Origin of the sequence: Pseudomonas sp. CFBP 13602, from assembly GCF_014842725.1 — a bacterium.
Classification (GTDB): domain Bacteria; phylum Pseudomonadota; class Gammaproteobacteria; order Pseudomonadales; family Pseudomonadaceae; genus Aquipseudomonas; species Aquipseudomonas baltica.
On the sequence record NZ_JACYVT010000003.1, the window covers coordinates 395,435 to 451,949 of the forward strand.

The following is a 56,515-nucleotide window of genomic DNA, read 5'->3' on the forward strand; positions in this document are numbered from 1 at the left end:
TACTCATGGGGCATGTCCTGGCTGATCTGGCAGGCTTGCATCTTGCCTGCAATGCCGACGAAAGGCACCCCCGGTGCGACGGCGTTGGTTACGCCGGGGCAGCGCCGGGGGGCGCATCTGCAATCGGTGGCGACACAGGCTTGGGATGGCTGAGGATGCAGCCGTGCAGAACCGCCTGAAGCTCTTCGAAGCGCACCGGGCGCGCCAGGCAGATCGATACCCCGGCAGCCAGGGACGCCTCGCGCCGGGCCTGGCCGGGTTCGGTGATCGCCAGCACCGGCAATCGCTCGCACCCCGGCACGCTGCGCAGTTCGCGGGTGGTGTGCAGAGCGCTCTCTGCGGGCGGGCTGTGCTCGATGAGCACGGCATCGAAACGCTCGCGAGCCAGCAGGGCCAGCGCACCGGCGCCGTCCTCGGCGGTGCGCACGCGGTAGCCGAGCTTGAGCAGCATGGCCCGCACCACCAACTGGTCGACGCTGTTGGCGTCCACCAGCAATACGGTGCATTCATGGGCGGCGCGCTGCGCGCCAAGGGCACCGGCGCAGGTGCTCAAGGCACGGCCCGGATGCGCTTCGACAACCCCCAGGCGCACGCTCAGTTCGAAACAGCTGCCGCGTCCGGGCTCGGACTGATGATGAAGCTGCCCGCCTACCAGTTCGGCCAGCTGCCGACAGATCGCCAGGCCTATACCCAATCCGCCGTACTCGCGGGTCACCGAGCCGTCGAGCTGATAGAAGCGTTGGTAGAGGGTCTCTTCGTCGCGATGGCTGAAACCGATGCCGCTGTCGCTGACCGTGAAGGTTATCTGCAGGTGATCACTTGCTGGCTCGCCGCCACTGACGCGCACATTGACACTGCCTTCGCGGGTGAACTTGATGCCGTTGTCGATCAGGCAGCCCAGGCACAGGGCAAGCTTCTGCGAATCGCCCTGCAGGCGGTCGGGCAGACCGGCTACGCGCTCCACGGTGAACGCCAGCCCCTTGCTCTGGGCCTGGCGGCTGAATTGCATCTGCATGCTGTCCAGCAGCGCCTGCAGGCTGAACGGTTCGTTGCGCGGATAGAGCCGCCCGGCCTGCAGCTCGGTGAGGATCAGGATGTCGTCGACCATGCGCATCATGTGCCGCGCCGAACCTGCCGCGGTGTGCTGGTACTGCGCCAGCTCCGGCCCCATGGGCACGGTCTGCATCAGTTCCAGGGAGCCGATCACGCCATTCATCGGGGTGCGCAGCTCATGGGTGACGGTGGCGAGAAATTCGTCCTTGAGCCGGTTGCTGGCCGCCAGTTCCTGGTTCGCCTGCTCAAGCTTCAGCCCGGCTTCCTTCAAGGTCTGCGCCTGCTGGTCGCGCAGCACATTGATCCGGTCGGCCAGGGCCAGCGACAGCAGGCCGACCTCCAGCGCCGAACCGATCTGGCTGGCGTACATGGTGATGAACACATTGGGCAGATAGCCCAGCACCATCAGGGTATTGACGATGCCGCCCAGCAGGAACGCGCTCCAGGCAATGATGAAGTAACGCGCCAGCCGCATGCCACGCAGCCAGGCGAGGATGCCAGCGGAGAAGATCACCACGGTGAAACACAGCGCCAGCAACGTGGCCAGGCGCAATGCCAAGGCGTAGCTGGTCGACAGCGACAGCACCATGACCACGGCGCCGTAGACCATCAGGCCGAGCAGTAGTCGATCCATCCAGCGGCTGTGCCGCGCCGTCTGCAGGAAGCTGCGCGAGAACTGGCAACCGAAGAAGCCGGCCGCGCCAATGAAGAACGGCGTGGCCGCGTTGGCCCACCATGGGTTGTCGGGCCAGAAATACTCGACCCCGGCACCGTTCACTGACACCTGATACAGGCCGAACGACGCGATATAGACGATGTAGTACAGGTAGCTGCGATCACGCACGCTGAGGAAGATGAACAGGTTGTACACCAGCATGCCCAGCAGCACGCCGTAGATCAGCCCGAGCACGTACAGCCTTGAAGGTTGTGCCTCGAGGTACGCGTTGGCCGACCACAGGCTGACCGGCGCCTGCACCGAGCCCTGGCTGTGCAGGCGCAGATACACGGTCTTCGCTTCACCTGGCTGGAACGGCAGTTCGAACAAGTAGTTGTTCTGTTTGATCTGGCGGCTGGCATACGGCAAGGCATCGCCGGTTCGCTGCACCGAGTGGTACTGGCCGGCGGCATCGGGCAAGAACAGTTCCAGATGGTCCATGGGCGGATAGGCCAGCTCCAGCAACCAGCTGTGCGATGATCCGTCGGCGCGCGGTACATAGCGCAGATCGATGCGCAGCCAGTACACGGACTGCGAGTAACCGGCATTGAGCACGTCGCTGTGATGCTGACGAAAGGCAGGGGCCAGGTCGGTGGTGATCTGCTCGATGGTGGCGTCGCCCGACACATCTTCGTAGACCTGCATCGTGCGGCCCAGGGCGAGGCTGCGGGTGGTCTCGTCGAAGTCGACCGCACCTGCCAGCATGGGCAGCCAGGCCATTATCAAGATAAGCAAATAGCGCATGGTGCCTTCGGGATGTGTTGCAGCGTAGTGTCAATATGATACATACCCCCCCTGCAAAGCGCGAACGCCGGTCGCCAACGCAGACCGTCAGACACGCGCACCGCCGCTTGCGGCCCTGCTACAACGGCGTGCGCCGTGATAAGCTCGCGCACCATGAATATCTATAGTTCCCGCCCCGTTGTCCTCTGTCTCTCCGGCCACGACCCCAGTGGCGGCGCCGGCCTGCAGGCAGATATCGAAGCCTTGCTCGCGCAGGGCTGCCACGCCGCGCCGACGATCACGGCGCTGACCGTGCAGAACACGGTCAATGTCAGCGATTTCCGCGTGCTCGACCGCGAGTGGATCCTGGCCCAGGCCAATGCCGTGCTCAGCGACTCGCCGGTGGCGGCGGTCAAGCTGGGCATGCTCGGTTCGGTAGACATGGTCGCAACCGTGGTCGAGCTGTTGTCCGCCCACCCCCATCTGCCGATGGTCTGTGACCCGGTATTGCGTGCCGGTGGTGGCGGCAGCCTGGGCAAGGACGAGGTCGGCTACGCGATGCGCGAACAGCTGCTGCCGCTGGCGACCATCGCGACGCCGAACCTGCCCGAAGCGCGAATTCTCGCCGACCTGCCCGACGGCAGCGCCGATGAATGCGCACACAAGCTGCTGCCGTTCTGCAAGCACCTGTTGATCACCGGCGGCCATGGCGACGAGCACGAAGTGCACAACCGCCTGTACAGCCGCGACGGCAGTCGTCGCACGTTCACCTGCCAGCGCCTGCCTGGCAGCTACCATGGCTCCGGCTGCACTCTGGCCAGCGCCCTGGCCGGCCGCCTGGCGTTGGGCGAAGGGCTGGAAAGCGCGGTGCAGTCGGCGCTCGACTACACCTGGCGCACCTTGCGCGACGCCGAGCAGTTGGGCCACGGGCAATTCGTGCCGCGCCGCCTGCCCCTGGATTTCTGCTCTTGAGCCGAACCCCCGCCCCCTGCCTCAGGACCGAGCGATGAACCTACGTGGCGTCTATGCCATCACCGACAGCCAGCTGTTGGCCGGCAAGTTCCTCAAGTACGTCGAGGCTGCACTGGACGGCGGCATTACCCTGCTGCAATACCGTGACAAGAGCAACGACGACGCCCGGCGCCTGCGCGAGGCCGAGAAATTGCGCCAGCTGTGCGAGCGCTACAAGGCGCACCTGATTATCAACGACGACGCCGAACTGGCCGCGCGGCTCAACGTCGGCGTGCACCTGGGGCAGACCGATGGCCCGCTGACGCCTGCACGCGCCTTGCTTGGACGCAGGGCGATCATCGGCAGCACGTGCCACAACCGTCTCGACCTGGCCCACCAGGCCGCCCGCGAAGGGGCCAGCTACGTGGCCTTCGGACGCTTCTTCGCCTCCCAGACCAAGCCCGACGCATCGCCTGCCAGCCTGGAACTGTTGGCGCAGGCGCGTGCCGAATTGAAATTGCCGATTGCCGTCATTGGCGGCATCACCCTGGACAACGCCGCCCCGCTGGTGGCCCAGGGTGCCAACCTGTTGGCCGTGGTGCATGCGCTGTTCGGCGCCGACACGGCCCAGGAAGTCACCCGTCGCGCCCGTGCGCTGAACGCGTTGTTCGAAACTGCCTGATGCAAGAGAGCTTATCTATGTCCCGTTCCGAAACCCTGTTCGCCAACGCCCAGAAGCACATCCCCGGTGGCGTCAACTCGCCCGTGCGCGCCTTCAAGAGCGTGGGCGGCACGCCGCTGTTCTTCAAGCATGCTGCTGGCGCCTATGTCACCGACGAAGACGACAAGCGCTACGTCGACTACGTGGGTTCATGGGGTCCGATGATTCTCGGCCACAGCCATCCGGACGTGCTCGATGCAGTGCGCAGGCAGCTTGAACATGGTCTGTCGTACGGCGCCCCCACCGAAATGGAAACGCAGATGGCAGACCTGGTCTGCGCGATCGTGCCGTCCATGGAAATGGTGCGCATGGTCAGCTCGGGGACCGAGGCAACCATGAGCGCCATTCGCCTGGCCCGTGGTTTCACCGGGCGCGACAGCATCATCAAGTTCGAGGGTTGCTACCACGGTCATTCCGACAGCCTGCTGGTCAAGGCCGGTTCCGGCGCCCTGACCCTTGGCGTGCCCAGCTCGCCTGGCGTGCCGGCGGCGTTCGCCAAACACACCCTGACCCTGCCGTTCAACGACATTGCCGCAGTAGAGCAGATGCTCGCCGAAGTCGCCGATGAAGTCGCGTGCATCATCGTCGAACCGGTGGCGGGCAACATGAACTGCGTACCGCCAGCGCCCGGTTTTCTGGAAGGCCTGCGTCGCCTGTGCGACCAGTACGGTGTGGTGCTGATCTTCGACGAAGTCATGACCGGTTTCCGCGTGGCCCTCGGTGGTGCCCAGGCCTACTATAGCGTGACGCCGGACCTGAGCACCTTCGGCAAGATCATCGGTGGTGGCATGCCCGTCGGTTGTTTCGGCGGCAAGCGCGAGATCATGTCGCACATTGCGCCGCTGGGTCCGGTCTATCAGGCCGGCACGTTGTCGGGCAACCCGCTGGCCATGGCCGCAGGCCTGACCACCCTGAAGCTGATCAGCCGCCCCGGTTTCCATGACGAGCTGAGCGACTACACCGCACGCCTGCTCGACGGCCTGCAGCAGCGTGCCGATGCCGCGGGCATCCCGTTCGTCACCACTCAGGCCGGGGGCATGTTCGGCCTGTACTTCAGCGGCGCCGATGACATCGTCACCTTCGAAGACGTCATGACCAGCGACGCCGATCGCTTCAAGCGCTTCTTCCACCTGATGCTCGACGGCGGCGTGTACCTGGCGCCAAGTGCATTCGAGGCAGGCTTCACGTCCATCGCCCACGGCGATGCCGAGCTGGCGATCACCCTGGATGCTGCCGAAAAAGCGTTCGCTGCGCTGAAATAACCACCTTCACTCCCGTAGGAGCGGTCAGCGGCCGCGAAAAGGACGCTGCGGTATGCCTGGCCGACCGCAGCGCATCGTTCGCGGCCACGGACCGCTCCTACGCAGAAGGTTGCATCTAAATCCGTAGGAGCGGTCAGCGACCGCGAAAAGGACGCTGCGGTATGCCTGGCCGACCGCAGCGCATCGTTCGCGGCCACGGACCGCTCCTACGCAGAGGGTTGCATCTAAATCCGTAGGAGCGGTCAGCGGCCGCGAAGAAGGCAACACGGTGCGCCTGACACAGCGTGCTGGATTGTCTACGGCCACGGACCGCTGCTGCGGCTGGCACCCCGTGAAACAGTGCCATCTGGGCGATATCGCAGAAAAACGAGTAAAGACTTTGTAACAGCCCCCCCGCTTATTTCATAATGCAGCACCCGCCACGTTTCGACGTCGGGTCCGCCCGCATTTCGCAGAGGTAAGTCGATCCCCATGAACCGCACCGGCCGCGCCCTTGCATTGGGCTGCCTGTTGCTTCTTCAGCCGCTAATGGCTACCGCAGGCGGCAATTCGTTGTTGATTCCGGCGGTGGGTCGCTGCACCCTCAATACCTCTGCCCAGGCATTGCCCGCGGCGCTGACTGCGTGTCAGCAGGCTGCAAAGGACGGCGACGCCCAGGCGCAATTCGAACTCGGTCAGTTCTATTACGACGGTACTCGAACCGAACGCGACTTGAACCAGGCCCTCAGCTACTTCGAACTAGCCTCCCTGCAAGGCCATGCCGAGGCCCAGTATCACCTGGGCACCATGTTCTTCAAGGGCGAAGGCGTGGCGGCCAACAACATCCAGGCCTATATCGTGCTGAAGATGGCAGCGGTCAATGGCGCCGAGGATGCACTGGACGTCGCCGACGAGGTGTCCGGGCAGATGCGCCGCGAAGACCTCGAAGTGGCCACTCAGGTGCTGGGGCAGATTTTCCGCAAGTACCTGCTCGAATTGCAGACGGCCGATGACCGCCGCTCGCCTTTCGCCCCGCTGCCCTGAGCCTGGCAGCGGCCCGACTGATGACTACTTGTCGGGCATCGGCATCGGGAATGGCATGACATTGCCGGTCATGCGTGCCTCGCTGATCTTCGGCGTGCCCAGACGCTCCACTTCGTCGATGCGCACGATCGAGTGCATGGGCACGAAGCTGCGCGTCACGCCTTCGAACTGAGCCTTGAGCTTTTCTTCGCTGGGGTCGACGACCACGGTGGTGCGCTCGCCAAAGACGAATTCCTCGACCTCCAGAAACCCCCACAGATCACTCTGGTAGATCTGCTTGGCGTACATCTCGAATACCTGGCCCTGGTTGAGGAAAATCACTTTGTAGATTGGAGCTTCGCGTTTGGTCATCGTCGGCAGATATAAGGTCGTGAGCTTGAAAGAGGGCGAAAACTATAGCATAGCCGCCCGACAGGCAATGCTAGGAACCACCGACCACGGGCACTATAATGCGCGGTTCTTTGAACCACTTGATGATCACCCCATGGCCAAGAAGCTTTATATCGAAACCCACGGTTGCCAGATGAACGAGTACGACAGCTCGCGCATGGTCGACCTGCTGGGTGAACATCAAGCCCTGGAAGTCACGGCACGCGCAGAAGACGCCGACGTGATCCTGCTCAATACCTGCTCGATCCGCGAGCGCGCCCAGGACCGCGTCTATTCGCAACTGGGCCGCTGGCGCGAACTGAAGCTGGCCAAGCCGGACATGGTCATTGCGGTCGGCGGCTGCGTGGCCAGCCAGGAAGGCGCAGCCATCCGCGATCGCGCGCCCTACGTCGACGTGGTGTTCGGCCCGCAGACCCTGCATCGCCTGCCCGAGATGATCGACGCGGCGCGCATCACCCGCTTGCCGCAGGTGGACATCTCCTTCCCCGAGATCGAGAAGTTCGACCACCTGCCCGAACCGCGCATCGACGGCCCGACCGCCTACGTATCGGTGATGGAAGGCTGCAGCAAATACTGCACGTTCTGCGTGGTGCCCTACACCCGCGGCGAAGAAGTCAGCCGACCGTTCGACGATGTCCTGGCCGAGGTCATGCACCTGGCCGACAACGGCGTGCGCGAAGTCACCCTGCTGGGGCAGAACGTCAACGGCTACCGCGGCCAGACCGACGACGGTCGCCTGGCCGACCTGGCCGAGCTGATCCGGGTGGTGGCACAGATCGACGGGATCGAGCGCATCCGCTACACCACCTCGCACCCACTGGAGTTTTCCGACAGCCTGATCCTGGCCCATGCCGAAGTGCCGCAGTTGGTGAAGCACCTGCACCTGCCGGTGCAATCGGGCTCGGACCGCGTGCTGGCGGCCATGAAACGCGGCCACACGGTGCTGGAATACAAATCCAAGCTGCGCAAGCTCAAGGCGGCGGTACCGGACATCTGCATCAGCTCGGACTTCATCATCGGTTTCCCCGGCGAAACCGAGAAAGACTTCGAGCAGACCCTGAAACTGGTGACCGATGTGGGCATGGATTTCTCGTACTCCTTCATCTATAGCCAGCGGCCTGGTACGCCGGCGGCGGATCTGGCCGACGACACGCCCGAGACGGTGAAGAAACAGCGCCTGGATGCGCTGCAGCATCGGCTGAACCAGCAGGGCTTCGAGATCAGTCGTCAGATGGTGGGCACTACCCAGCGCATTCTGGTCACCGATTATTCGCGCAAGGATCCCGGCCAGTTGCAGGGGCGTACCGAGAACAACCGTATCGTCAATTTCACCTGCTCGGATGCACGGCTGATCGGCCAGTTTGTCGACATCCACATTGCCGAGGCCCGCCCCCACTCGCTGCGCGGCGAACTGCTGGCCTGAGCTTTTCCCGCGGAAGCGGTTAGTGGCCGCGAACGATGAACCGCGGTTTGTCAGCTCCACCGCACCGAACCCTTCGCGGCCGGTGACCGCTCCTACAGGGTGACCGCGATCCTTGTAGGAGCGGTCAGTGGCCGCGAAAGCCGCACCGCCGACAGCCAGCCAGGCGCTGGCCAAGGCCATTCGCCGCCCACCCCTTTCGCCCCGCCCCTGACAGGGGTTATCCTTGGACTCATTTCAATTGCCGTCGGGCGGCCGAATACGACCTTGAACGCACCTATCGAACCACATCGCTTCCTGCTCGAGCCTTTCGAGGCTCGCCGCTTCGCCAACCTGTGCGGGCAATTCGACGAGCATCTGCGCTTGATCGAACAGCGCCTGGAAATCGAAATCCGCAACCGTGGCAATCAGTTCGAACTGATCGGCGACGCCCGACACACGCGCTCAGCAGAAAACCTGCTGCGCCGCCTGTACCGGGAAACCAAGGCCACCGAGCTGTCCCCCGATACGGTCCACCTGTTTCTGCAGGAGTCGGCGGTCCAGGAACTCGACGATCCAGCGTCCGGAGAAGTCCCGGTCGCGCTGCGTACCCGCAAGGGCATGATCAAGCCGCGCGGCTTGAACCAGCAGCGCTACGTCAAGGAAATCCTGAGCAACGACATCAACTTCGGGATCGGCCCGGCAGGTACCGGCAAGACGTACCTGGCCGTAGCCGCCGCGGTCGATGCGCTGGAGCGCGAGCAGGTCCGACGCATTCTTCTGGTGCGCCCTGCCGTGGAAGCGGGCGAAAAGCTCGGCTTCCTGCCCGGTGACCTGGCACAGAAGATCGACCCCTACCTGCGCCCGCTCTACGATGCGCTCTACGAAATGCTCGGCTTCGAACACGTCGCCAAGCTGATCGAGAAACAGGTCATCGAGATCGCGCCGCTGGCCTACATGCGCGGACGCACCTTGAACAACAGCTTCATCATCCTCGATGAAAGCCAGAACACCACCGTGGAACAGATGAAAATGTTCCTGACCCGGATCGGTTTCGGCTCCACGGCGGTGATCACCGGTGACATCACTCAGGTCGACCTGCCCAAGGGCACCAAGTCGGGTCTGAGCCAGGTCATCGAAGTGCTCAAGGACGTACCGGGCATCAGCTTCACCCACTTCAAGCCCAAGGACGTCGTCCGTCACCCGCTGGTGCAGCGCATCGTCGAGGCCTACGAGCGCTTCGACGCCCAGCCCGCCACCGTCAACGAGGCCGGGGACAAACGCCGCGATGCTTGAGCTTGACCTGCAACGGGCCAGCACCGCGCCTGGCCCGAGCGACGCCGAGTTCCGCCGCTGGTGCGAGCTGGCATTGCGCCAGCGCAGCGCCGATTCGGAGATGACCATTCGCTTGGTCGATGAAACCGAAGGCCGCGAGCTGAATCTGACCTATCGTCACAAAGATTACGCAACCAACGTGCTTTCATTCCCTGCGGACGTGCCGGACGAGATGCTCGACATCCCGTTGCTGGGCGACCTGGTCATCTGTGTGCCAGTGGTGGAGCGCGAAGCCGCCGAACAGGGCAAGGCCCTGGACGCCCACTGGGCGCACCTGGTGATGCACGGCTGCCTGCACCTGCTGGGCTACGACCACATCGACGACGATGAGGCCGAGGAAATGGAAGCACTGGAACGAGAGTTGCTTGCACAATTGGGTCATCCGGACCCCTATGCCGCCGACGAACACGTCGACGACACCCCCACCAAAGCAATTGGCAAGGATCACGAGTAAAGGGCTATGAGCGAAGATCGATCGAGCAACGGGCAGAAGTCATGGTTGGGTAAACTGACCCAGGCTTTTGCCCATGAGCCCAAGAACCGCCAGGAACTGCTGGAACTGCTGCGCGAAGCGCACCAGAACAAGCTCCTGGACAGCGAAGCATTGACCATCGTGGAAGGCGCCATCCAGGTCGCCGACCTGCAAGTGCGCGACATCATGGTGCCGCGCTCGCAGCTGATCAGCATCAAGTCCACCCAGACGCTTCAGGAATTCCTGCCCGCGGTCATCGACGCTGCGCACTCGCGCTACCCGGTGGTCGGCGAGAATCACGACGACGTGATCGGCGTGCTGCTGGCCAAGGACTTGCTGCCGCTGATCCTGCAGAACGACCATGCGAACTTCAATATCAAGGACCTGCTGCGTCCGGCCACCTTCGTGCCCGAGTCCAAGCGACTGAACGTGCTGCTGCGCGAGTTCCGTGCCAACCACAATCACATGGCCATCGTCATCGACGAATACGGCGGTGTGGCGGGCCTGGTGACCATCGAGGACGTGCTGGAACAGATCGTCGGCGACATCGAGGACGAGCACGACGTCGAGGAAGACAGCTACATCAAGCCGCTGCCCAGCGGTGACTTCCTGATCAAGGCGCTGACGCCGATCGAGAACTTCAACGAGTTCTTCGAAAGCCAGTTCTCGGACGACGAATTCGACACCGTCGGCGGCCTGGTGATGAGTGCCTTCGGCCATCTGCCCAAGCGCAACGAGACGACCGAGATCGGTGCCTATCGCTTTCGCATTCTCAATGCAGACAGCCGCCGCATCCATTTGCTGCGCCTCACGCCAATCGCTCGCTGAGGCCTCTGCCCAGACTCCTCGTTAAGGAAAATAATGCGCTGGATCACCCGCCCCGGCTGGCCCGGTAACCTGCTGGCCATGGCGGCCGGCGGGTTGACCCCGCTGTTCCTGGCCCCATTCGATATCTGGCCGCTGGCCCTGCTTTCGCTGGCCCTGTTCTACCTTGGTCTGCGCGAGTTGAAACCACGCCAGGCGCTGGGCCGTGGCTGGTGCTATGGCTTTGGCCTGTTCGGTGCCGGCACCAGCTGGATCTACGTCAGCATCCACACCTACGGCGGTGCGTCGGTGGTGCTGGCGGCGCTGCTGATGCTCGGCTTCGTCGCCGCCGTGGCACTGTTCTTCGCCCTGCCCGCCTGGGCCTGGGCGCGTTGGTTCCGGCGCACCGATGCGCCATTGGCCGACGCGCTTGCCTTCGCTGCCTTGTGGCTGGGCCAGGAAGCGTTCCGCGGCTGGTTTCTGACCGGTTTTCCCTGGCTCTACAGTGGCTACAGCCAGCTGCACGGCCCGCTCGCCGGCCTTGCACCCATGGGCGGCATGTGGCTGGTGTCCTTTGCCCTGGCCCTGAGCGCAGCGCTGTTGTGCAACCTGTCGCGCCTGCGCGAGCGCAAGCCGTTGTTGGCCGCAGGCGTGATCCTGCTGCTGGCGCCCTGGCTGTTGGGCCTGGCATTCAAGGGGCACGGGTGGACGGCACCCGCGGGCGAGCCACTCACGGTGGCCGCAGTGCAGGGCAACATTGCCCAGAGCATCAAATGGAACCCCGAAGCGGTCGACCATCAACTGCAGCTGTACCGCGACAAGACATTCGTCTCCAAGCCGGCGGATATCATCGTCTGGCCGGAAACGGCGGTGCCGGTGCTCATGGACTCGGCCCAGGGCTATCTGGCCGTGATGGGCCGGTTTGCCAGCGACCGTCATTCGGCGTTGATCACCGGCGTCCCCATTCGCCAGGTCGAGGACGGGCAGCGCCGGTTCTACAACGGCATCACCGTGGTGGGTGAAGGCGAAGGCCTGTATCGCAAGCAGAAGCTCGTACCCTTCGGTGAATACGTGCCCTTGCAGGATCTGCTGCGCGGCCTGATCGCGTTTTTCGACCTGCCCATGTCCGACTTCGCCCGCGGCCCGGCCGACCAGCCGTTGCTGCAGGCCAAGGGGTATCGGATCGCGCCGTTCATCTGCTACGAAGTGGTGTATCCGGAATTGGCGGCGAGCATGGCTGCGCGCAGCGACCTGCTGCTGACGATCAGCAACGACACCTGGTTCGGCACCTCGATAGGTCCGCTGCAACACCTGCAGATGGCGCAGATGCGCGCGCTGGAGGCCGGGCGCTGGATGATTCGCGCTACCAACAATGGGGTCACGGCGCTGATCGATCCGTTCGGCAACATCACCACCCAGGTGCCGCAGTTCGAAGAGGCGGTGATGTATGGCGAAGTGACTCCGATGAAGGGCTTGACGCCTTATCTATTGCTGCGCTCGTGGCCGATGACAGTAGTGTGCGTATTGCTGCTGGGTTGGGCGTTGCTGCGTAGAAGGGCTGCTGGCAGGGTTTGATGGCGTTTGTGCTGGCCTCTTCGCGGGCAGAGGCCGCTCCGACCGATTCGTGTTGTAGCCCGTTCTTTGTGGGAGCGGGGCGGGCGGCGAGCCCTCTGCCCGCGAAGAGGCCCTCAAGATCACCGATAAAACATCTTGTACCCCACCAACCCCACCGCCTCATTGAGCAGCTGGCCGTTCTGCCAGATGGCTTTGCTCTCAGGCAGCCAGCCTCCCAGCGGCCTTGCATTGTCGGTGCCCAGGAACCCCACCGGTGCCGGCACCACTTCCAACCCGTTCTGCTCGAAGCTCCAGCGCGAGCGCTGCATGTGCCAGGCCTGGGTCACCACCACCACACGCTTGATGCCATGCTGGGCAAGCAGTTCGGCGCTGAACCGGGCGTTCTCCCAGGTCGTGCGGCTGCGCTCTTCCATCCAGCGCGCGGAAATGCCGAAATCGTCGCGCAACGACTGCGCCATGATCCACGCTTCGCTGGGCGGCGAGCCGAAGTGCAAGCCGCCGGACGTCAGCACCGGCAACCCGGATGCCTTGGCCAGCCGCGCCGCATAGCGAACCCGCTCGAGCGCGACGCCGGTGGGCTGGTCGATGCCATCCCAGGCCGGGTCGCCGCGCTCGCGACCGGCGCCGAGAATGACGATGGCGTCGGCACGCTGCGCCAGGCTGCTCCACGCTTGCACAGGCAGTGCCGGCTGGTCTTCCAGCCAGCCAGCCGCACCCTGCATCACCACCGGCAGGCTCATCAACCACAGCCCGCCCAGCCCGACCACGAAACAGGCCCCGGCCAGGCGCGGCCAACGACGGCGCAGCCACCAGCCCGCCAACAATAGGACGAGAAAGATACCGGGGGGCAATAACAGCTGTTTGAGCACAAAGCGGGAAAACATCGGGCATCTCCAGAAGATGCCCGAAGCCTAAGGGTTGCCACGATGACGAACAACTGCCGTCACGACTTTCCCGAATACCCGTGACCGTGCTTGCCGATTGGCGAACGGCGCCGATCGTGCTCGTGCAGCCAGTACACTTTCGCCGACGGCTTCAGCGCAGGCGCGACCGGGGCCGGAGCCGGAGCCGGAGCCTGGGGCTCGACGCAGGCGCGTTCGCCGCAGGCGTGCAGGTAGGCATCGATCAGTTCGTATTCGGCCCGGCTCAAACCGCGCAACTCCAGTTCCGCAGGTTTTTCATCGCGCAGGCGCACCGCAGTGCGGGCCACATCCAGGGCTAGCCCCAAGCGGTCGATGAGTCGCTCGTAGACATCGGGCTGCGTGGCTTTGATAGGCGGCTCCAGCATTCGCTCACCTCACTTGAGAGAAAACGTTCTTTGCTTCATCAGCTTAGCGCTGGCTGGAAAATCAGCCGGTTGCAGCGACCAACGGAATGCGTCAAGTGCCTGCCACGTCCAGGCAGCTGCAATCAAGGTTTCCCTCGATAGAGGGGGGTCATGTATGCTACGGCGTTTAATATCATCGTACCTTGCCAACAGGCTCAGCCTATTTAGCAGCTGCCGGATAAGGTCACCCATTTCTCAGCGCAAAGTAGCCATGCACGAACTCTATCAGCCCCGCGAAATCGAAGCCGCCGCCCAGTCTTTCTGGGATGCGAAGAAGTCTTTTGAAGTGAGTGAACAGCCAGGCAAGGACACGTACTACTGCCTGTCGATGTTCCCCTACCCCAGCGGCAAACTGCACATGGGGCACGTGCGCAACTACACCATCGGCGACGTGATCGCGCGCTACCAGCGCATGCAGGGCAAGAACGTCCTGCAGCCGATGGGCTGGGATGCGTTCGGCATGCCGGCGGAAAACGCGGCCATGAAGAACAACGTCGCGCCGGCCAAGTGGACCTACGAAAACATCGCCTACATGAAGACCCAGCTCAAGAGCCTGGGCCTGGCCATCGACTGGTCGCGCGAAGTCACCACCTGCAAGCCCGACTACTATCGCTGGGAGCAGTGGCTGTTCACCCGCCTGTTCGAAAAAGGCGTGATCTACCGCAAGAACGGCACCGTGAACTGGGACCCGGTCGACCAGACGGTACTGGCCAACGAGCAGGTCATCGACGGTCGTGGCTGGCGTTCGGGCGCGCTGATCGAGAAGCGCGAAATACCGATGTACTATTTCAAGATCACTGCATACGCCGATGAGCTGCTGGAAAGCCTCGACGAACTGCCGGGCTGGCCGGAACAGGTCAAGACCATGCAGCGCAACTGGATCGGCAAGTCCAAGGGCATGGAAGTCCAGTTCCCTTACCACCAGGCCTCCATTGGCGAAGCCGGCACGCTGAAGGTCTTCACCACCCGTCCCGACACGCTGATGGGCGCCACCTACGTGGCCGTCGCTGCGGAGCACCCCCTGGCCGCCCTGGCAGCACGCTCCGATTCTGCGCTGCAGGCGTTCATTGACGAGTGCAAGAGCGGCAGCGTGGCCGAGGCCGACGTGGCCACCCAGGAAAAACGCGGGATGCCGACGGCGCTGTTCGTCGAGCACCCGCTCAGCGGCGAGAAGCTGCCGGTCTGGGTCGCCAACTACGTACTGATGCACTACGGAGACGGCGCGGTCATGGCCGTGCCGGCCCACGACGAGCGCGACTTCGAGTTCGCCTTGAAGTACGACCTGCCGATCAAGCCGGTGGTGCGCACCAGCGCAGGCGACCTGACGCCTGCGCCGTGGCTGGCTGCCTACAACGAGCACGGTCCGCTGATCAACTCTGGCGACTTCGACGGGCTCGATTTCGAAGGCGCTTTCGATGCCATCGAAGTGGCCTTGATCAAGAAGGACCTGGGCAAGTCGCGTACCCAGTTCCGCCTGCGCGACTGGGGCATCAGCCGCCAGCGCTACTGGGGCTGCCCGATTCCGATCGTGCACTGCGACGCCTGCGGCGACGTGCCGGTCCCGGAAGATCAACTGCCGGTCGTGTTGCCCGAAGACGTCGTCCCCGATGGCGCCGGTTCGCCGTTGGCGCGCATGCCCCAGTTCTACGAGTGCAGCTGTCCGAAATGCGGCGCGCCGGCCAAGCGCGAAACCGACACCATGGACACCTTCGTGGAATCGTCCTGGTACTTTGCCCGCTATGCATCGCCGCACTATGAAGGCGGCATGGTCGACCCGGCAGCGGCCAACCATTGGCTGCCCGTGGACCAGTACATCGGCGGTATCGAGCACGCGATCCTGCACCTGCTGTACGCACGCTTCTTCCACAAGCTGATGCGCGACGAAGGCCTGGTCAGCTCCAACGAGCCGTTCAAGAACCTGCTCACCCAGGGCATGGTCATCGCCGAAACCTACTACCGTCTCGAAGCCAACGGCAGCAAGACCTGGTTCAACCCGGCCGACGTCGAACTTGTACGCGATGCCAAGGCCAAGATCATCTCGGCTAAGCTCATCAGCGACGGCCTGCCGGTGGAAATCGGCGGCACCGAGAAGATGGCCAAGTCGAAGAACAACGGCGTCGACCCGCAATCGATGATCGACCAGTACGGCGCCGACACCTGCCGCCTGTTCATGATGTTCGCCTCGCCACCCGACATGAGCCTGGAATGGTCCGACTCCGGCGTGGAAGGCTCGCACCGCTTCCTCAAGCGCGTCTGGCGTCTGGCCCAGGCCCATGTTGGCCAGGGTTCGCACGCGCCCCTCGACGTCGCCGCGCTCGATGACGAGCAGAAGACCATTCGCCGCGCCATTCACCTGGCGATCAAGCAGGCCAGCCAGGACGTGGGCCAGAACCACAAGTTCAACACGGCCATCGCCCAGGTGATGACCCTGATGAACGTGCTGGAAAAAGCCCCGCAGGCCACCGACCAGGACCGTGCCTTGCTGCACGAGGGGCTGGAAGCCGTGACCTTGCTGCTGGCGCCGATCACTCCGCACATCAGCCATGAGCTGTGGCAGCAACTGGGCCACACCGACGCCGTGATCGACGCCAACTGGCCGACGCTGGACGAATCGGCGCTGGTGCAGGACAGCCTGCAGCTGGTCATCCAGGTCAACGGCAAGCTGCGTGGGCAGATCGACATGCCTGCCAGCGCCAGCCGCGAAGAGATCGAAGCCGCCGCACGGGTCAACGAGAACGTGCTGCGTTTCACCGACGGCCTGACCATCCGCAAGGTCATCGTCGTACCGGGTAAACTGGTCAACATCGTCGCCAGCTGATCGACCGGCGCCCGCTTCCTCGGGCGCCCGTCAAGCACGCCACAGCCAACAAGGTTTCAAGGGAGCAACAAGATGATCAAACGCAATCTGCTGGTTATGGGCCTGGCTGTCCTGCTGAGCGCCTGTGGTTTCCAGCTCCGGGGTACCGGCACCAACCAGCTGGCCATCAAGGAACTCAACCTCACTGCCCGCGACGCCTACGGCCAGACCGTGGTGCAACTGCGCAAGGCGCTGCAGGGCAGCGGCGTCAACGTGGCCAGCGGCGCTCCGTACACCCTGGACCTGGTGGACGAGCGTGGCGACCAGCGCACGGCCAGCTACAGCGGTTCGGCGCGCTCGTCCGAGTATGAGCTGAGCAACACGCTGCAGTACGAGATCCGCGGGCAGAACAACCTGACGCTGCTCAACGACAAGCTCGAAGTGCAGCAGGTTTACGTTCACGACGGCAACAACCTGACCGGCTCCGATCAGGAGGCGAGCCAGGTGCGCCGTGAAATGCGCAACGAACTGGTGCAGCGCATGATGCTGCGTCTGCAGCAGATCACCCCTGCACAGCTGGAAAAGCTCCAGGTGGACGCCAACGCCCGTGCCAAGGCTGAAGCCGACGCTGCTGCCGAAGCTCAGCGCGTGATGGATTCGACGCCACAGCAGTCGCCGATCCAGATTCCCAACCAGTAAGGCAGACAAGGGCGCTCAGGCGCCCTTTTCGCTGTCATTGCCCCCGTGAAGATTTAAACCCTGTCGATGCGTCCATGAAGATCAGCCCCGCCCAACTCGGCAAGCACCTGCAAGGGCCGCTCGCGCCCGTCTACGTGGTGAGTGGCGACGATCCGCTGCTCTGTCAGGAGGCGGCCGACGCCATTCGCGCGGCGGCGCGCCAGCAGGGCTTCGACGAGCGCCAGGTGTTCAGCGCCGACAACAATTTCGACTGGGGCACGCTGCTGCAGGCCGGCGCCAGCCTGTCGCTGTTTGCCGAGCGGCGCCTGCTGGAACTGCGCCTGCCGTCGGGCAAGCCGGGCGACAAGGGCGCTGCGGCGCTGATCGAGTATTGCTCGCGGCCCGCCGAAGATACCGTGCTGTTGATCAGCCTGCCCAAACTGGACGGCAGTGCGCAGAAAACCAAGTGGGGCAAGGCGCTGGTGGATGGCGCGCAGACCCAGTTCGTGCAGATCTGGCCGGTCGATGCGCAGCAGTTGCCGCAGTGGATCCGCCAGCGCCTGGCCCAGGCTGGGCTGGCTGCGCAACCGGATGCGGTCGAGCTGATCGCCGCTCGGGTGGAAGGCAACCTGTTGGCGGCGGCGCAGGAAATCGAGAAACTCAAGCTGCTCGCCGAGGGCAATCAGATTACCTTGGAGACGGTGCAATCGGCGGTTGCCGACAGCGCCCGATTCGACGTGTTCGGCCTTATCGACGCGATCCTCAACGGCCAGGCCGAACACGCCTTGCGCATGCTCGAAGGGCTGCGTGGCGAGGGTGTCGAGCCACCAGTCATTCTCTGGGCGCTGGCCCGTGAGCTGCGCTTGCTGGCCAGCCTGTCGCAGCAGTACAGCCAGGGCGTACCGTTGGACAAGGCCTTCAGCCAGGCCCGTCCGCCAGTGTGGGACAAGCGCAAGCCATTGATGAGCAAGGCCCTGCAGCGGCATTCGGCGCTGCGCTGGGCACAGCTGCTGCAGGATGCGCAGCGCATCGATGCGCAGATCAAGGGCCAGGCGCCTGGGTCGGTATGGATAGGCCTGTCGCGGTTGTCGTTGCTGATGGCCGGCCAAAGGCTGAGCCTGCCCGCAGAATAGCAGCGCCCCCTTCGCGGGCAGAGCCCGCTCCCACAGGTGACCTGCGGTGTGGCCGCGAAAGCGGCGTGCGGTATGGCTGGTCAACCGCGCCGAACCCTTCGCGGCCGATGACCGCTCCTACAGGGTGACCGTGATCCCCGTAGGAGCGGTCCGTGGCCGCGAAAGCTGCACTGCGGTCTGTCAGGGAGATCGCTGATAAGGCTAAACCCATGCTACTGATTCGGCTGGCATGTTAAGGTTTGCCTCTGCCCCGAAAGCCCTGGACTTGTGAATGTCTTCTCGTCGTACCTCAGGCTGGCCCATGCGCCAGTTCGCCGTGACTACCTGCCTGGCCTTGCTGGTCGCCTGCGCGGAAAAACCCACCGTCGCCGATACCCTGCCCGCCCCCATCGTCCAGCCTGCGTTGCCGGTACCCATGGCGCCCGCGCCGAGCAGCGTCGACACCCCGGTGCTGCCCACCCAGACATTTGCCGAATGGCAGCAGGGCTTTCGTCAGCAAGCCCTGCGCAGCGGCGTCGACGCGCAGCTGTTCGACCGCGCCTTCGAGGGCGTCACACCGGACATGAGCGTGATCAAGGCCGATCGCAGCCAGCCCGAATTCAGCCGCCCGGTATGGGAATACCTGGACGGGGCGATCTCCCCGACCCGCCTGCGCCGTGGTCAGGCCATGCTCGAGCAGTACGCCGACGTGCTCTCGAGCATCGAACAGCGCTACGGCGTCGAACGCCAGGTACTGGTTGCCGTATGGGGCATGGAAAGCAGCTTCGGCCAGATCCAGGGTGACAAATCGGTAATCCGCTCATTGGCGACCCTGGCCTACGAAGGCCGTCGCCCCGAATTCGCCCAGAGCCAGCTGCTGGCGGCGTTGCAGATCCTGCAGAACGGCGACATCCAGCCCGACCGCATGCTGGGTTCGTGGGCCGGTGCCATGGGCCAGACCCAGTTCATTCCCACCACCTACAATTCCCATGCCGTGGACTTCGACGGCGATGGCCGGCGCGACATCTGGAACAGCGCCGCCGATGCCCTCGCCTCCACCGCCCACTACCTGCAGAGTTCGGGCTGGCAGAGTGGCCAGACGTGGGGGCTGGAAGTGCGCCTGCCCGAGGGCTTCGACTACGCCCTGGCCGACGGCAACAGCCGCAGGCCGGTCAGCGAATGGCAGCGCCTGGGCGTTGCGGCGATGCCCGGCGGCACAGTCCCGGCCGGCAGCGAAAATGCCGCAGCAGCGCTGCTTCTGCCGGCGGGCTACCGGGGCCCGGCCTTCCTGGTCTTCGACAATTTCCGCGCGATCCTCAAGTACAACAATTCCTCGTCCTACGCGTTGGGCGTAAGCCTCCTGGCCCAGCGCCTGCAGGGGTCGGGCTACATCCAAGGCACCTGGCCCAAGGATGACATGCCACTCACGCGCACCGAACGCATCGAGCTGCAGAGCCTGTTGAGCGCACGCAACCACGATGCTGGCGCTGCGGACGGCATTATCGGTGCCAATACCCGCAAGGCCATCCGCAGTGCCCAGCAAGCCATGGGCTGGCCAGCCGACGGGTACCCGACCCACAAGCTGCTCGAGGCGCTGCGTACGCAACAGTGAGCGCGCTGACCTGCACGGGTGGCCCAGGCCTCGCCTAGGCCACCACATCCTGCTCCAGCCAGACCTGCTGCGCAGTGGCATCCAGCCTGACCTGCACGCCCAACGGCAAGGTCAGGTTCGGGTCGCAGTGGCCACTGCGCCAGCCAGCCAGGACCGGGATACCCTCGGCCTGGAACGTCTCGAGCAGCAACGGGGTCATCTGCTCGACAGCGATTCCGGCAAAGTCGCCAACGATCACGCCCTGCACGCCCTTCAGTTTGCCAGCCAGACGCAGGTGAGTCAGAAAGCGATCCACGCGGTACAAGGGCTCGTTGACGTCTTCGATAAACAGCACGATGCCCTCACCGGGAAGCTCGTACGGCGTGCCGAGCGTGGCACTGATCATGGCCAGGTTACCGCCCATCAAGCAACCCTGGGCCTGCCCCGGCACTACCGTGGTCAACGGCCACTCGGGCGGATGACGCAGCAGGTCACCTGCGCCGATCTCGCCACGCAGCGCCTGCCACAGCGACGACTCGGTAGGCGCCCGCTTCTGCGTCAGCAGATCGGCCTTGAACAGTGGCCCATGGAAGGTGACGAACCCGGCGTGGCGAGCGATGGCCAGATGCAGCGCGGTGATATCGCTGTAGCCAACCAATGGCTTGGGGTGTCGCGCCAGCAGCGCGAAGTCGATCTTGTCCAGCAGGCGGGGGGTGCCATAGCCACCGCGCAGGCAAAGAACGGCGTCTACCTCGGGGTCGGCGAAAGCGTCGTGAAGGTCTTGCACACGGGCTTCATCGCTGCCGGCCAGGTAACCCTGGGCCAGCGCGACACCGGGGTAGATGCGCAGCGTGTAGCCACGCGCGCGGACCCAGGCACAGGCTGCCTCTACGTCCAGCTCGATGGGACCGGCGGGCGCGATCAAGGCGATCGTGCCGTGGTCGGGCAGGCGTGGGGGTAATCGCATGGTCGAAATTCTCAATCCCGGCAGGAACGAGCGGCGCGCCCTGCCCTCAGGCTATCAGCGCGTGGGCGCGCTTCACGGCGAATGGCTCGCCACTCGCCCCGCGCCCACATGATCTAGTCGATCAGAGCTTGATCTTGGCTTCGTGCGCCTGCTGATCGGCGTGGTACGAGGAACGCACCAACGGCCCGGAGGCGACGTTCTTGAAGCCCATCTTGTGGCCCTCTTCGGCGAACCAGGCAAAGATGTCCGGATGCACGAAGCGCTGTACCGGCAGGTGACTGCGCGAGGGCTGCAGGTACTGGCCCAGGGTCAGCATGTCGATATTGTGCTCGCGCATGCGCTGCATCACCTCGATCACTTCCTCGTCGGTCTCGCCCAGACCCAGCATCAGGCCCGACTTGGTCGGCACGTGAGGCACCAGCTCCTTGAACTTCTGCAGCAGGGTCAGCGACCACTGGTAGTCAGAACCAGGGCGCGCGGCCTTGTACAGGCGTGGCACGGTTTCCAGGTTGTGGTTGAACACATCCGGCGGCTCCTGCGCGGTGATGGCCAGGGCCACGTCCATGCGCCCACGGTAGTCGGGGACCAGGGTTTCAAGCTGCACGCCCGGCGACAGCTTGCGGATTTCCCGCAGGCAGTCGGCGAAGTGCTGGGCACCACCGTCGCGCAGGTCGTCACGGTCCACCGAGGTGATCACCACGTACTTGAGGCGCAGGTCGGCGATGGCCACGGCCAGGTTCATCGGCTCGTCGGCATCCAGTGCCTTGGGGCGACCATGGCCGACGTCGCAGAACGGGCATCGGCGGGTGCAGATGTCACCCATGATCATGAAAGTCGCGGTACCACCGGAGAAGCATTCACCCAGGTTGGGGCAGGAGGCTTCTTCGCAGACGCTGTGCAGCTTGTGCTTGCGCAGCAGTTGCTTGATCCGGTCGACCTCGGGAGACACCGGGATGCGTACCCGGATCCAGTCGGGCTTCTTCGGCAGCTCTTCGGTGGGGATGATCTTTACCGGGATGCGCGCGACCTTTTCGGCACCGCGCAGCTTGACGCCCGCCTCGACCCTGGGCCGTGGCGCATTGGCCTTGGGCGCACCCTCGGCGAGGTTCTGCAGGGGGATCAGCGTTTGCACAGCTTCTGTCGCGGTAGTCATATCAGTCGATTCCGCCCGTAAGGGTCGTCTGCTCAACATAGTCGAGGTGCTTGACCAGCTGCGCTCGCAGCCTTGCACTGACCTCGGCAAATTCAAGGGGTGCGACATGATCGCACATCTGCGTCATCGGCAGGCCGGCATATCCACATGGATTTATCCGCCGGAACGGCGCAAGGTCCATGTCGACGTTCAACGCCAGCCCATGGAACGAACAACCGCGGCGGATACGCAAGCCCAGCGAAGCGATCTTCGCGCCGTCCACGTAGACTCCGGGTGCATCCGCACGGGCGGCAGCCTGCACGCCGTAGGAGGCCAGCAGATCGATCAGGGTGTGCTCCATGCGGGTGACCAGCTCTCGCACCCCGTAGCCCAGCCGGCGCACGTCCAGCAACAGGTACACGACCAACTGCCCGGGGCCGTGGTAGGTCACCTGGCCGCCGCGGTCGACCTGCACCACCGGGATCTCGCCGGGCACCAGCAGATGCTCGGCCTTGCCGGCCTGGCCCTGGGTGAACACGGCCGGGTGCTGAACCAGCCAGACCTCATCGGCAGTCTCTGCATCGCGCTGGTCGGTGAACCGCTGCATCGCGTGCCATACCGGCTCGTAAGGCAACGGGCCGAGTTCGCGAAACCCCAGGCATTGCGGCATCACAGCACCATTTTGACGATGCCGGTGGCGCGCAGCTCACTGTTGATGTTGTAGAGCTGCTCCTGGCCGGTGGCCAGGATATGCAGCTGCAACGTGGTGTAGTTACCGTTGCTGCTCTGGCGCTCGGCATTCTTGTCGTGATTGACGGCTGCGTGCTTTTCGACGATCTGCACCACCGTGTCGCGAAAGCCCACACCGGTATCGCCGATGATCTTGATCGGGTAGTCGGCGCAGGGAAATTCGATTTTCGGCTCTTTTACTTCGGTATCGGTCATGGCGATGACGGCCTCGGGTAAACCGTGAAAACGACAACGCCCTCGCCTGTTGCAAAGGCGAGGGCGCGCGGTCGCGATATCAGTTGAACAAGCCGTAGAAGAATAGACGAACGCTATCCCATACGCGGCGGAAAATACCACCTTCCTGTACATCGTCCAGCGCGATCAGGTCGGTTGTCTGAACGATCTTGTCACCGTTCTTCACTTCGACCTTGCCGATCACGTCGCCCTTGGCGATAGGCGCGGTCAGCTGTGGGTTCATGGTCATGCTCGCAGCCAGGTTCTTCAACTGGCCCTTGGGCAGGGTCATGGTCAGGTCTTCGGCCAGGCCGGCCTTGATTTCGCGGATGTCGCCCTTCCATACCGGTGCCTTGGCCAGCTCGGTGCCCTTCTGGTAGAAGGTCTGGGTTTCATAGAAGCGGAAGCCGTAGGTCAGCAGCTTCTGGGTTTCGGCAGCGCGGGCCTGCTCGCTGTTGGTGCCGAAGACCACGGCGATCAGGCGCATGCCGTCACGTACGGCCGAGGACACCATGCAGTAGCCGGCTTCTTCGGTATGGCCGGTCTTCAGGCCGTCGACGGTCTTGTCGCGCCACAGCAGCAGGTTGCGGTTGGGCTGCTTGATGTTGTTCCAGAAGAACTCCTTCTGCGAGTAGATCGCATAGTGAGCCGGGTCTTCGTGAATGATGGCACGGGCCAGTACCGCCATGTCGTGGGCAGTGGAGTAATGCTCGGGGTTCGGCAGGCCGGTCGGGTTCATGAAGTGGCTGTTGGTCATGCCCAGCTTGCCAGCCGTGGTATTCATCATGTCGGCGAAGGCGTCTTCGCTACCGGCGATGTGCTCGGCGAGCGCCACCGAAGCGTCGTTGCCCGACTGGATGATGATGCCGTGCAGCAGGTCGCTGACCGATACCTGGGTACCGACCTTGATGAACATCCGCGAGCCGCCCGTGCGCCAGGCGTTTTCGCTGACGGTGACCGGGTCGTTCTCGCCGATCTGGCCACGACGGATTTCCAGGGTCGCGATGTACGCGGTCATCAGTTTGGTCAGGCTGGCTGGCGGCAGACGCTGGTCGCCGTTGTTTTCAACCAGCACGTTACCGCTGGAAGCTTCCATCAGCACGTAGGATTTGGCAGCCAGTTGCGGCGGCGCTGGCATCATCTGATCTGCCGCCCAAGCGGCAGGGGCGATGATCAGCGGTACAAGCAGGCACAGGCGTTTGGCAAGTGTGGTGATGTTCATCCGTCTCTCGAAATTGCTGATGGGCACATGCCCTTGCGGGCAGTCTTGTTGTGGGCGGCGGCCCGGTGTCGCACGCCCGTTGCCGGGCGCTCATTGCAGCGCCGCCCGCAGGCGGCGCGGTTCAATCCAGTGTCACCAACTTGGGCACGCCAAGATTGGCCATGCGCACGTTGTCCTGAATCTGCTGGGCTTCACCCTGGGAATTGATCGGTCCCAGGCGTACCCGATAGAACGTCTGCTGGTTGACGGCGATCTGGCTGGTGAAAGCCGGCGCGCTGACCATCGAGCTCAGCTTGGAACGCAGCAGCTCCGCAGCGTCGGGGTTGGCGAACGCTCCCACCTGGAGATACAGGCCAGACGCTTGTGCAGAACCGTTTTTTTTTGCGTCCATCTGCACCGGCAGCGTGGCGACCGCGTGTTGCTGCGGCGGCGGCGTGTATTGCTCGACCGTACCAGCCGACGGCGTGATGTTAGGCCGGGCCTGCGCCACCACCGGGCCCTGGTTGAGCACCAGTGGCGCCGGACGGCCGCGCTGCGCCCACCATTCCTGCGGGTCGATACCTTCGACACGTACCCGCGCCGTACCCGTCTCGGCGTAGCCCAGCTTTTTCGCCGCGGCATAGGACAGGTCGATGATGCGGTCGGAGTAGAACGGCCCGCGATCATTGACCCGCAGCACCACGCTGCGGCTGTTGTCCAGGTTGGTCACGCGTACATAGCTGGGCAGCGGCAGGGTCTTGTGCGCCGCGCTCATGCCATATAGATCGTAGACCTCACCGTTGGCGGTGTTCTGGCCATGGAACTTGGTGCCGTACCACGACGCCGTGCCGGTCGCCTGATACTGACGCGACTCGGCGATCGGAAAGTAGGTCTTGCCCAGTACCGTGTAGGGGTTGGCCTTGTACGGTCCGGTGTGCAGGGTGGGCACGGCGTCAGGAATCTTCGACACGTCGACGTCCCACCACGGCGCGCCGTCCTTGTGTGCCCGGTTGATGTTCAGGCCAGGCATGGCTTTGACGGTCGGGCCGGATTGCTTCACGGTACGCGACGGCGGCGGCGTCGATGAGCAACTGGCGAGCAGCAGGCCCAAGGCCGCGCAGGCCGCGATGGCGGAGGATGTATGTATCGGCATTGCCCGCATTACTTGACGCCCCGTGCTTGAACCAGCGATTCCGACAGTTGGTGCACAGCCATGGCGTACATCACACTGCGGTTATAGCGAGTGATTGCATAGAAATTCTTCAGGCCCAGCCAATATTCCGGGCCCTCGGCGCCCTGCAGGCGAAAGGCGGTCACCGGCAGGTCATCGCGTAGCGCATCATGACTCGACCAGCCCAGCGCCCGCAACTGCGCGACATTCTTGACCGGGTCGATGCCCGGGCTCAAGCCGTCGTCGACCTGCGGGCCGGAAACGCCGGCACGGCTGACCACCGGTTGACCGGCCACCCAGCCATGCTCCTTGAAATAGCTGGCAACACTGCCGATGGCGTCATCGGGGTTGGTCCAGATGTTGATGTGACCGTCGCCGTCGAAATCCACCGCGTAGGCGCGGAAGCTGCTGGGCATGAACTGCGGCAGGCCCATGGCGCCGGCGTACGAACCCTTGAGGGTCAGTGGGTCGAGCTGTTCGTCGCGGGCCAGCAGGAAGAACTCGCGCAGCTCCTTGCGGAAGAATGCCGCGCGTGGCGGGTAATCGAAGCTCAAGGTGGACAACGCGTCGATCACCCGAAAATTGCCGGTGTTGCGACCAAAGAAGGTTTCGACACCGATGATCGCGACGATGACCTGCGCCGGTACGCCGTATTCGCGTTCCGCACGGGCCAGCACCGCTTCGTGCTGGCGCCAGAAATCCACGCCGCGGGCGATGCGCGCATCGGTGATGAACATCGGCCGATACTCGCTCCACGGCTTGACCCGTTCGGCGGGACGCGAGATCGCGTCCAGAATCGACTGCTTGCGCTCGACTTCCCTGAACACTTCGTTCAACTGCTCGCTGGCGAAGCCATAGTCGCGGGTCATTTCACCAATGAACTGGGTCACCTGGGGCGAGCCACCGTAGTCGCCGGCGCTGGCATGCTGTGCCGACCCCAACAGGCCCATCAGGCCGATCCAGGGAACGTTCCGAGCTGCCCAGCTACGCATTACTTGCATGCAATTGCTCACCTTATTCAAACCTGTGCGATCCACTTGCGATGGGTGTGGATCGACATCAAAACGCCAAACGCTGACAGCAGGGTCACCAGCGAAGTTCCGCCGTAGCTAATGAAAGGCAACGGCACCCCCACCACCGGCAGCAGGCCACTGACCATACCGATATTGACGAAAACGTAAACAAAAAAAGTCATGGTCAAGCTGCCGGCGAGCAACTTTCCGTATAGGGTCTGGGCCTGCGCGGTGATCACCAGCCCACGGCCGATCAGCAGCAGATAGATCAACAGCAGCGCGCAGATACCGACCAGGCCGAACTCCTCGCCGAGCACCGCGATGATGAAGTCGGTGTGGCTTTCGGGGAGGAAGTCCAGGTGCGACTGGGTGCCCAGCAGCCAGCCCTTGCCGAACACGCCACCCGAACCGATCGCCGCCTTGGACTGGATGATGTTCCAGCCGGTACCCAGCGGATCGCTCTCCGGGTCGAGAAAGGTCAGGATCCGCTGCTTCTGGTAGTCGTGCATGATGAAGAACCACATGCCGACCGCCACCGGTACCGCCGCCGCCAGCACGCTGGCGATCCAGCGCCAGCGCAACCCGGCCATGAACAGCACGAAGGAGCCGGAAGCCAGGATCAGCAGTGACGTGCCGAGGTCTGGCTGGCGCACGATCAGCGCAAAGGGAATGCCGATCAGGGCCAGGCTCACCACCACGTGCTTGAGGGTCGGCGGCAGGGTCCGCTTGGCCAGGTACCAGGCGATGGTCGCCGGCATGATGATCTTCATGAACTCCGAGGGCTGGAAGCGGATGACCCCGGGGATGTTGATCCAGCGCGTGGCGCCCATGGCGTTGTGGCCCATGACGTCCACTACCACCAGCAGTATCACCCCGGTCACATAGGCCAGGGGCACCCAGCGCGCCATGAAACGCGGTTCGAGCTGGGCGATGACGAACATCGACACCAGGCCCAGGCCGAAGGACGTGGCCTGCTTGATCAGCAGGTCCCAGTTCTTGCCGCTGGCCGAATAGAGGACGAACAGGCTGCCCGCCGCCAGGGTCAGCAGCAGGATCAGCAACGGGCCGTCGATGTGAATGCGCTGCAAAAATGTTGCGCGGCGACGCATCACATCCTCACTGGAGAGGATGCGGTCGAAATTACTCTTCAAGGGCGGTGATCTCCGCGCCCGTGGCGCTGGCGTATTCGGGTTTCAACTGGCCGTCGGGGCCGAGCAGCCAGGCGTCCATGATCTGGCGCACCACCGGCGCCGCCACGCCCGAGCCGGACTCGCCGTTCTCGACCATGACCGAGACCACGATGCGCGGGTTGTCCGCGGGCGCGAAGCCGACGAACAAGGCATGGTCGCGATGGCGCTCCTGGACCTTGCTGCGGTCGTACTTCTCGCCTTGGCGAATGGCGACGACCTGGGCCGTACCGGACTTGCCGGCGATTCGGTACTTGGCACCGATGGCAGCCTTGCGCGCGGTACCGCGGGCACCCTGCATGACCTGCTCCATGCCGTGGGTGACCTTGGCCCAGTCGGACGGATTGCGCAGCACGATGTCGGGCACCGGGTTCTCGTCCACCGGCGGCACGCCTTCGATGGTGCGCGCGAGCCGCGGGCGGTTCCACTTGCCCTTGTTGGCGACCAGGGCGGTGGCCTGGGCCAGTTGCAGCGGCGTGGCCTGCATGTAGCCCTGGCCAATGCCCAGAATGAGCGTTTCGCCGGGGAACCAGGCTTGCCGGCGGGTCTTGCGTTTCCATTCGCGCGAGGGCATCAGGCCCGGCGACTCTTCGAACATGTCCAGCGAGACCTTCTGGCCGATGCCGAACTGGCCCATGTAGTTGTCCAGCTTGTCGATGCCCAGCTTGTGCGCCAGGTCATAGAAATAGGTGTCGTTGGAACGCATGATGGCGGTGTCCAGGTCTACCCAGCCATCGCCTGTGCGGTTCCAGTTGCGGTATTTATGGTCGTAGTTGGGCAGTTGATAGAAGCCTGGGTCGAACACCCGCGACCCGGCGTTGATCACGCCTGAGTCCAGCCCGGCGATCGCCACCGCAGGCTTGATCGTCGAACCAGGCGGATACAGGCCGCGCAACACACGGTTGAACAGCGGTCGATCGATGGAATCGCGCAGGTCGGCATAGGCCTGGAAACCGATGCCGGTGACGAACAGGTTGGGATCGAAGCTGGGCTGGCTGACCATTGCCAGCACCTCCCCGGTGCGCGGGTCCATCGCCACGATCGCGCCGCGACGGCCGCCCAGCGCCTCTTCGGCGGCTTCCTGCAACTTGATGTCCAGGCTCAGGACGATGTCCTTGCCCGGTTTCGGATCGGTGCGCTTGAGCACCCGCAGCACACGACCGCGAGCGTTGGTCTCGACTTCCTCGTAGCCCACCGTGCCGTGCAGTTCCGGCTCGTAGAAGCGCTCGATGCCGGTCTTGCCGATATGGTGCGTGCCGCTGTAGTCCACCGGATCCAGGGTCTTGAGCTCCTTCTCGTTGATGCGCCCGACATAGCCCACCGAGTGCGCGAAATGCGCCCCCTGCGGGTAATGCCGTACCAACTGCGCGACCACCTCCACACCCGGCAGGCGAAACTGGTTCACCGCGACCCGGGCGATCTGCTCTTCGTTGAGCTCGAACAGGATCGGTACTGGTTCGAACGGCCGGCGGCCCTGCTTCATGCGACGCTCGAACAGCTGCCGGTCTTCGTCGCTGAGCTCCAGCACCTCGACGATGGTATCGAGTACCTGACGCCAGTCACCGGAGCGTTCGCGGGTCATGCTCAGGCTGAAGCTGGGGCGGTTGTCGGCCACGACCACGCCGTTGCGGTCGAAGATCAGCCCACGGGTGGGGGGTATCGGCTGCACATGCACCCGATTGTTCTCCGAAAGCGTGGAGTGATATTCGTACTGGATCACCTGCAGGAAATACAGGCGCGCGATCAGCACGCAGATGAGAACCAGGATGGCCGCTGCACCGACCACGACGCGGCTGCGCACGGTGCGCGCGTCTTTCTCGTGGTCCTTGAGGCGAATCGGCTGGGACATCGGCTGGTTTACGGCCTATTTGTGATAAGGGTGCCCGGACAGCACGGTCCAGGCGCGATACAGCTGTTCACCGATAAGTATCCGTACCAGCGGGTGAGGCAAGGTCAGCGGCGACAGCGACCAGCGCTGCTCGGCACGGGCGCAGACTTCCGGCGCCAGCCCCTCGGGGCCACCGACCATGAAGTTCACCGTGCGCGAGTCCAGGCGCCAGCGATCCAGTTCCACCGCCAACTGTTCGGTGCTCCAGGGCTTGCCGTGCACTTCCAGGGTAACGATGCGCTCCCCCGGACCGACCTTGGCCAGCATCGCTTCGCCTTCCTGGCGGATAAAGCGGGCCACGTCAGCGTTCTTGCCGCGGGTATTGAGCGGAATTTCGACCAGGTCCAGTGCCAGCTCGGCGGGCAGACGCTTGGCATACTCATGCCAGCCTTCTTCCACCCACTTGGGCATGCGCGAACCCACCGCGATCAGACGCAGACGCATGGCCCGGGCTTATTCGTTGCCAGGGGTGTGGTGCGCGGCGCTGGCGGCACGGCTCTGCTCGGCGCCCTGCCACAGGCGTTCCAGGTCGTAGAACTGGCGCGCGGCCGCGGTCATCATGTGCACCACGACGGTGTCCAGGTCCAGCAGCACCCAGTCGCTGTCGCCCGCGCCTTCTTCGCCCAGTGGCTTGACGCCCTTGGCCTTGACCAGCTCGCGCACCTTTTCGCGCATGGCGCTGATCTGGCGGTTGGAGGTACCGGTGGCGATCACCATGAAGTCGGTGATGCTGTTCTTGTCACGCACGTCGATGACCAGGATGTCCTGAGCCTTGACGTCTTCGAGGGCGAGCTGGGTCAGCTCGACGATTTCTTCAGCGGGGATTGCTTGCTTATTGCTCATAAAAAAACTCGTTCAGTTCAATTGGACGCACGGTACAGCCCGTGCGCCTCGATGTAGGCCAATACTGCGTCGGGCACCAGGAAACGTACCGACTTGCCGCTGGCCAGCAGTTGACGGATCTGGGTGGCCGACACCGCGAGCGGTGCCTGCCAGACGAAAGTAATCTGCCCGCAGGCCCCCTTGAGGGCTTGCGGGTCGCTGATGGAACGCGCCGCCACCAGGTTGCGCAGGGCATCCGGCAGCTCGGTGTCCGCATCAGGTCGCTGCAACACGACGATGTGGCAGTGTTGCAGCAGTTCTTCCCAGCGGTACCAGGAGGGCAAGCCACAAAAGGCATCCCACCCCAGCAGCAGGAGCAACTGGTCCTGCGGGTCGAGCTCGGCACGCATCGACACCAGCGTGTCGAGGGTGTACGACGGTTTGTCGCGCGCCAGTTCACGGTCATCCACGGTCAGGGGCGCCAGCCCCTCTACTGCGGCCCGCACCATGGCCAGGCGCTGCTCGGCCGATACCTGCGGCTGGTCGCGATGCGGCGGCCGGGCGCTGGGCACCAATCGCAGATCGTCCAGGCCCAGGGCCTCGACCACTTCCACGGCGCCGCGCAGATGACCGATGTGCACCGGGTCGAAGGTACCGCCCAGCACGCCGATTCGACGTGCAGTGCGCGATTGTACAGCGTAGGGACCGGGCCGGTTCGGTGCGGTCAACTCAGACCGGCTCCTGGCCGCGCAACTGGCCATCGCCGATCACCACGTATTTCTCGCAGGTCAGGCCTTCGAGGCCCACCGGGCCGCGGGCGTGGATCTTGTCGGTGGAAATGCCGATCTCGGCACCCAGGCCATATTCGAAACCATCGGCGAAACAGGTCGGCGCGTTGACCATCACGGACGCGGAGTCGACTTCGGCAACGAAGCGACGGGCATGGCCCTGCTGCTCGGTGACGATCGCATCGGTGTGATGGGAGCCATGCTGGTTGATGTGTTCGATGGCTTGGTCCAGGCCGTCGACCACTCGAATGGACAGGATGGCGGCCAGGTACTCGGTGTTCCAGTCTTCTTCGCTGGCCGGTACGGCTTCGATCAGGTCGCGGGTGCGCGGGCAACCGCGCAGCTCGACGCCTTTCTCGCGGAACTGCGCCGCCATCGGCGGCAGGAAACTCGCCGCCACCGACTGGTCGACCAGCAGCGTTTCCATGGCGCCGCAGATGCCGTAGCGATAGGTCTTGGCGTTGAAAGCGATGCGTTGCGCCTTGGCCAGGTCGGCGCCTGCGTCGACGAACACATGGCAGATGCCGTCCAGGTGCTTGATCACCGGCACCTTGGCATCACGACTGACCCGCTCGATCAGCCCTCGCCCGCCCCTTGGCACGATGATATCGACGTACTCGGGCATGCTGATCAGCGCGCCGACCGCGGCGCGGTCGGTGGTGTCCACGACCTGTACCACGGCGGCGGGCAGGCCGGCTTCGGCGAGGCCGCGCTGGATGCAGGTGGCGATGGCACGATTGGAGTGGATGGCCTCGGAGCCGCCACGCAAAATGGTGGCGTTACCCGATTTCAGGCACAGGCTGGCCGCGTCTATGGTCACATTGGGCCGCGACTCGTAGATGATGCCGACCACACCCAGCGGCACGCGCATCTTGCCGACCTGGATGCCCGAGGGCCGGTAGCTCATGTCGCGGATCGCCCCGACCGGATCCGGCAGGCTGGCCACCTGGCGCAGGCCGACGATCATGCCGTCGATGCGCGCAGGGGTCAGCGCCAGGCGCTCGAGCATGGCCGCGTCCAGGCCATTGGCGCGACCGGCTGCCAAATCCTGCTCGTTGGCGGCAACCAGTTCGGCACGGGCGCTGTCCAAGGCACTGGCCGCCGCCTGCAGGGCGCGATTCTTCTGCGCGGTGCTGGCACGGCCAATGACCCGCGAGGCTTCACGGGCAGCGCGACCCAGGCGGGTCATGTAGTCAAGAACGGACTCGGTCATGGTCTCTGTGGTCTTGGCAAAGAGGAAAGCGGCTGATTATAGCTGTCACGTACGCCCACTAACAGCGGTGACGGGCGGATGGTCGAAAACACCTCTTTAAACATATGTCCGCGGGCCTCACCGATGTGCAATTGCTATCATCCACCGCGACACCGAATGGACCCCGTTATGTTCAACCCGTTGCCCGATGCCTTTTTCGACACCGACGCGCAATCCCTCGCCCGTGCATTGCTGGGCAAGGTGATCCGCCACCGTCAGGGTCCGTACTGGTTGTCGGCGCGCATCATTGAAACCGAGGCGTATTACGTCACGGATCGCGGCAGCCATGCATCGCTGGGTTATACCCACAAACGCCGCGCGCTGTTCCTCGAAGGCGGGCACATCTATATGTACTACGCCCGTGGCGGCGACTCGCTGAACTTCAGCGCGCAAGGTCCGGGCAACGCGGTGCTGATCAAGTCCGCCTACCCCTGGCTCGACGCGCACACCGGCGACGATGCCTTCGCCCGGATGCAGCTCAACAACCCCGACGCCAGCGGCCTGCCGCGCCCGGCCCAGCGCCTGTGCGCCGGGCAGACCCTGCTGTGCAAGGCCCTGGGGCTGAAGGTACCGGTGTGGGACGCCCAGCGCTTCGACACTGAACAGCTATTCGTCGACGACGTCGGCGCCGATGTCCCGCACATCCTGCAGACCACCCGCCTGGGTATTCCCCTGGGTCGCGACGAACACCTGCCGTACCGCTTCGTGGATGCCGGCTACGCCCGTTTCTGCACACGCAACCCCCTGCGTCGCGGCCAGCAAGAAGGCCGCGACTACTTTTCGATCTTTCAAGGAACCTGACTCATGGGCGAATGGCTGGACAGTCTGACAGGCTGGCTGACGCTGCATCCACAGTGGCTGGGGGTGGCAATCTTCGCCATCGCCTGCATCGAATGCCTGGCGATCGCCGGCATCGTCGTACCCGGCACCGTGGTGTTGTTCGCTGTGGCCGTACTGGCCGGCAACGGTGCGTTGTCGCTCAGTGAGACACTGATGCTGGGCTATGCCGGCGGCCTTCTCGGCGACGCCATCTCGTACGCTCTGGGTCGACGGTTTCAACAGAGCATCCGTGGCCTGCCGCTGCTGCGCACGCACCCGCAATGGCTGGAAACCGCAGAAGGCTACTTCCATCGCTATGGCGTGGCAAGCCTTCTGATCGGGCGCTTCATCGGCCCGCTGCGGCCGATGCTGCCCATGGTCGCCGGCATGCTGGAAATGCCGTTGCCGCGCTTCATCCTGGTCAGCCTGGTGGCGGCCGCCGGTTGGTCGGTGGCCTATCTGCTGCCGGGCTGGGCGACGGGCGCCGCTTTCCGCCTGCCGCTGCCCGAGGACTTCTGGCCACAGGCCGGTATCGTTGCAGCCTGCATCGCCCTGCTGATGGGCCTGAGCCTGCATGCCACCTGGCGCGATCGCAGACGCGGCACGCTGCTCATCGCCCTCGCCTCGCTGATCATGCTGATTGCCCTGTTCTTCGGCTTCCCGCACCTGAGCGCGCTGGACAACGGCCTCAAGGCGCTGGTCCAGGAGCATCGCAGTGAGGCGGCGGAAACCTTTGTGGTGCTGGTCACGCGCATCGGTGATTTCCGCACCCAGTTCATGGTGGCCGGACTGCTCACCGCGCTGCTGCTGATCACCCGGCAATGGCGTCAGGCGCTGTTCGCCTGCGCGACCATGCTGATCACGGCGCTGCTCAACGGCTCGTTGAAACACCTGGTCGCCCGGCAGCGGCCAGACGTGCTGCTCGAACCGCTGACCACGTTCAGCATGCCCAGCGGGCATAGCTCGGCGGCCTTTGCCTTCTTTCTGAGCCTGGCCATACTCGCCGGGCGTCGGCAGACACCGCGCATGCGCCTGGTGTGGGTCATCCTGGCAAGCATTCCGGCGCTGTCGATTGCGTTGTCGCGGGTGTACCTGGGCGCGCATTGGCCGACCGACATCATTGCCGGCAGCATGCTGGCCTGCTTCGTCTGCGCTTCGTGCCTGGCGGCCGTGGAATATCGCCAGCCGCTGCCGGCGATGCCGTTGCGTGTCTGGTGGCTGGTGGTACCGGCGTGCGCGTTGCTGCTGGGCTTTTTTGCGGTGCACGGGCTGCCGTCGGCACTCGAAGGGTATCGCTACATGTAACCAGGCGCACCCGACGCCCTGGGCCTGTCCGTCTCAGACCAGGGCGTCGCCCTGCAGGCTGTCGAGCAGGGCCTGGATCGCCACCAGGCGCAGGCCTGGGTCGCTTTCGGCGAGCAGCTGTTCTTTCTCCTGCTCGGTGAACGGCAGCAGATAGGCCAACTGGTTGCCCAGCGATTGCTGGCCCTGAGCGCCGGCGGTCATGCCCAGCGCCGCCACCATCGGGTGCTCGGCCAAGGCCAGCAACAGTGCCTGCAGGTCGGCATGGGTATCGGCCAGCGGTCGGTCCGCCTGCTCTTCCAGCCAGTGCACGTCTGCCGTCAGCAATTGATCGCGTTGCACATGGGTGGCCTCGACACGGAAACGCCGAGCGCCCTGCACGCGGATACCCAACAGACCGTTGTCTTGCTGCTGGAAATCGGTGATCAGCGCTTCGCAGCCGACTGCGGCGTGTTCGCTGGGTGCCTGGCCCACTTCGCGCCCGGCCATGATGCCGACCACGCCAAAGCCGGCGCCCTGCTTCATGCAGCGCCCGATCATGTCCAGGTAGCGCGCTTCGAATAGCTGCAGATCCAGCACGCAACCGGGGAACAGCACGGTATTGAGGGGAAAGAGTGGCAATGTCATGGCTTGTGTCCTCACGCGAATACGCTGATGGCCAGGGGCAGAAAAACGGCGGTACCGACACCCATCAGACTCATGGCCAACGCCGCGAAGGCGCCGGTTTCTTCACTTTCCTGCAACGCCAGCGATGTGCCCACGGCATGCGCGTTGAGGCCCAATGCCATGCCCCGCGCCGCCGGGTGGTCGATGCCCAGCAAAGACAGCAGGCCGGGGCCGAAGATTCCGCCGATGACGCCGGTGATCAGCACGAACACGGCCGCCAGCGCCGCGACGCCGCCGATCTGCTCCGCCACCAGCATGGCGATCGGCGAGGTGACCGATTTGGGCGCCATGGTCATCAGAATCATGTGGTCGGCCCCCAAACCCCAACCCAGCAGCAGGCACAGCACGGTCGCGAACAGGCCGCCCAGGCCCAGGGTAATCAGGGTCGGCCAAAGCAGTTGGCGAATGCGCCGCAGGTTGAGAAACAGCGGCACCGCCAGGGCCACGGTCGCCGGGCCGAGCAGGATGCCGAGAATCTCGGTGCTCTTGCGGTATTCGGCGTAGCTGATCCCGCAGCCTACCAGCACCGCAACCAGCAGCAACATGGACAGCAGCACCGGTTGCAGAAAGATCCAGCGGGTTTTTTCGTAGCCGGCCAGCACCAACTGGTAGGCGCCCAGGGTGATGCCGATGCCGAACAGCGGATGGTGGATGACCGCCTGCAGGGTGCCTTGCCAGTCCAGCATCATGGTTGCACCGGGTGATCATGCCGACGCCTGCGAATCAATCGCTGCATCAACCAGCCGACGAACACGGTAGAGACCGTGACGGAAATCACCAGCGAGCCGACGATGGCCCAGAAGTCATCGGCGATCTGCTGGGCATAGACCATCACGCCCACCGCAGGTGGCACCAGCAGCAGCGGCAGGTAGCGCAGCAGGCTGTTGGCCGCCAGGCCCAGGGGCTCGCCGACCTCGCCACGTACCATGAGGTAGATGAGCAGCAGCACCAGGCCGATGATCGGACCGGGCAACACGGGCAGCAACAGATGATTGAGGGCAGTGCCCAGCAGCTGGAACAGGACCAGCCAGGTCAAACCGCGTAGCAACATTGCAGGTCTCCTTCGCAAGCCAGGCATTATAAGCCCCCAAGGCATGCCCCAGGGTGATGCAAGATGGCGCACCCCCATGATCGGACCCGGTAACGGTACACCCATCCGACAGTCATCCGGCTCTGGCCTTAAAAGCGCCCTGCATCTGTTGTGCACCCTTGCATCTGCGGCATACTCGGCGCCTCAATCGCCCGGACCCCGTCATGCGCCCTCTCGCCCCCCTCGCCCTTTCGTTGTTGATCGCCGCTTGCGGAGATGGCGAGCCACTGTCGCCGCCCGACGCGCGACTGCCCGATGGAGGTCGCTACCGCGGAGAGGTGGTCAATGGGCTGTTGCAGGGTCAGGGCCGTGTCGACTATCCCAATGGCAGCGGCTACGCCGGGCAGTTCAAGGACGGCCAGTGGCAGGGTCAGGGCCAGTGGCATGGGCGCAACGGCGAGGTCTACACCGGCGGTTTCGATCATGGCCTGTTCCATGGCCAAGGCACCCTGATCGCTCGCGGCACCACCTACACCGGCGGCTTCGTCAAGGGTCGGCGCCAGGGCGAAGGGACCTTCAAGGAAGCCGGCGTGGCGTACCGCGGCGGGTTCAAGGAAGACCAGTATTCGGGCGCCGGGCACATCGAACTCGACGACGGCAGCCAGTACCAGGGCTGGTTCGCCCACGGCAAGCCCAATGGCGAAGGCACCCGCAGCGATGCCGCAGGCAACCAGTTCAGCGGCACCTTCGTCAATGGCCTGCTCGAAGGGCACGGCACGTTCAGCAATGCCGACGGCGATCAGTACATCGGCAACTTCCACCTCAACCAGCTGCATGGTCGCGGCCGCTACGAAAACGCCGCAGGCGATGTGTGGATCGGCACGTTCAAGGAAGGCGTACTCAGCGGCAAGGGCGAGATGTTCGCCAGCGACGGCAGCCACTACAAGGGCGAGTTCGCCGATTGGCGCTTCAGTGGCAAGGGCTGGCTGGCGCTGGCCGACGGCAGCATCTACAGCGGCACCTTCGAGAACGACACCTACCAGGGCCAGGGCAGCCTGACCCTGAAGGACGGCAGCAGCCAGGTCGGCTATTGGCTCAATGGCCAGCGTATCCGTGATGCGCAAGGTCATCTGTTGCCCGATCCGCTGGAACTGGGGCTGCTCAATCAGGGGCAACTGCTGGAACAAGCGCTCGCGGCAATCCCGCAGTCCACTGCAGCGATCGAGCTTTACAGCCTGGCGCTGGCCGGCGACGGCAAGCAAAGCGTGTTCATGCGCGAAGCCGACTACGTCACCGGCATGCTGGCCAGTCGTTTTGGCGCGGTCGGACAGATCACCCTGGCCAACCACCGCGATCATCTGGCCGATCGGCTGATGGCCAGCCGCGAGACCCTCAGCCGCAGCGTGCAGACGCTGGCCGCGCGCAGCGGCCCGGAAGACCTGGTGTTCATCTACCTGACCAGTCACGGCACCAGCGAACATGAACTGGTGCTCGATCAGCCACGCCTGCAGTTGGGCGACCTGCCGGCCGATGAACTCGCCGCAGTGCTGGCGCCGCTCAAGGGCCGCGACAAGGTGGTGGTCATCTCGGCTTGCTATTCGGGCGGATTCATCCCCGCGCTCAGGGACGAGAAAACCCTGGTCATGACCGCTTCGCGGGCCGACCGGGTGTCTTTCGGCTGCTCCGAAGAAGCCGACTTCACCTATTTCGGCGACGCCTTGTTCGCCCAGGCCTTCAACCAGACGGACGACCTGCAGCAGGCTTTCGAACTTGCCAGCCGGCACGTTGCCGAACGGGAGATCGCCGATAATTACGAAGCCTCGCAGCCGCAGATCTGGGCGCCCAAAGGGGTCCTCGCGCATTGGCAGCGATTGCGCCAACAACAGGCCAAGCGGGCGCTGCTCGACGCCGCCGCGCCTGACAACAAGCAATAGGGCATCTGCTTCACGCTGCCTGTATCAAGGGAGACATTGCATGTACTTGACGCCGCAGCACATCCTTCTGGCCGGCGCCACCGGCCTGACCGGCGAGCATTTGCTCGACCGCCTGCTCGCCGAGCCGACCGTGCAACGGGTCCTGGCTCCCACCCGGCGCCCTCTGGCCGAGCACGCGCACCTGGACAACCCGGTGGGGCCACTGCTGGCCTTGCTGGCGGATCTGCAGGGCCCGGTGGACATCGCCTTCTCGTGCCTGGGCACGACCATCAAGCAGGCCGGTTCGCAAGAAGCGTTTCGCGAAGTCGACCACCAGCTCATCGTCGCCTATGCCCAGCGCGCCCGCGAACTGGGCGCACGCCACTTCCTGCTGATCAGCGCCATCGATGCCGACCCGCAATCCTCGGTGTTCTACAACCGCGTCAAGGGTGAGACCGAGCAGGCGCTGCGTGCCCAGGGCTGGCCGCAACTGACCATCGCCCGGCCGTCGGTGCTGATCGGCGACCGCGTCGAAGCACGCCTGGCCGAGCGTATTGCCGGACCTCTGTCGAAGCTGATTCCGGGCAAGTACCACGGCATCGAAGCGCTGCAACTGGCGCGCGCCCTGTGGCGCCTGGCGCTCGAAGAGCAGGACGGCGTGCGCGTGGTGGAATCGGACGAGCTGCGGCGCCTGGGCAAATAGCCCGCAGCCGGCGCGTCAGTCGTCGCTGCCGTGGTGGTGCTCACCCCAGCGCGGCAGCATGTCCTGAGGAATATCCAGCAGGTTGAGCACCCGCGCGACGACGAAGTCGATCAGGTCGTCGATGGTCTGCGGCTGGTGATAGAAGCCCGGCGCTGCCGGCAGGATCACCGCGCCCATCTGCGACAGCTTGAGCATGTTCTCCAGATGAATGGTCGAGAACGGTGCCTCCCGCGGCACCAGGATCAACTGCCGACGTTCCTTGAGCGTTACATCGGCAGCGCGCTCGATGAGGTTGTTGCAGGCGCCGCTGGCGATGGCCGACAGGGTGCCGGTCGAGCACGGCACCACCACCATGGCGCTGGGCGCGCCGGAGCCTGATGCCACCGGCGACATCCAGTCTTCTTTGCCATACACGCGGATCTGTCCGGCGGACGCCCCGGTGTACTCGTTGAGAAAGGCCTGCATGGCCTGGGGCTTGGCCGGCAAGCTGACGTCGGTTTCTGTGGCCAGCACCAGTTGCGCGGCCTTGGAGATGAGGAAATGCACCTCGCGGTCTTCGCGTACCAGGCAGTCGAGCAGGCGCAAGCCGTACTGCGCGCCCGACGCGCCGGTCATGGCCAGGGTGATCCGCTGCGGGCCGCTCACTTGAGGGCCTCCGCCAGTTTCAGATGCAGGCCGCCGAAACCGCCGTTGCTCATGATCACTACGTGGGTACCTGGCCGTGCCTGGCTCTTGACCCGCTCGATGATGGCTTCCAGCGAATCGGCGACGATGGCCGGAACCGGGCACTGGGCAGCCGTGGCGGCCAGATCCCAGCCGAGGTTGGGCGGCGCATACCAGATGACCTGATCGGCATCGCGGACACTCTCGGGCAGACCGTCGCGGTGCGCGCCCAGCTTCATGGAGTTGGAGCGCGGCTCGATCACGGCGATCAACGCTGCATCGCCAATGCGCTTGCGCAAGCCGTCCAGGGTAGTGGCGATAGCCGTGGGGTGGTGGGCGAAGTCGTCATAGAGGGTAACGCCCTGCACTTCGGCCACCCACTCCATGCGCCGCTTGACGCTCTTGAACGCGCACAACGCCTCGATACCCAACGGCGCGACCACGCCCACGTGGCGGGCAGCAGCCAGCGTCGCCAAGGCGTTGGCCACGTTATGCTGGCCGGTCATTGGCCACTCCACGGTGCCTTGCACGACACCTTCGAAGGACACCTCGAAGCGTGACCCATCCGCACTGAGCAGGTTTGCCTGCCACTGGCCGTTCTCCCCCGTGGTCTGTACCGGTGTCCAGCAACCCATGTCGATCACTCGGCCCAGTGCCGGCTCGGTGGTGGGGTGGATCACCAGGCCCTCGCTGGGCACGGTTCGAATCAGGTGGTGGAACTGGCGCTCGATGGCGGCCAGGTCGGGGAAGATGTCGGCGTGATCGAATTCCAGATTGTTGAGAATCGCCGTGCGCGGACGGTAGTGGACGAACTTGGAACGCTTGTCGAAGAACGCACTGTCGTACTCGTCTGCCTCGACCACGAAGAACGGCGTCTGCCCCAGGCGCGCCGAAACCGCGAAATTCTGCGGCACACCGCCGATCAGGAAACCGGGCGCCATGCCCGCATGCTCCAGCACCCAGGCCAGCATGCTGCTGGTGGTGGTCTTGCCGTGGGTACCGGCCACGGCCAGCACCCAGCGCCCCTGCAGCACATGATCGGCGAGCCATTGCGGGCCGGACACGTAGGGCAAGCCCTTGTTCAGGACATGCTCGACCGCCGGATTGCCGCGCGACAGGGCATTGCCGATCACCACCAGGTCGGGCGCAGGTTCCAGTTGGGCGGCGTCATAGCCCTGGGTCAGCTCGATGCCCTGAGCCTGCAGCTGGGTGCTCATGGGCGGATAGACATTGGCGTCCGAACCGGTGACACGGTGCCCCAGTTCCTTGGCGAGCACCGCCAGAGAGCCCATGAAGGTGCCGCAGATACCGAGAATGTGAATGTGCATGATTGGCCTCGTAAAACGTCGAGGCAGGGTAGCGTAGGGTAGGAAAAATCGCATCCTTTGATTGGTGATCCTTGCTCTTCGGCCTGCTGTTTACAGGTGTTTCAAGGCGCCGTGCTCGCCTTTGTTCTACGCTTACCGGGCGCCACGGCGCGTCCTCCACAGAACCACAACAGCAGGAGACACCCCATGCGTTACGCACACCCGGGCACCGAAGGCGCCAAGGTCGAATTCAAGGCCAAATACGGCAACTATATCGGCGGTGAGTTCGTCGCGCCGGTGGACGGCAATTACTTCACCACCACCTCGCCAGTCAACGGCCAGCCCATTGCCGAATTTCCCCGTTCCAACGCCAAGGATATCGACAAGGCGCTGGACGCCGCCCACGCTGCCGCCGACGCCTGGGGCGCGACCTCGGTGCAGGCCCGCTCGCTGGTCCTGCTGAAGATCGCCGACCGTATCGAACAAAACCTGGAAACCCTGGCCATCACCGAAACGTGGGACAACGGCAAGGCCATCCGTGAAACCCTGAACGCCGACATCCCGCTGGCGGCCGATCATTTCCGCTACTTCGCCGGCTGTCTGCGTGCCCAGGAAGGCAGCGCTGCCGAGATCGACGGCAACACCGTGGCCTACCATATCCACGAACCGCTGGGCGTGGTCGGGCAGATCATCCCGTGGAACTTCCCGATCCTGATGGCGGCCTGGAAGCTCGCCCCGGCCCTGGCCGCCGGCAACTGCGTGGTGCTCAAGCCGGCCGAGCAGACCCCCTTGGGCATCACCGTGCTGATGGAGCTGATTGGTGACCTGCTGCCGCCGGGCGTACTCAACGTGGTCCAGGGATTCGGCAAGGAGGCGGGCGAGGCCCTGGCCACCAGCAAGCGCATCGCCAAGATCGCCTTCACCGGTTCGACGCCAGTGGGCTCGCACATCATGAAGTGCGCCGCCGAGAACATCATTCCCTCGACCGTGGAACTGGGCGGCAAATCGCCGAACATCTTTTTCGAAGACATCATGCAGGCCGAGCAGACCTTCATCGAAAAGGCCGCCGAAGGGTTGGTGCTGGCCTTTTTCAACCAGGGCGAAGTGTGCACCTGCCCTTCCCGCGCGCTGGTGCAGGAATCCATCTACCCGGCCTTCATGAAAGAAGTCATGAAGAAAGTCGAGCAGATCAAGCGCGGCGATCCGCTGGACACCGACACCATGGTCGGCGCCCAGGCGTCGGAGCAACAGTTCGACAAGATTCTGTCCTACCTGGAAATCGCCAAGAGCGAAGGCGCCGAGCTGCTGACCGGTGGTCAGGTGCAGAAACTCGAAGGTGCCCTGTCGACCGGCTATTACATCCAGCCGACCCTGCTCAAGGGCACCAACAAGATGCGTGTCTTCCAGGAAGAAATCTTCGGCCCGGTGGTCAGCATCACCACCTTCAAGGACGAAGCCGAAGCGCTGGCCATCGCCAATGACACCGAGTTCGGCCTGGGCGCCGGCGTCTGGACCCGCGACATCAACCGTGCCTGGCGCATGGGCCGTGGGATCAAGGCCGGGCGTGTCTGGACCAACTGCTACCACCTGTACCCGGCGCACGCCGCGTTCGGTGGCTACAAGAAATCCGGTGTGGGCCGCGAGACGCACAAGATGATGCTCGACCACTACCAGCAGACCAAGAACCTGCTGGTCAGCTACGACATCAACCCACTGGGCTTTTTCTGACCCAAACGGCGGCGCAGGGACGCTCCGGCGTCCGTCGCCTGCCGCTGCGAACACGGGATGTTGCGCACACCCGGAGCGCGACCGTTCGTCGGTTTGCCCGGCGTGACGAGCCTGCCCAACAAACCTGCCTCACCCATCGGTATACTGCGCGGATTCTTCACGACCGGATCCGCACAGGTACCTCCCATGGAATTCAGCTTCATCGACCTCATCCTGCACCTGGATGTGTACCTCAACATGCTGGTAACCCAGTACGGCACCTGGGTCTACGCGATCCTGTTCCTGGTGATCTTCTGCGAAACCGGCCTGGTGGTAATGCCCTTCCTGCCCGGTGACTCGCTGCTGTTCATCGCCGGCGCGGTGGCGGCAGGCGGCGGCATGGACCCGTTCCTGCTCGCTGGCCTGTTGATGACCGCCGCCATCCTTGGCGACAGCACCAACTACATCGTCGGGCGTACCGTGGGCGGCAAGCTGTTCAGCAACCCGGACTCGAAGATCTTCCGCCGCGATTACCTGGACCAGACTCACGCCTTCTATGCCCGCCACGGCGGCAAGACGGTAACCCTGGCGCGGTTCCTGCCGATCCTGCGCACCTTCGCCCCGTTCGTGGCTGGCGTTGGCAAGATGCACTACCCGCGTTTTCTGGGCTTCAGTGTGCTGGGCACGGTGTTGTGGGTCGGTGGTCTGGTGACCCTGGGTTACTTCTTCGGCAACATGCCGTTCATCAAGCAGAACCTGACCCTGCTGATCGTCGCGATCATTCTGATTTCGCTGCTGCCGATGATCGTCGGCTTGCTGCGCAGCCGCACGGCCCGCACCGCACCGACGCGCTGAGCCCATGTGGTCGTACAAGGCCTGGCGGCGACAGCGAACCCTGAACCGCCACCGTATCGATGAATCGCTGTGGCGGGCGGTGCGTGCCGAGCTGCCGATCCTCGACGGCCTCGATGCGCAGCAGGACCTCCGTTTGCGCGAGGCCTGCGTGCTGTTCCTGCAGGCCAAGACCTTGACCTGCCTGCCCGGCGTCGAACTCGACGACCGGGCGCGCCTGCACCTGGCGGCACAGGCGCAACTGCCGTTGCTGCAGCTGGGCGATCTGGACTGGTACCACGGTTTCCACGAGATCGTCCTGTACGCCGACGATTTCGTCAGCCCCCAGCGCTACCGCGACCCCAGCGGCGTGGAGCATCAATGGGACGGCGAGCACAGTGGCGAGGCCTGGCAGCAGGGGCCGGTGATTCTCGCCTGGTCGGGTGTGGCAGCCAGCGGCGGCTGGGACGGCTACAGCCTGGTCATCCACGAACTGGCGCACAAGCTCGACATGCTCAATGGCGACGCCAATGGGCTGCCGCCACTGCATGGCGACATGCGCGTGAGCGACTGGGCCCGCACCATGCAGGACGCCTACGACGACCTCGATCGCCAGCTCGATGCCAATCCTGATGCGCAAACCGCCATCGACCCCTATGCCGCGGAAAACCCGGCGGAATTCTTCGCCGTCACCAGCGAGTATTTCTTCACCGCGCCGGATTTGCTGCACCAGGCCTACCCACAGGTCTACGAGCAGTTGCGCCTGTTCTACCGCCAGGATCCGCTCGAACGGCTCTCGGCCCTCCCCCGACCTGCGTAACGCCGTGACGCGGCTGGCGCCGCTGCTACAGGGACCGGGTTCATCCACGCCGCGTCGGCCGTCGACATCCAATCCCATTCCCCAACGCCGTGCTTGATGGCAAAACCATTCCCTGTAGCAGCGGCGCAAGCCGCGTCGGCGGTCACCGCCTGATGTCACGCGGCCCACGGCGCATATGGCATGCGCCCCTGCAATGTGCCTATAATCGCGCCCACATTTTCGGCCTGCATGGCCTTCAGACTGGCCCAAACCACGGGGGCAACGCCCAATGAGCTACAGCAAGATTCCGGCTGGCAAAGACCTGCCGAACGACATCTACGTCGCCATCGAGATTCCGGCCAACCACGCGCCGATCAAATACGAAATCGACAAGGACAGCGACACGCTGTTCGTCGACCGTTTCATGGCCACGCCGATGTTCTACCCGGCCAACTACGGCTTCATCCCCAACACCCTGGCCGACGACGGCGACCCCCTCGACGTGCTGGTCGTCACGCCTTACCCGGTCACGCCCGGTGCGGTCATCCGCGCCCGTCCGGTCGGCATCCTGCACATGACCGACGACGGCGGCGGCGATGCCAAAGTCATCGCCGTACCGCACGACAAGCTGTCGCAGCTGTATGTCGACGTCAAGGAATACACCGATCTGCCGCCGCTGCTGCTGGAACAGATCAAGCACTTCTTCGAGAACTACAAGGATCTCGAAAAAGGCAAATGGGTGAAGATCGAAGGCTGGGGCAACGCAGACGCCGCCCGCGCCGAAATCACCAAGTCGGTCGCCGCGTTCAAGGGCTGAGCCGTCGCTGTACGAAAAACCCCGGCCATGGCCGGGGTTTTTCATGGGCGCTGCAAAGGTATCGGGCGAAAAGAGATTTGCACAGGCGAGCGGCCCTGCGTATTCTTTGGCCCTCACCAGCCCAGGCTGGTCATCAGTTGCAGGCGGTTGCGGCTTACCAAAAGTAAGGCAAGATCGTCGACGAGAAGCCGGCCATAAGCCGGCTTTTTAATGCCCCGAGAAAAGTCCGCAGCGCCTGTTTCGCGGCCACGGACCGCTCCTACCGAACAGCAGCGGAAACACGCTCCCTGTGAAAGCGGTCATCGGCCACGAAGACTCCACCGCGGCCGCCCCGACCCTGCCCTCATCACCCCTCGCAGAACCGAATCCGGTTACCGAAGGGGTCATACACCTCCAACAGCCGCCCCCAGCCCTGCTCGACGATCTGCGGACGGCCGTAGCCATAACGCTTGGCCAGCAGCTCATCACGCAACGCTTCGACACCGTGCATCGGCACGAACACGGTCGAGCCCGGTGAGCAATCGCCGTGGTGTTCGGAAAGATGCAGCTGCAGATTCCCCCGCTCGACACCCAGGTACAGCGGCAAGTCGGCCTCGAAGCGATGCTCGAACTCGACCGTGAAACCCAGGAAGTCCAGATAGAACTCGCGGGCCTTGGCTTCATCGAAGATCCGCAGGATGGGGATGGCCTTGTCGAAACCGATCACCGCTGAGGCAGTCGGCGCCAGGGTGGCCGAAGCGGTGTTCCAGTCCTTGTGCCCCAACTGCCGGGCAACCATTTCCAGGGCGGTGGAATGCGATACGTCGTGACCCTGCGCCTGCAGTGCGACGCGCAGCGTCTTGGCCATCTGCTTGGCGTGCTCGATTGAAAACATGACAACTCCCGAGTCGATGCATGCTGGTGCTCGCGTTGCCAGGCCTCGACCATCAAGAGAGGTGTGAAGGCGTGAGGGTGCAACAATGCTTTCACCTTTCCTTGCGGAGCGAGCGGCGGGCAGCATGGGCCGCCGTCGATGTTAGCGCAAAGCGTCGAAGGGGTCACCACGAGACACTCTCGCCGCTGGAAAATCCCGTTTTTCAGACACGATTAAAAAGCCGGCATGGCCATCGAAAATATCGTGACTGAGGCATGTGCAACCGACGCTGAAAAACCCGTGTGCAGGAATTTTCAGGCCCGCCGACTGGCATTCATGGGGATATCGTTGTGAGTGATTGGCGAGGGTTGCGATGACAGACTCATGCGTGCGAACGGTGCGTGCCCGAGTGTAAGAATCCTTTCAAACCAAGCCTGTTCCGCCTCGATTGACCATGCCCTGGCGCGCTGCTAACTCTTAGGACAGCGACACCGACCGTCAGTTTTCCTTCGAGGCGCTATCCATGAATACAGCCACGACCGCCCTACCCCCGGCCTTGCCGCCAGAGGCTTCGAGCACCCGCTCGATCGCCGCTGCGCTGTCGCACCAGAGCATTCACAACCTGGAGCGCTATTACGATCACTGGGCTCGCCACTATGACGCCGACGTCGAGGCCGAGGCCTATTGCGGGCCGACGATGGTCGTCGACCTGCTCGATGCCGTGGCTCTGCGAGGCAACATCGGTCACGACAGTCGCGTGCTCGATGCCTGCTGCGGCACCGGCCTGGTCGGACGCACCTTGCAGGAGCGCGGCTATCGGCAGATCAGCGGCTGCGACCTGTCCCGGCCCATGCTCGACCAGGCTCAGGCTTCCCGGGCCTACCAGCATCTGCACAGCCAGATAGACCTGACCCAGCCGTTGCCACCGGCCCTGCTTCGGCAATTCGACGCGGTGGTCTGCTGCGGCGCCTTCATTCCCGGGCACCTGCCTGCCTCCGCGCTGCGTGGCCTGGTCGCCATGACCCGGCCTGGCGGCGTGGTGGTGCTGAGTGTTCGCGAGACTTACTTCGACACCGCCGGCTTCGAGCCGTTGTTGCAGAGCCTGGGGCGCGAGCAGGGACTCGTCGTGCTCGAAGCCCGGATGTCGGCCCGCTACCTGCAAAATGCGCGAGCCCACTACCTGGCCTTGTACGTCGCATGAACGGGGTCTACGACATGCCGGTTCTTCCTGTCATCTCCCTGGCGCAACTGGCGGCAGGTGAGCCTGGGGCAATTGCGCAACTGAGCGCAGCGTGCGCCGACGACGGCTTCTTCTATCTGGTGGATCACGGGCTTCCGGCCGCGCTGATCGAGCGCTACCTGAGTGCCGCCGAGGCGTTCTTCGCGCTGCCGGAATCGCTCAAGCAGCGCTTCGGCCATGATCACCAGCCCGGCTACCCGCACACCGCGCGGGGTTACGTCGGGGCCTATGGCGAAACGCTGCATCCCGATGCAGGCCCGGACAACAAGCAGCACCTGGACTGGGGCATCGACCGGCCCGGTGGCGCGCCGTTCAGCGGGCCGAGCCTGCTGCCCGACGACGACCTCGCGCCTGGTCTGAACGCTTGCGCCTACGCCCTGCAGGACAACGTCATGGAACAGGTGTTTCCCCAGCTGCGCCGAGCCATCACCAGCGCCTTGCAGCTGCCAGCGCAGGCGTTCGATGCGCACTTCCGTCAGCCAACCCTGATCCAGCGCGCTTCATATTATCCAGCCGGGGCGGGAACGGCCGGCAAACATACCGACAACGGCTTTCTCACCCTGCTGATCCAGCAACCCCTGCCGCAGCCTTCACTGCGCATCTACAGCCGTGGCCAGTGGCTCGACGTGCCGTGCCTGGAGGGCGCGGTACTGGTCAATCTGGGCGACATGCTGCAGCGCTGGACCAACGAGCGCCTGGTCAGCACCGCGCATCAGGTCCTGCATCGTCAGCCGAGCCCACGGGTGTCACTGGCGTTTTTCATCTACCCGGATATCGACGCGATCATCGCACCCATCGGCGGCGGGCCAAGCTTCTCCACGGCCGAGGTGATGCTGGAGAACTTCGATTCGATCTGGGTACGCAAGCAGGGCGCTGGAAGGGCCCGCCAACTGGTTTGAACACACAAGGATTGGTTCGATGACCCCCTCTATCGGTTTTATCGGCGCAGGCAACATGGGCCGCCCATTCGTTCGCGCATTGCTCGACAACGGCTTCACAGTGACCGTCCACGACCATGACCCCGGTTGCGAGCGCTGGGTACGCAGCCAAGGTGCGCACTGGGCAGCGACCCCCGCCGCTGCGGCCGAAGGCGCCGCCCTGCTGATCACCTGCCTGCCGCTGCCCAGGCACGTACGCGAAACGATGCTCGGTCACAGCGGCGCCCTGGCTGCTCTGGGCAGTGGCGCGGTATGGATCGACACCTCGACCACCGACTACCACAACACGCTGGATATCGCCCGACTGGCCGGGCAGCGCGGGGTCATGAGCCTGGAAGCACCGGTCAGCAACCTCTCGCACATGGGCGTGGACTTCAACAACGTCTGCTTCTATGTCGGCGGCGAGCAAGCGGCGTGCGACATCGCGCGCCCGGTGCTGGACGCGATGGGCCAACACACGCTTCACGTCGGCGCCATTGGTCACGGCCAGTCGGTCAAGCTACTGACCAACCTGTGTTCTACGGCGCCACGCTGGCGTGGGGCGAGCTGTTGCTGGTGGCACAGAACCAGGGCCTGGACCTGCGCTGGCTGTGGAACGTGGCGAAGGACTCGCGAGCCGATTGCTTCGTCGTCGACCAGGTCACACCGATGCTCCTCGACGGCAGCTATGACCACTCCTGCACCCTGGAGATCACCGTCAAGGACATGGCCCTGACCGTGGCCCTGGCCGACGAACTCGATGTCGAGCTGCGGCTGGGTCGCTGGATCGAGACGCGCTATCGCCAGGCCGGCAAACGTTATCCGGCCCATGCCAACCACCTCAAGGTGGTGGCGCTGATGGAAACGGAAAACCAGCGCCGCCTGCTGATCGACGGTTTCACCGCGCCCTCCCCCTATGGCGCCGACCGCACCTATCGCCATCCCGGCACCTTTGTCATCGACGCGCGCGGGCGGCGCAAGCCCAGCTTGCCGGAACGCTTTCGCTACCCGCTCAGCCATCCCGCCTGCGGTCGCTACGCCCAGTGCCTGCTGGAGGTCATGGCCTGGATCAACCACAACCTCCGGCAGGAGGCATTGCAACTGGGGCGCGCCATGGGCCTGGAGCCGTCGCTGCTCGAGCAGGTGGTCAGCCGCAGTTGCGGCGCCAGCTGGGTGGATGATCACCGCGACCACTACAGGCCGAACCTTGCGCTGCTGCGTGACCTCCCCGAACTGATGGGCTCGCTGCACCTGCCCATGCTGCATCAGCTGAACCTCGCCACCGTCGTCGACCCCGTGAGGCATGCATCATGAAGATCACCCGCCTGCGTATCTACCAGGTCGACCTGCCGCTGGACAAACCCTACGCGCTGTCCGGCGGGCGCCTGCACTACAGCGCGCTGGACAGCACCATCGTGGTGATCGAGACCGACCAGGGGCTGTCCGGGGTCGGCGAAAGCTGCCCGTGGGGCGCCTCCTACCTGCCGGCGTTCGCCCTCGGCGTGCGCGCCGGGCTGGCCGAACTGGCACCTCACCTGCTGGGCTGCAACCCGCTCAATCTGAATGCGATCAATCAGGTCATGGACCAGGCACTGCCCGGCCACCCCTACGTCAAGACAGCCATAGACATGGCCTGCTGGGACATTCTCGGACGCCACAGCAACCTGCCGGTACACGCCCTGCTGGGGGGGCGCCTGAACGCCGAGCTGACCCTGCAGAGCAGCATACCCACGGCCACGCCCCGGCAAATGGTCGCCGACATGCACCTGGCGCATGCCGAAGGCTATCGGACCCATTCATGCAAGGTCGGATCGGGCGTGGTGGCGGATCTGGCGCGAATCCAGAGCCTGCTCGCCGAGCGCATGAACGGCGACCAACTGACCTTCGACGCCAATCGCGCCTGGCTGCCGGCACAGGCGGTGGCCGTGATGAACGCCGTCAGGGACTACGATGTGCATTTCGAGCAGCCCTGCGAAACCCTGGAGCAATGCCAGCATGTCCGCAGCCTGACGCGGCAGCCGCTGATCCTGGACGAGTGCATTCACGGCGCTGGCGACCTGTACCGCGCCAGCGCCTCGAATACGGCCCAGGCCATCGGCCTGAAGATCGCCCGTGTCGGCGGGCTGACCAAGGCCCGGCAGCTGCGCGACTACTGCACCCAGCAGGGTATCCAGATGAACATCGAAGACGTCGGCGGCAGCCAGATCGCCGACACCGCGGCCATGCACCTGGCCCTGGCCACCCCTAATCAATACCTGCGCGCCAGCTGGAATGCCTGCCGCCATCACAGCATCGTCACGGCCCTGGGCGGCGTGCACGTGAGCCGCGGCATCGCCCGCCTGGACGACACGCCGGGGCTTGGGCTGACCCTGTGCCCAAACACACTGGGCGAGGCAGTGGCCATTCATGAGTGACTCATTGCCAAGGACCGCAACCATGCCCCTGGACAGCGGTGACTTCCACCCCGACGCAGGACGCTCGCACAACCTGCCAGGGGCTTTCTACTTCGACCCGAATCACTACGGGCAGGAACTGCAGCAGATTTTCTACCGCACCTGGCAGTACGCCTGTCATGTCTCCAGGCTGGCCGTGGAAGGTGCCTATCTGGTGTGCGAGATCGGCGAGCAAAGCGTGCTGGTGCTGCACGGCCAGGACGGCCAGCTCAGGGCGTTCCACAACGTTTGCCAGCACCGTGCGCATCGCCTGCTCGAAGGCTGCGGACAGCTGCGTGGCGCGATCACCTGCCCCTACCATGCATGGCGCTACGATCACGCCGGCAGATTGCAGAGCGCGAGGCACAGTTGTGACGTGGCAGGCTTCGAACCCGCCCGCGCGCGCCTCGCCGGCGTGCGCCTGGAAGTGATGTGTGGCCTGGTTTTCGTCAATCTGGACGCGCACGCCCCACCCCTGGCCAGCCAGCTCGCCGGGCTCGAAGCGCAACTGCGCAGTTTCGCGCGCGCGCCCGAGTCGCTGCACCACAGCTACAGCCATACCTATGCGCTGCGGGCGAACTGGAAGGTCTCGGTGGAAAACTATTCGGAGTGCTATCACTGTCCCGGCTGCCACCCCAGTCTGTCGCACCAGACCCTGGATCTGAGCAGCTACCGGATCGACATCCACCCGGGCTTCCATGCCCACCTGAGCAACGATCAGGGTGCACGGCAAGGCTACGCAACCAACCCTGACGCACCTCGCAGCGGCGAATTCGGTGCCTGGTACGTCTGGCCGAACCTGTGCATCGAGGTCTATCCGGGCGGCTACATGAACCTGTTGCACCACGTGCCAACGGGCGCGCAGCGCTGTGAGCAGCGTGTGCAGTGGTTCACCCAGAGCCCACACCCCGACCCTCTGGAACAGGCAGTGATCGATTTCGTGGCGGTGGTGCGTGAAGAGGACCTGCCCTTGTGCGAAAGTGTCCAGAAAGGTCTGCATAGCTACGGCTACAGCGGTGGCCGGTTGGTGGTGGACACGGCTCGCAGCGGTTTCAGCGAACATGCCGTGCATGATATTCAGAAGCGGGTGCTGGAAGCACTCGCCGGCCATGGAGCACGCGATGGATAGCCCTTCTTCCGACATCTCCCGACCGCCAACCTGGCGGCGCCTGGGCAGCCGGCCCACGGTCTTGTGGCTGACGGGCCTGCCGGCTGCCGGCAAGACCACCATCGCCAAGGCTACCCAGGTGGCACTTGCCGCCCTCGGCTATCACTGCCTGGTGCTCGATGGCGACGAACTGCGCCGCGGGCTCTGCCGGGACCTGGGCCTGAGCGACGACGACCGGCTGGAACACGTGCGCCGCACCGCCGAGGTCGCACGCCTGCTGTGTGCCGACGGCAGCCTGGTGCTGGTTGCGCTGATTTCACCGCGTATTGCGCACCGGGCCCTGGCGCGGCAGATCGTCGGCGACGAAGCCTTCGTCGAGGTGTTCGTCGATACACCGCTGGCGCTCGCAGAGGCACGCGATCCCAAGGGGCTGTATCGGCAGGCGCGCGCCGGCGCGCTGAACGGTTTCACCGGGATCGATGCCACCTACGAAGCGCCGTCGGCGCCCCACCTCAGGCTAGCCACCGCCAGCATGAGTTGCGCATGCTCGGTGCAGGCCCTGCTCGACTGCCTGCAGCAACGCGCCGCCATAGACTGAAGATCAGGCCAGTACGGGCCGAGGATCGAGCAACAGCTCCTGCAGCCATTGCACCAGCAGTCGGGCTGCCGGCGACAGCGGGTTGGCATGCCACTTGTAGACCCCCAACGCGTCGCCCATGGACCACTGCTTGTCGAACAGGCGCACCAGCCTGCCGTCGGCCAGCATCTGGCGCGTGGTCATTCCCCAGCCCAGGGCCACACCGTGACCTTCCAGGGCTGCCTGCATCATGACCGGGAAACTGTTGAAGCCCATGCCTTGGCTGCCAACGCGAAACGATGCACCGACGCTTTCCAGCCATTGATCCCAGATCACGAAGTCCTGCGCACGGGGTTCGTAATGCAACAGTCGGCACTTGGGCAGATTGTCCAGGCTCAGCCACGGGGCGATGCTCTTGAAGTAGTCGGGGCTGCAGACCGGGAACACTTCATCGGGCGCGCTGAACAGCAGCACGTGATCGGCACTGGCCCGGCCCATGGTCTGCACCGCCACGTCGAAACGCTCGCGCTCCTCGCCTATGGCCGCCAGCGTGGAATGCAGCTTGAGCTCGATGTGCGGATGTTTCTGATGAAAGCCGGCCAGCGCCGGCATGAACAGGTAGAACGCTTCCACCAACTGCGACGACAGCACCACGGTGCCGGTCGACGACTGCTGCTGACGCAGCTTTTCGGTTTGCCGAGCGATATCGAACAAGGCGGCTGCAACCGTCTGGCGAAAGCTTTCGCCCGCCTCGGTGAGAAAAACCCCGCGGCTTTTTCGATCGAACAACTGCACGCCCAGGTTCTCTTCGAGGGAGCGAATCTGTCGGCTGATCGCCGTTTGGGTGAGGTGCAGTTCCTCTGCTGCGCGAGAAAAACTCTGCAGCCGGGCAGCAGCTTCGAAGGGAATCAGACTTGATAAAGGCGGCAGTTTGCGCCGGAGGTTTTCCATAACCTGAAGTTGCCCTGTCCTGCGAAATGGTCGTTTCAAACGATGTCATCTTTTGACGCATCATGCAAAGACTGACCGCCGGGGGTTCACCGCATGGAACAGCGACCGCACCTCCACGACACACGCTCGAGCGTGGCACTGATCATCGCGTCGGTGTTCCTGGTGTCTGCTTCCGATGCGCTGATCAAGCTGGGCAGCGCCGACTTCACGGTATGGCAGCTGTACGTGGTGCGTTCTTCGATCGCCATTGTCCTGCTGCTGCTGTGGCTGGGCGCTTCGCGAAGTGCCAGCGTGTGGCGCAACCTGGCCTGCGATCGCTGGATACTCATGCGCAGCACCGCCTTGACCCTGATGTGGATCGCCTTCTACGCGGCGCTGCCGCACATGAGCCTGAGCCTGGCCGCTCTGGCGCTCTACACCGCGCCGCTGTTCATTGCGCTGCTGTCGGCGCTGGTGCTGCGCGAAAAGGTGAGCCCCAGCCGCTGGCTGGCCATCGCCCTGGGTTTCGTCGGTGTGCTGATCATTCTGCGCCCGACGGCTGCGGACTTTTCCAGCATGACCCTGCTGCCGGTGCTGGCCGCCCTGCTCTATGCCGTGGCCGCCGTACTGACCCGCGCCCGCTGCGGCGATCACTCGGCGCTGGCACTGGCGCTCAACCTGAACCTGTGCCTGTGCCTGGTCGGCGCGACGATGCTGCTGGGCCACCAACTGTTCAGTTCGCCCCATCCGCCACTGCCCAGCGACTTTTTGGCTCTGCACTGGGTGGTTCTGGGGCCTGTGCAGTGGTTATTGATGGGCGTGCTCGCGGTCCTCATGGTGCTGATGAGCGCCGGCGTGGCGAGGGCCTATCAGATCGGTCCGAGCGCGGTGGTGGGCGCCTTCGATTACAGTTATCTGCTGTTCGCGATGTTCTGGGGTTTTGTCCTTTTCAAGGAAGTCCCCGATGCAGGCATGGCCCTGGGCATGGGCCTGATTGCCGCATCCGGGGTCTGGGTAATGCGCAGTTGACCAAGGAGCTGGACATGTTGATGCGACCGCTGCGAGTGATCATCTGGGCTGTGTCCAGAAGCCGCTCTACCGCACTCGAACGCTGCGTGATGGAACACCCCGCCGTGCACGTGCTGCACGAGCGGCTGAGTGAACCCTTCCTGATGCAGCACTGGCCCCACAAGTACCGCAGCGTGCTCGACACTCGCCGCAAGACCGGCAACCGGGAGCCTGTCCCGACCTACGGCCAGACCCTGGAGGCACTCGCCCACGGCCCGCTGCCTGCGGGCAAGTCGGTGTTGCTGAGCAAGGAAATCGCCTGGTTCTGCGACTTCGCCCAGATCGACGATGGCTGGCTGCAGCAGTTCAAGCACGTCTTCCTGGTGCGCGAGCCACTGGCGGTCATGCGCTCGCTGTATCGCGTCGGCACGCAGGGCGAAAATACCTGGTTCGATCCCGACGAGTCAGGGTTCGAGGAGCTGCTGGCGCTGTATTGGCGCGTGCAGCGGGCGTGCCCGGCCCAGAGTCTGCTGGCCCTGGAAAGCGATCACGATCTGATGCAAGACGGCCCGGGCGGCTTGAGCACCCTGTGCGACTTCATGGGCATACCCTTCAACGCGGCCATGCTGCAATGGCAAGCGCGAGAAGTGCCCGCCTGGCAGTTTTTCAAGGGCTGGCACGAAGAGGCACAGCGCTCGACCGGTTTCGCCGCAGTGCACCATCCCGACCAGCCCTACCCTGCGGTGGTCGACGAATGCGCAGTCGGTGCGCAACCCACCTGGCGCTTCTTCGCCCTGCTGGCTGGTCGACATCGGCCGGGCAGTCCAGCGGGCCTGCTGCGCAGCCTGCATCGCGCGCCGTCGGCGCAGCTGGATATCGTCCTGTTGCACCGTGGCGAGGAAGATCTCAGCCATCTGCTCTGGAGCATTGCCCAGTTCCCCGAAGTGAACTGCCACGCCCTCGACACGTTGGCACTCATGTCCACGGACGCAGGGAAACTGCCAGAGCTGCATGACCTGGTCGGCCAGCCAGTGCTGCTCGCCTGCAGCGAAGCAGACGCTGCCGGTCAGCAGCAGTTGCTCGACCGGCTGGCGGCGCAGGCGTGCGTGATCGGCCTGCTGACCGAAACCGGCTTCCATCTGCTCGATGCCCAAGGCCGGACCGGCCCCTCGCCATTGCCCGCGCCCCAAGCCTGTGCCTTGCACCTGCAGCGCTTGCGCGAACGCAGCCTCGATGACTGGGCGACGTTCAACCATTACAACCAAAGCACGGCAGCCGTTGCCGATTGGCTGGCCACGTTCAGCGCCGTCGTGGCTGCCGACCCGGATCACATTGCCGTCAGCGATGGACGCGACAGCCTGACCCTGCAGCAGTTGCACGACCGCGCCCAGCAGTTGGCCAAGGTTCTGCAAGCCCGCCTGGCGCCCGATGCATGGGCGGTGCTGTTCAAGCGCAAGAACATTCACACCGCCGTTGCCATGACAGCCTGCGCCCTGGCCGGCCGCCCGTATCTCGAGGTACCTGCCTGGTACAGCGCCGACCATTGCCAGCAGTTGCTGGAGCGTCTGGGCGAGTGCCTGGTGCTGTGCGACACCGACAGCGCACGGCAACTACCAACGGCACAACCCCATGTGCTGGAAAGCCAGTTTGCCCGCCAGGCGCCTGCCGATTGCCCGCAGTGGGCGCGCACGCGTTCGTCGATCGCCTACGGTCTGTTGACCTCGGGCACCAGCGGCCCGGCCAAGGTGGCGCTGATGCCAGCGCCGGCCATGCTCGACTCCCTGAGCCTGTGGCAGAGCTACCTGCAACCGGGGCAGCGCATAGGCCTGAATGCCTGGCTCACCGGCTACCTGTATTACCCGCTGCTCAGCCGATGCACCACGGTGGTCATTGCCGATGAGGTGGTGCTGGATCCGCTGCGCCTGATGCACTTCATCGCCGACAACCACTTGCAGCAGATCATGATCACCCCCTCGTTGTTGCAGGGGTTGGTCCGCGAAGAGATTCGCTTCGTGGCCTGCTGTACCGGGCTGCGGGTACTCTGGAGCAGCGGCGAGCACCTGTCGGCGGCCCTGCGCTCACGGGTGCAGGCGCTGCTGCCCGACTGTTGCCTGGTCGACCTGTACGGTTCCAACGAAGCCGGCGACGTTGCGCTCAAGCACGAAGACGGCACCTTGCAGTTGATCAAGGGCGTGGAGGCACGCGTGCTCGACCGGCAAGGCCAGACCGTGCCCCGCGGCGCCGCGGGCCACCTGCACCTGCGCACGCCGGGGCTGTTGCGCGGCTACCTCGGCCAGCCGAGCGGCGTGCCGCTACCCAACGGCGGGCTGTTCGACACCGGGGACCGTGTGGTCTGGCTGGGTAACGGCCGCCTGCGGTTGCTCGGGCGCGACAGTGCCCACCTCAAGATACGTGGCTACAAGGTGCATCCGGAACACGTCGAGCAGGTCTTGAACAGCCACCCGCTGGTGGTGCAGAGCTACATCGGCAGCAGGCATGAGGGCGCCGCACGCCAGTTGCTGGCCTACATCGTCCCCGCAAGCCCGGAGCATCTGCCCACGGCCACGGCCCTGCGCGCCTG

General features: G+C 64.3%; 54 protein-coding genes and 1 pseudogene (2 of these 55 cut by a window edge). 30 read left to right on the forward strand and 25 right to left on the reverse strand.

What is annotated here, in order from left to right:
* Together amn and IFU31_RS08265 are read right to left on the reverse strand one after the other, a co-directional pair.
* On the reverse strand, positions 1–7 hold the start of the coding sequence (gene amn, locus IFU31_RS08260) for an AMP nucleosidase (RefSeq protein ID WP_122475488.1). Its footprint begins 1,463 nt before the window's first position; 7 of the gene's 1,470 nt are visible here — the first part of the coding sequence; the start codon lies at positions 5–7; its stop codon lies beyond the left edge, outside the window.
* 81 nt (positions 8–88) lie between these two features.
* Entirely contained in the window at positions 89–2,512 is a 2,424-nt protein-coding gene (locus IFU31_RS08265; protein ID WP_192102694.1) for a hybrid sensor histidine kinase/response regulator, read from the reverse strand.
* Positions 2,513–2,665: 153 nt separating this feature from the next.
* Here IFU31_RS08265 and IFU31_RS08270 point away from each other — a divergent pair, with 153 nt between their 5' ends.
* The 4 genes from IFU31_RS08270 (at position 2,666) to IFU31_RS08285 (ending at position 6,448) form a co-directional block, all read left to right on the forward strand.
* Positions 2,666–3,463, forward strand: a complete 798-nt coding sequence (locus tag IFU31_RS08270) for a hydroxymethylpyrimidine/phosphomethylpyrimidine kinase (RefSeq protein ID WP_122475492.1) — start codon at positions 2,666–2,668, stop codon at positions 3,461–3,463.
* Between the two features lie 34 nt (positions 3,464–3,497).
* Positions 3,498–4,124 carry a thiamine phosphate synthase gene (gene thiE / locus IFU31_RS08275; protein WP_122475493.1) on the forward strand — a complete coding sequence of 209 codons (627 nt, stop codon included), beginning with the start codon at positions 3,498–3,500 and terminating at the stop codon, positions 4,122–4,124.
* Between the two features lie 17 nt (positions 4,125–4,141).
* On the forward strand, positions 4,142–5,425 hold the full coding sequence (hemL, locus tag IFU31_RS08280; protein ID WP_192102695.1) for a glutamate-1-semialdehyde 2,1-aminomutase: 1,284 nt from the start codon (positions 4,142–4,144) through the stop codon (positions 5,423–5,425).
* A gap of 471 nt (positions 5,426–5,896) precedes the next feature.
* Positions 5,897–6,448 carry a tetratricopeptide repeat protein gene (locus tag IFU31_RS08285; RefSeq protein ID WP_192058454.1) on the forward strand — a complete coding sequence of 184 codons (552 nt, stop codon included), beginning with the start codon at positions 5,897–5,899 and terminating at the stop codon, positions 6,446–6,448.
* A gap of 24 nt (positions 6,449–6,472) precedes the next feature.
* Here IFU31_RS08285 and IFU31_RS08290 read toward each other — a convergent pair whose 3' ends face one another.
* Positions 6,473–6,799, reverse strand: coding sequence for a DUF1820 family protein (locus IFU31_RS08290; RefSeq protein WP_043192686.1), 327 nt, complete (start codon positions 6,797–6,799; stop codon positions 6,473–6,475).
* A 133-nt stretch (positions 6,800–6,932) separates the two neighbouring features.
* Here IFU31_RS08290 and miaB point away from each other — a divergent pair, with 133 nt between their 5' ends.
* From miaB to lnt, 5 genes are all read left to right on the forward strand, one after another.
* Complete coding sequence (gene miaB, locus IFU31_RS08295; protein WP_122475500.1) at positions 6,933–8,261, forward strand: tRNA (N6-isopentenyl adenosine(37)-C2)-methylthiotransferase MiaB; 1,329 nt, start codon at positions 6,933–6,935, stop codon at positions 8,259–8,261.
* Between the two features lie 264 nt (positions 8,262–8,525).
* Positions 8,526–9,533 (forward strand): PhoH family protein, encoded by a 1,008-nt coding sequence (locus IFU31_RS08300; RefSeq protein WP_122475502.1) that lies wholly within the window; start codon positions 8,526–8,528, stop codon positions 9,531–9,533.
* Positions 9,526–10,026 (forward strand): rRNA maturation RNase YbeY, encoded by a 501-nt coding sequence (ybeY, locus tag IFU31_RS08305; protein WP_185795146.1) that lies wholly within the window; start codon positions 9,526–9,528, stop codon positions 10,024–10,026. Before IFU31_RS08300 ends, ybeY begins: the two co-directional genes overlap by 8 nt.
* A 6-nt stretch (positions 10,027–10,032) precedes the next feature.
* Positions 10,033–10,872: an HlyC/CorC family transporter gene (locus IFU31_RS08310; protein ID WP_122475507.1), complete on the forward strand. Its 840-nt coding sequence runs from the start codon at positions 10,033–10,035 to the stop codon at positions 10,870–10,872.
* A gap of 33 nt (positions 10,873–10,905) precedes the next feature.
* Positions 10,906–12,423, forward strand: coding sequence for an apolipoprotein N-acyltransferase (gene lnt, locus IFU31_RS08315; RefSeq protein ID WP_192102696.1), 1,518 nt, complete (start codon positions 10,906–10,908; stop codon positions 12,421–12,423).
* A gap of 119 nt (positions 12,424–12,542) precedes the next feature.
* Here lnt and IFU31_RS08320 read toward each other — a convergent pair whose 3' ends face one another.
* A complete protein-coding gene (locus IFU31_RS08320) occupies positions 12,543–13,307 on the reverse strand; it encodes a YdcF family protein (protein WP_192102697.1) in 765 nt (254 codons plus the stop codon).
* Between the two features lie 59 nt (positions 13,308–13,366).
* The gene (locus tag IFU31_RS08325) at positions 13,367–13,711 is read right to left on the reverse strand and encodes a hypothetical protein (protein WP_192102698.1); all 345 of its coding nucleotides are present in this window, start codon (positions 13,709–13,711) and stop codon (positions 13,367–13,369) included.
* A 250-nt stretch (positions 13,712–13,961) separates the two neighbouring features.
* Here IFU31_RS08325 and leuS point away from each other — a divergent pair, with 250 nt between their 5' ends.
* The 4 genes from leuS to IFU31_RS08345 all read left to right on the forward strand — a co-directional run bounded on the left by leuS (position 13,962) and on the right by IFU31_RS08345 (position 19,949).
* A complete protein-coding gene (gene leuS / locus IFU31_RS08330; protein WP_192102699.1) occupies positions 13,962–16,568 on the forward strand; it encodes a leucine--tRNA ligase in 2,607 nt (868 codons plus the stop codon).
* Between the two features lie 72 nt (positions 16,569–16,640).
* Complete coding sequence (locus IFU31_RS08335; protein WP_192102700.1) at positions 16,641–17,246, forward strand: LPS-assembly lipoprotein LptE; 606 nt, start codon at positions 16,641–16,643, stop codon at positions 17,244–17,246.
* Positions 17,247–17,320: 74 nt separating this feature from the next.
* Positions 17,321–18,358 (forward strand): DNA polymerase III subunit delta, encoded by a 1,038-nt coding sequence (holA, locus tag IFU31_RS08340; protein ID WP_192102701.1) that lies wholly within the window; start codon positions 17,321–17,323, stop codon positions 18,356–18,358.
* Positions 18,359–18,629: 271 nt separating this feature from the next.
* Complete coding sequence (locus IFU31_RS08345) at positions 18,630–19,949, forward strand: lytic murein transglycosylase (RefSeq protein ID WP_192054835.1); 1,320 nt, start codon at positions 18,630–18,632, stop codon at positions 19,947–19,949.
* Between the two features lie 34 nt (positions 19,950–19,983).
* On the opposite strand, the gene IFU31_RS08350 is transcribed toward IFU31_RS08345, so the two are convergent.
* From IFU31_RS08350 to IFU31_RS08410, 13 genes are all read right to left on the reverse strand, one after another.
* A complete protein-coding gene (locus tag IFU31_RS08350; RefSeq protein ID WP_192102702.1) occupies positions 19,984–20,895 on the reverse strand; it encodes a S66 peptidase family protein in 912 nt (303 codons plus the stop codon).
* A gap of 121 nt (positions 20,896–21,016) precedes the next feature.
* Positions 21,017–22,048 (reverse strand): lipoyl synthase, encoded by a 1,032-nt coding sequence (lipA, locus tag IFU31_RS08355; RefSeq protein WP_122475523.1) that lies wholly within the window; start codon positions 22,046–22,048, stop codon positions 21,017–21,019.
* Position 22,049: 1 nt separating this feature from the next.
* Positions 22,050–22,697 (reverse strand): lipoyl(octanoyl) transferase LipB, encoded by a 648-nt coding sequence (lipB, locus tag IFU31_RS08360; protein ID WP_122475525.1) that lies wholly within the window; start codon positions 22,695–22,697, stop codon positions 22,050–22,052.
* The gene (locus tag IFU31_RS08365; protein WP_122475527.1) at positions 22,697–22,972 is read right to left on the reverse strand and encodes a DUF493 domain-containing protein; all 276 of its coding nucleotides are present in this window, start codon (positions 22,970–22,972) and stop codon (positions 22,697–22,699) included. The genes lipB and IFU31_RS08365 overlap by 1 nt, the downstream gene beginning before the upstream one ends.
* A 79-nt stretch (positions 22,973–23,051) precedes the next feature.
* Positions 23,052–24,212: a D-alanyl-D-alanine carboxypeptidase family protein gene (locus tag IFU31_RS08370; protein ID WP_122475529.1), complete on the reverse strand. Its 1,161-nt coding sequence runs from the start codon at positions 24,210–24,212 to the stop codon at positions 23,052–23,054.
* Between the two features lie 121 nt (positions 24,213–24,333).
* Positions 24,334–25,353, reverse strand: coding sequence for a septal ring lytic transglycosylase RlpA family protein (locus IFU31_RS08375; protein ID WP_122475531.1), 1,020 nt, complete (start codon positions 25,351–25,353; stop codon positions 24,334–24,336).
* Entirely contained in the window at positions 25,353–26,363 is a 1,011-nt protein-coding gene (gene mltB, locus IFU31_RS08380; RefSeq protein WP_122475533.1) for a lytic murein transglycosylase B, read from the reverse strand. Before mltB ends, IFU31_RS08375 begins: the two co-directional genes overlap by 1 nt.
* A gap of 17 nt (positions 26,364–26,380) precedes the next feature.
* Positions 26,381–27,484 carry a rod shape-determining protein RodA gene (rodA, locus tag IFU31_RS08385; protein WP_163007397.1) on the reverse strand — a complete coding sequence of 368 codons (1,104 nt, stop codon included), beginning with the start codon at positions 27,482–27,484 and terminating at the stop codon, positions 26,381–26,383.
* Between the two features lie 31 nt (positions 27,485–27,515).
* The gene (mrdA, locus tag IFU31_RS08390; RefSeq protein WP_122795465.1) at positions 27,516–29,411 is read right to left on the reverse strand and encodes a penicillin-binding protein 2; all 1,896 of its coding nucleotides are present in this window, start codon (positions 29,409–29,411) and stop codon (positions 27,516–27,518) included.
* Between the two features lie 15 nt (positions 29,412–29,426).
* Positions 29,427–29,894 (reverse strand): 23S rRNA (pseudouridine(1915)-N(3))-methyltransferase RlmH, encoded by a 468-nt coding sequence (gene rlmH, locus IFU31_RS08395; RefSeq protein WP_043192648.1) that lies wholly within the window; start codon positions 29,892–29,894, stop codon positions 29,427–29,429.
* A gap of 9 nt (positions 29,895–29,903) precedes the next feature.
* Positions 29,904–30,293, reverse strand: coding sequence for a ribosome silencing factor (rsfS, locus tag IFU31_RS08400; RefSeq protein ID WP_122475539.1), 390 nt, complete (start codon positions 30,291–30,293; stop codon positions 29,904–29,906).
* A 17-nt stretch (positions 30,294–30,310) separates the two neighbouring features.
* Positions 30,311–31,033, reverse strand: a complete 723-nt coding sequence (nadD, locus tag IFU31_RS08405) for a nicotinate-nucleotide adenylyltransferase (RefSeq protein WP_122475541.1) — start codon at positions 31,031–31,033, stop codon at positions 30,311–30,313.
* Positions 31,002–32,273, reverse strand: a complete 1,272-nt coding sequence (locus IFU31_RS08410; protein WP_192054841.1) for a glutamate-5-semialdehyde dehydrogenase — start codon at positions 32,271–32,273, stop codon at positions 31,002–31,004. Before IFU31_RS08410 ends, nadD begins: the two co-directional genes overlap by 32 nt.
* Before the next feature lie 168 nt (positions 32,274–32,441).
* Here IFU31_RS08410 and IFU31_RS08415 point away from each other — a divergent pair, with 168 nt between their 5' ends.
* Together IFU31_RS08415 and IFU31_RS08420 are read left to right on the forward strand one after the other, a co-directional pair.
* Positions 32,442–33,113, forward strand: a complete 672-nt coding sequence (locus IFU31_RS08415; protein WP_185795133.1) for a DNA-3-methyladenine glycosylase — start codon at positions 32,442–32,444, stop codon at positions 33,111–33,113.
* Positions 33,114–33,116: 3 nt separating this feature from the next.
* Positions 33,117–34,436, forward strand: a complete 1,320-nt coding sequence (locus IFU31_RS08420; RefSeq protein WP_185795132.1) for a bifunctional DedA family/phosphatase PAP2 family protein — start codon at positions 33,117–33,119, stop codon at positions 34,434–34,436.
* A gap of 33 nt (positions 34,437–34,469) precedes the next feature.
* Here the strand turns inward: IFU31_RS08420 and IFU31_RS08425 are convergent, their stop codons facing one another.
* The 3 genes from IFU31_RS08425 to IFU31_RS08435 are packed head-to-tail and all read right to left on the reverse strand — an operon-like array spanning position 34,470 to position 36,150.
* Positions 34,470–35,060, reverse strand: coding sequence for an LON peptidase substrate-binding domain-containing protein (locus IFU31_RS08425; protein WP_192102703.1), 591 nt, complete (start codon positions 35,058–35,060; stop codon positions 34,470–34,472).
* 11 nt (positions 35,061–35,071) lie between these two features.
* On the reverse strand, positions 35,072–35,788 hold the full coding sequence (locus IFU31_RS08430) for an LrgB family protein (RefSeq protein ID WP_122475551.1): 717 nt from the start codon (positions 35,786–35,788) through the stop codon (positions 35,072–35,074).
* Positions 35,785–36,150, reverse strand: coding sequence for a CidA/LrgA family protein (locus IFU31_RS08435; RefSeq protein WP_122475553.1), 366 nt, complete (start codon positions 36,148–36,150; stop codon positions 35,785–35,787). Before IFU31_RS08435 ends, IFU31_RS08430 begins: the two co-directional genes overlap by 4 nt.
* Positions 36,151–36,353: 203 nt before the next feature.
* On the opposite strand from IFU31_RS08435, the gene IFU31_RS08440 reads away from it, so the two are divergent.
* Together IFU31_RS08440 and IFU31_RS08445 are read left to right on the forward strand one after the other, a co-directional pair.
* Complete coding sequence (locus IFU31_RS08440; RefSeq protein WP_192102704.1) at positions 36,354–38,063, forward strand: C13 family peptidase; 1,710 nt, start codon at positions 36,354–36,356, stop codon at positions 38,061–38,063.
* 40 nt (positions 38,064–38,103) lie between these two features.
* A complete protein-coding gene (locus IFU31_RS08445) occupies positions 38,104–38,745 on the forward strand; it encodes an oxidoreductase (RefSeq protein ID WP_122475557.1) in 642 nt (213 codons plus the stop codon).
* A 15-nt stretch (positions 38,746–38,760) separates the two neighbouring features.
* Here IFU31_RS08445 and ubiX read toward each other — a convergent pair whose 3' ends face one another.
* A complete protein-coding gene (gene ubiX / locus IFU31_RS08450; RefSeq protein ID WP_122795472.1) occupies positions 38,761–39,390 on the reverse strand; it encodes a flavin prenyltransferase UbiX in 630 nt (209 codons plus the stop codon).
* Positions 39,387–40,736, reverse strand: a complete 1,350-nt coding sequence (gene mpl / locus IFU31_RS08455; protein ID WP_192102705.1) for a UDP-N-acetylmuramate:L-alanyl-gamma-D-glutamyl-meso-diaminopimelate ligase — start codon at positions 40,734–40,736, stop codon at positions 39,387–39,389. The genes ubiX and mpl overlap by 4 nt, the downstream gene beginning before the upstream one ends.
* Before the next feature lie 186 nt (positions 40,737–40,922).
* On the opposite strand from mpl, the gene exaC reads away from it, so the two are divergent.
* From exaC to ppa, 4 genes are all read left to right on the forward strand, one after another.
* Positions 40,923–42,443, forward strand: a complete 1,521-nt coding sequence (exaC, locus tag IFU31_RS08460; protein WP_192054850.1) for an acetaldehyde dehydrogenase ExaC — start codon at positions 40,923–40,925, stop codon at positions 42,441–42,443.
* Between the two features lie 186 nt (positions 42,444–42,629).
* Positions 42,630–43,277, forward strand: a complete 648-nt coding sequence (locus IFU31_RS08465; RefSeq protein ID WP_192102706.1) for a DedA family protein — start codon at positions 42,630–42,632, stop codon at positions 43,275–43,277.
* Positions 43,278–43,281: 4 nt separating this feature from the next.
* Complete coding sequence (locus tag IFU31_RS08470; protein WP_192102707.1) at positions 43,282–44,073, forward strand: M90 family metallopeptidase; 792 nt, start codon at positions 43,282–43,284, stop codon at positions 44,071–44,073.
* Between the two features lie 268 nt (positions 44,074–44,341).
* The gene (ppa, locus tag IFU31_RS08475) at positions 44,342–44,869 is read left to right on the forward strand and encodes an inorganic diphosphatase (RefSeq protein ID WP_122475569.1); all 528 of its coding nucleotides are present in this window, start codon (positions 44,342–44,344) and stop codon (positions 44,867–44,869) included.
* A gap of 346 nt (positions 44,870–45,215) precedes the next feature.
* Here the strand turns inward: ppa and IFU31_RS08480 are convergent, their stop codons facing one another.
* A complete protein-coding gene (locus IFU31_RS08480; RefSeq protein ID WP_185795418.1) occupies positions 45,216–45,743 on the reverse strand; it encodes a glyoxalase superfamily protein in 528 nt (175 codons plus the stop codon).
* Positions 45,744–46,245: 502 nt separating this feature from the next.
* Between IFU31_RS08480 and IFU31_RS08485 the strand changes: the two genes are divergently transcribed.
* The 7 genes and pseudogenes from IFU31_RS08485 to cysC all read left to right on the forward strand — a co-directional run bounded on the left by IFU31_RS08485 (position 46,246) and on the right by cysC (position 52,017).
* Positions 46,246–46,923, forward strand: a complete 678-nt coding sequence (locus IFU31_RS08485; protein ID WP_192102708.1) for a class I SAM-dependent DNA methyltransferase — start codon at positions 46,246–46,248, stop codon at positions 46,921–46,923.
* A 14-nt stretch (positions 46,924–46,937) separates the two neighbouring features.
* Positions 46,938–47,861: an isopenicillin N synthase family dioxygenase gene (locus IFU31_RS08490; protein WP_192102709.1), complete on the forward strand. Its 924-nt coding sequence runs from the start codon at positions 46,938–46,940 to the stop codon at positions 47,859–47,861.
* A gap of 19 nt (positions 47,862–47,880) precedes the next feature.
* Positions 47,881–48,360 (forward strand): annotated as a pseudogene (locus tag IFU31_RS21660) (NAD(P)-dependent oxidoreductase); the annotation flags it as partial.
* A 95-nt stretch (positions 48,361–48,455) separates the two neighbouring features.
* Positions 48,456–49,193, forward strand: a complete 738-nt coding sequence (locus tag IFU31_RS08495; RefSeq protein ID WP_192102710.1) for an NAD-binding protein — start codon at positions 48,456–48,458, stop codon at positions 49,191–49,193.
* The gene (locus tag IFU31_RS08500; protein WP_192102711.1) at positions 49,190–50,293 is read left to right on the forward strand and encodes a mandelate racemase/muconate lactonizing enzyme family protein; all 1,104 of its coding nucleotides are present in this window, start codon (positions 49,190–49,192) and stop codon (positions 50,291–50,293) included. Before IFU31_RS08495 ends, IFU31_RS08500 begins: the two co-directional genes overlap by 4 nt.
* Positions 50,294–50,315: 22 nt before the next feature.
* Positions 50,316–51,440 (forward strand): aromatic ring-hydroxylating oxygenase subunit alpha, encoded by a 1,125-nt coding sequence (locus IFU31_RS08505; protein WP_192102712.1) that lies wholly within the window; start codon positions 50,316–50,318, stop codon positions 51,438–51,440.
* Complete coding sequence (gene cysC / locus IFU31_RS08510; protein ID WP_244647941.1) at positions 51,433–52,017, forward strand: adenylyl-sulfate kinase; 585 nt, start codon at positions 51,433–51,435, stop codon at positions 52,015–52,017. The genes IFU31_RS08505 and cysC overlap by 8 nt, the downstream gene beginning before the upstream one ends.
* 3 nt (positions 52,018–52,020) lie before the next feature.
* Here the strand turns inward: cysC and IFU31_RS08515 are convergent, their stop codons facing one another.
* Positions 52,021–52,947: a LysR substrate-binding domain-containing protein gene (locus tag IFU31_RS08515; protein WP_163007393.1), complete on the reverse strand. Its 927-nt coding sequence runs from the start codon at positions 52,945–52,947 to the stop codon at positions 52,021–52,023.
* 93 nt (positions 52,948–53,040) lie between these two features.
* Here IFU31_RS08515 and IFU31_RS08520 point away from each other — a divergent pair, with 93 nt between their 5' ends.
* Entirely contained in the window at positions 53,041–53,955 is a 915-nt protein-coding gene (locus tag IFU31_RS08520) for a DMT family transporter (protein WP_192058421.1), read from the forward strand.
* A gap of 14 nt (positions 53,956–53,969) precedes the next feature.
* A protein-coding gene (locus IFU31_RS08525; protein ID WP_192102713.1) for an SDR family oxidoreductase crosses the window boundary here: on the forward strand, positions 53,970–56,515 show its 5' portion. 1,540 nt of this gene lie beyond the right edge of the window; 2,546 of the gene's 4,086 nt are visible here — the first part of the coding sequence; its start codon is at positions 53,970–53,972; its stop codon lies off the right edge, out of view.

Bases quoted from the DNA above. Each gene is read 5' to 3' on its own strand.
- IFU31_RS08445 (WP_122475557.1), top strand. From the start codon at position 38,104: ATGTACTTGACGCCGCAGCACATCCTTCTGGCCGGCGCCACCGGCCTG.
- IFU31_RS08325 (WP_192102698.1), bottom strand. From the start codon at position 13,711: ATGCTGGAGCCGCCTATCAAAGCCACGCAGCCCGATGTCTACGAGCGA.
- IFU31_RS08285 (WP_192058454.1), top strand. From the start codon at position 5,897: ATGAACCGCACCGGCCGCGCCCTTGCATTGGGCTGCCTGTTGCTTCTT.
- lipA (WP_122475523.1), bottom strand. From the start codon at position 22,048: ATGACTACCGCGACAGAAGCTGTGCAAACGCTGATCCCCCTGCAGAAC.
- IFU31_RS08520 (WP_192058421.1), top strand. From the start codon at position 53,041: ATGGAACAGCGACCGCACCTCCACGACACACGCTCGAGCGTGGCACTG.
- IFU31_RS08465 (WP_192102706.1), top strand. From the start codon at position 42,630: ATGGAATTCAGCTTCATCGACCTCATCCTGCACCTGGATGTGTACCTC.
- rodA (WP_163007397.1), bottom strand. From the start codon at position 27,484: ATGCGTCGCCGCGCAACATTTTTGCAGCGCATTCACATCGACGGCCCG.
- IFU31_RS08290 (WP_043192686.1), bottom strand. From the start codon at position 6,799: ATGACCAAACGCGAAGCTCCAATCTACAAAGTGATTTTCCTCAACCAG.
- IFU31_RS08270 (WP_122475492.1), top strand. From the start codon at position 2,666: ATGAATATCTATAGTTCCCGCCCCGTTGTCCTCTGTCTCTCCGGCCAC.
- IFU31_RS08365 (WP_122475527.1), bottom strand. From the start codon at position 22,972: ATGACCGATACCGAAGTAAAAGAGCCGAAAATCGAATTTCCCTGCGCC.
- IFU31_RS08505 (WP_192102712.1), top strand. From the start codon at position 50,316: ATGCCCCTGGACAGCGGTGACTTCCACCCCGACGCAGGACGCTCGCAC.
- IFU31_RS08375 (WP_122475531.1), bottom strand. From the start codon at position 25,353: ATGCGGGCAATGCCGATACATACATCCTCCGCCATCGCGGCCTGCGCG.
- hemL (WP_192102695.1), top strand. From the start codon at position 4,142: ATGTCCCGTTCCGAAACCCTGTTCGCCAACGCCCAGAAGCACATCCCC.
- IFU31_RS08490 (WP_192102709.1), top strand. From the start codon at position 46,938: ATGCCGGTTCTTCCTGTCATCTCCCTGGCGCAACTGGCGGCAGGTGAG.
- lnt (WP_192102696.1), top strand. From the start codon at position 10,906: ATGCGCTGGATCACCCGCCCCGGCTGGCCCGGTAACCTGCTGGCCATG.
- IFU31_RS08425 (WP_192102703.1), bottom strand. From the start codon at position 35,060: ATGACATTGCCACTCTTTCCCCTCAATACCGTGCTGTTCCCCGGTTGC.
- IFU31_RS08485 (WP_192102708.1), top strand. From the start codon at position 46,246: ATGAATACAGCCACGACCGCCCTACCCCCGGCCTTGCCGCCAGAGGCT.
- ppa (WP_122475569.1), top strand. From the start codon at position 44,342: ATGAGCTACAGCAAGATTCCGGCTGGCAAAGACCTGCCGAACGACATC.
- IFU31_RS08320 (WP_192102697.1), bottom strand. From the start codon at position 13,307: ATGTTTTCCCGCTTTGTGCTCAAACAGCTGTTATTGCCCCCCGGTATC.
- IFU31_RS08500 (WP_192102711.1), top strand. From the start codon at position 49,190: ATGAAGATCACCCGCCTGCGTATCTACCAGGTCGACCTGCCGCTGGAC.
- IFU31_RS08345 (WP_192054835.1), top strand. From the start codon at position 18,630: ATGTCTTCTCGTCGTACCTCAGGCTGGCCCATGCGCCAGTTCGCCGTG.
- IFU31_RS08420 (WP_185795132.1), top strand. From the start codon at position 33,117: ATGGGCGAATGGCTGGACAGTCTGACAGGCTGGCTGACGCTGCATCCA.
- miaB (WP_122475500.1), top strand. From the start codon at position 6,933: ATGGCCAAGAAGCTTTATATCGAAACCCACGGTTGCCAGATGAACGAG.
- IFU31_RS08470 (WP_192102707.1), top strand. From the start codon at position 43,282: ATGTGGTCGTACAAGGCCTGGCGGCGACAGCGAACCCTGAACCGCCAC.
- rsfS (WP_122475539.1), bottom strand. From the start codon at position 30,293: ATGAGCAATAAGCAAGCAATCCCCGCTGAAGAAATCGTCGAGCTGACC.
- leuS (WP_192102699.1), top strand. From the start codon at position 13,962: ATGCACGAACTCTATCAGCCCCGCGAAATCGAAGCCGCCGCCCAGTCT.
- mpl (WP_192102705.1), bottom strand. From the start codon at position 40,736: ATGCACATTCACATTCTCGGTATCTGCGGCACCTTCATGGGCTCTCTG.
- holA (WP_192102701.1), top strand. From the start codon at position 17,321: ATGAAGATCAGCCCCGCCCAACTCGGCAAGCACCTGCAAGGGCCGCTC.
- rlmH (WP_043192648.1), bottom strand. From the start codon at position 29,894: ATGCGTCTGCGTCTGATCGCGGTGGGTTCGCGCATGCCCAAGTGGGTG.
- nadD (WP_122475541.1), bottom strand. From the start codon at position 31,033: ATGGCCAGTTGCGCGGCCAGGAGCCGGTCTGAGTTGACCGCACCGAAC.
- IFU31_RS08415 (WP_185795133.1), top strand. From the start codon at position 32,442: ATGTTCAACCCGTTGCCCGATGCCTTTTTCGACACCGACGCGCAATCC.
- IFU31_RS08265 (WP_192102694.1), bottom strand. From the start codon at position 2,512: ATGCGCTATTTGCTTATCTTGATAATGGCCTGGCTGCCCATGCTGGCA.
- IFU31_RS08350 (WP_192102702.1), bottom strand. From the start codon at position 20,895: ATGCGATTACCCCCACGCCTGCCCGACCACGGCACGATCGCCTTGATC.
- mrdA (WP_122795465.1), bottom strand. From the start codon at position 29,411: ATGTCCCAGCCGATTCGCCTCAAGGACCACGAGAAAGACGCGCGCACC.
- IFU31_RS08335 (WP_192102700.1), top strand. From the start codon at position 16,641: ATGATCAAACGCAATCTGCTGGTTATGGGCCTGGCTGTCCTGCTGAGC.
- exaC (WP_192054850.1), top strand. From the start codon at position 40,923: ATGCGTTACGCACACCCGGGCACCGAAGGCGCCAAGGTCGAATTCAAG.
- IFU31_RS08370 (WP_122475529.1), bottom strand. From the start codon at position 24,212: ATGAACATCACCACACTTGCCAAACGCCTGTGCCTGCTTGTACCGCTG.
- IFU31_RS08515 (WP_163007393.1), bottom strand. From the start codon at position 52,947: ATGGAAAACCTCCGGCGCAAACTGCCGCCTTTATCAAGTCTGATTCCC.
- ybeY (WP_185795146.1), top strand. From the start codon at position 9,526: ATGCTTGAGCTTGACCTGCAACGGGCCAGCACCGCGCCTGGCCCGAGC.
- IFU31_RS08480 (WP_185795418.1), bottom strand. From the start codon at position 45,743: ATGTTTTCAATCGAGCACGCCAAGCAGATGGCCAAGACGCTGCGCGTC.
- thiE (WP_122475493.1), top strand. From the start codon at position 3,498: ATGAACCTACGTGGCGTCTATGCCATCACCGACAGCCAGCTGTTGGCC.
- mltB (WP_122475533.1), bottom strand. From the start codon at position 26,363: ATGCAAGTAATGCGTAGCTGGGCAGCTCGGAACGTTCCCTGGATCGGC.
- IFU31_RS08410 (WP_192054841.1), bottom strand. From the start codon at position 32,273: ATGACCGAGTCCGTTCTTGACTACATGACCCGCCTGGGTCGCGCTGCC.
- cysC (WP_244647941.1), top strand. From the start codon at position 51,433: ATGGATAGCCCTTCTTCCGACATCTCCCGACCGCCAACCTGGCGGCGC.
- IFU31_RS08440 (WP_192102704.1), top strand. From the start codon at position 36,354: ATGCGCCCTCTCGCCCCCCTCGCCCTTTCGTTGTTGATCGCCGCTTGC.
- IFU31_RS08435 (WP_122475553.1), bottom strand. From the start codon at position 36,150: ATGTTGCTACGCGGTTTGACCTGGCTGGTCCTGTTCCAGCTGCTGGGC.
- lipB (WP_122475525.1), bottom strand. From the start codon at position 22,697: ATGCCGCAATGCCTGGGGTTTCGCGAACTCGGCCCGTTGCCTTACGAG.
- IFU31_RS08430 (WP_122475551.1), bottom strand. From the start codon at position 35,788: ATGATGCTGGACTGGCAAGGCACCCTGCAGGCGGTCATCCACCATCCG.
- IFU31_RS08310 (WP_122475507.1), top strand. From the start codon at position 10,033: ATGAGCGAAGATCGATCGAGCAACGGGCAGAAGTCATGGTTGGGTAAA.